General features: G+C 58.3%; 67 protein-coding genes (1 of these 67 only partly in view). 31 read left to right on the top strand and 36 right to left on the bottom strand.

Going from position 1 to position 53268, the window contains the following annotated elements; genetic code table 11:
• Window positions 1-166: the 5' end (the start) of a hypothetical protein gene (locus tag H8L67_RS00340; protein ID WP_220379830.1), read on the bottom strand. It extends 719 nt beyond the left edge of the window; only the first 166 of its 885 coding nucleotides appear in the window; its start codon is at window positions 164-166; its stop codon lies off the left edge, out of view.
• A gap of 99 nt (window positions 167-265) precedes the next feature.
• Between H8L67_RS00340 and H8L67_RS00335 the strand changes: the two genes are divergently transcribed.
• A complete protein-coding gene (locus H8L67_RS00335) occupies window positions 266-1543 on the top strand; it encodes an acetyl-CoA C-acetyltransferase (protein ID WP_220379829.1) in 1278 nt (425 codons plus the stop codon).
• A gap of 44 nt (window positions 1544-1587) precedes the next feature.
• Here H8L67_RS00335 and H8L67_RS00330 read toward each other — a convergent pair whose 3' ends face one another.
• Window positions 1588-2403, bottom strand: coding sequence for a uroporphyrinogen-III synthase (locus tag H8L67_RS00330; RefSeq protein WP_220379828.1), 816 nt, complete (start codon window positions 2401-2403; stop codon window positions 1588-1590).
• Window positions 2404-2439: 36 nt separating this feature from the next.
• Here H8L67_RS00330 and H8L67_RS00325 point away from each other — a divergent pair, with 36 nt between their 5' ends.
• The 12 genes from H8L67_RS00325 to trpA all read left to right on the top strand — a co-directional run bounded on the left by H8L67_RS00325 (window position 2440) and on the right by trpA (window position 12019).
• On the top strand, window positions 2440-2889 hold the full coding sequence (locus tag H8L67_RS00325) for a YiiD C-terminal domain-containing protein (protein WP_220379827.1): 450 nt from the start codon (window positions 2440-2442) through the stop codon (window positions 2887-2889).
• Window positions 2890-2920: 31 nt separating this feature from the next.
• The gene (locus H8L67_RS00320; RefSeq protein WP_220379826.1) at window positions 2921-3340 is read left to right on the top strand and encodes a hypothetical protein; all 420 of its coding nucleotides are present in this window, start codon (window positions 2921-2923) and stop codon (window positions 3338-3340) included.
• 110 nt (window positions 3341-3450) lie between these two features.
• A complete protein-coding gene (locus H8L67_RS00315) occupies window positions 3451-3837 on the top strand; it encodes a rhodanese-like domain-containing protein (protein WP_220379825.1) in 387 nt (128 codons plus the stop codon).
• Between the two features lie 82 nt (window positions 3838-3919).
• Window positions 3920-4438, top strand: coding sequence for a protein-export chaperone SecB (secB, locus tag H8L67_RS00310; protein WP_220379824.1), 519 nt, complete (start codon window positions 3920-3922; stop codon window positions 4436-4438).
• A gap of 3 nt (window positions 4439-4441) precedes the next feature.
• The gene (locus H8L67_RS00305; RefSeq protein WP_220379823.1) at window positions 4442-5500 is read left to right on the top strand and encodes an NAD(P)H-dependent glycerol-3-phosphate dehydrogenase; all 1059 of its coding nucleotides are present in this window, start codon (window positions 4442-4444) and stop codon (window positions 5498-5500) included.
• Window positions 5501-5682: 182 nt separating this feature from the next.
• Window positions 5683-7080: an anthranilate synthase component I family protein gene (locus tag H8L67_RS00300; protein ID WP_220379822.1), complete on the top strand. Its 1398-nt coding sequence runs from the start codon at window positions 5683-5685 to the stop codon at window positions 7078-7080.
• Window positions 7077-7652 (top strand): anthranilate synthase component II, encoded by a 576-nt coding sequence (locus H8L67_RS00295; RefSeq protein ID WP_220379821.1) that lies wholly within the window; start codon window positions 7077-7079, stop codon window positions 7650-7652. The genes H8L67_RS00300 and H8L67_RS00295 overlap by 4 nt, the downstream gene beginning before the upstream one ends.
• A complete protein-coding gene (gene trpD / locus H8L67_RS00290) occupies window positions 7649-8680 on the top strand; it encodes an anthranilate phosphoribosyltransferase (RefSeq protein WP_220379820.1) in 1032 nt (343 codons plus the stop codon). The genes H8L67_RS00295 and trpD overlap by 4 nt, the downstream gene beginning before the upstream one ends.
• Window positions 8673-9485 carry an indole-3-glycerol phosphate synthase TrpC gene (locus H8L67_RS00285; protein ID WP_220379819.1) on the top strand — a complete coding sequence of 271 codons (813 nt, stop codon included), beginning with the start codon at window positions 8673-8675 and terminating at the stop codon, window positions 9483-9485. Before trpD ends, H8L67_RS00285 begins: the two co-directional genes overlap by 8 nt.
• On the top strand, window positions 9482-10105 hold the full coding sequence (locus H8L67_RS00280) for a phosphoribosylanthranilate isomerase (protein WP_220379818.1): 624 nt from the start codon (window positions 9482-9484) through the stop codon (window positions 10103-10105). Before H8L67_RS00285 ends, H8L67_RS00280 begins: the two co-directional genes overlap by 4 nt.
• Complete coding sequence (trpB, locus tag H8L67_RS00275) at window positions 10095-11279, top strand: tryptophan synthase subunit beta (protein ID WP_220379817.1); 1185 nt, start codon at window positions 10095-10097, stop codon at window positions 11277-11279. Before H8L67_RS00280 ends, trpB begins: the two co-directional genes overlap by 11 nt.
• Entirely contained in the window at window positions 11276-12019 is a 744-nt protein-coding gene (gene trpA, locus H8L67_RS00270; protein ID WP_220379816.1) for a tryptophan synthase subunit alpha, read from the top strand. Before trpB ends, trpA begins: the two co-directional genes overlap by 4 nt.
• A gap of 215 nt (window positions 12020-12234) precedes the next feature.
• Here the strand turns inward: trpA and H8L67_RS00265 are convergent, their stop codons facing one another.
• On the bottom strand, window positions 12235-12702 hold the full coding sequence (locus tag H8L67_RS00265; protein ID WP_220379815.1) for a tRNA (cytidine(34)-2'-O)-methyltransferase: 468 nt from the start codon (window positions 12700-12702) through the stop codon (window positions 12235-12237).
• A gap of 81 nt (window positions 12703-12783) precedes the next feature.
• On the opposite strand from H8L67_RS00265, the gene H8L67_RS00260 reads away from it, so the two are divergent.
• The 4 genes from H8L67_RS00260 to H8L67_RS00245 all read left to right on the top strand — a co-directional run bounded on the left by H8L67_RS00260 (window position 12784) and on the right by H8L67_RS00245 (window position 18012).
• Window positions 12784-15639: a M16 family metallopeptidase gene (locus H8L67_RS00260; RefSeq protein WP_220379814.1), complete on the top strand. Its 2856-nt coding sequence runs from the start codon at window positions 12784-12786 to the stop codon at window positions 15637-15639.
• Window positions 15636-15953 carry a DUF4156 domain-containing protein gene (locus H8L67_RS00255; RefSeq protein WP_255555974.1) on the top strand — a complete coding sequence of 106 codons (318 nt, stop codon included), beginning with the start codon at window positions 15636-15638 and terminating at the stop codon, window positions 15951-15953. The genes H8L67_RS00260 and H8L67_RS00255 overlap by 4 nt, the downstream gene beginning before the upstream one ends.
• A 120-nt stretch (window positions 15954-16073) precedes the next feature.
• A complete protein-coding gene (locus H8L67_RS00250) occupies window positions 16074-17090 on the top strand; it encodes a 3-oxoacyl-ACP synthase III (protein WP_220379813.1) in 1017 nt (338 codons plus the stop codon).
• A 22-nt stretch (window positions 17091-17112) separates the two neighbouring features.
• Complete coding sequence (locus H8L67_RS00245) at window positions 17113-18012, top strand: alpha/beta fold hydrolase (RefSeq protein WP_220379812.1); 900 nt, start codon at window positions 17113-17115, stop codon at window positions 18010-18012.
• On the opposite strand, the gene H8L67_RS00240 is transcribed toward H8L67_RS00245, so the two are convergent.
• Window positions 18009-18368 carry a YkgJ family cysteine cluster protein gene (locus H8L67_RS00240; RefSeq protein WP_220379811.1) on the bottom strand — a complete coding sequence of 120 codons (360 nt, stop codon included), beginning with the start codon at window positions 18366-18368 and terminating at the stop codon, window positions 18009-18011. The genes H8L67_RS00245 and H8L67_RS00240 overlap by 4 nt on opposite strands.
• Before the next feature lie 45 nt (window positions 18369-18413).
• On the opposite strand from H8L67_RS00240, the gene H8L67_RS00235 reads away from it, so the two are divergent.
• The 9 genes from H8L67_RS00235 (at window position 18414) to H8L67_RS00195 (ending at window position 26104) form a co-directional block, all read left to right on the top strand.
• Complete coding sequence (locus H8L67_RS00235) at window positions 18414-20066, top strand: fatty acid CoA ligase family protein (protein ID WP_220380662.1); 1653 nt, start codon at window positions 18414-18416, stop codon at window positions 20064-20066.
• Entirely contained in the window at window positions 20063-21061 is a 999-nt protein-coding gene (gene oleD, locus H8L67_RS00230) for a 2-alkyl-3-oxoalkanoate reductase (RefSeq protein WP_220379810.1), read from the top strand. Before H8L67_RS00235 ends, oleD begins: the two co-directional genes overlap by 4 nt.
• 9 nt (window positions 21062-21070) lie before the next feature.
• Window positions 21071-21736, top strand: a complete 666-nt coding sequence (locus tag H8L67_RS00225) for a ubiquinone biosynthesis accessory factor UbiJ (RefSeq protein WP_220379809.1) — start codon at window positions 21071-21073, stop codon at window positions 21734-21736.
• Window positions 21733-23403 (top strand): ubiquinone biosynthesis regulatory protein kinase UbiB, encoded by a 1671-nt coding sequence (ubiB, locus tag H8L67_RS00220; RefSeq protein WP_220379808.1) that lies wholly within the window; start codon window positions 21733-21735, stop codon window positions 23401-23403. Before H8L67_RS00225 ends, ubiB begins: the two co-directional genes overlap by 4 nt.
• A 34-nt stretch (window positions 23404-23437) precedes the next feature.
• Entirely contained in the window at window positions 23438-24175 is a 738-nt protein-coding gene (locus tag H8L67_RS00215) for a pseudouridine synthase (protein WP_220379807.1), read from the top strand.
• 9 nt (window positions 24176-24184) lie between these two features.
• Window positions 24185-24589, top strand: a complete 405-nt coding sequence (gene arfB, locus H8L67_RS00210; RefSeq protein WP_220379806.1) for an alternative ribosome rescue aminoacyl-tRNA hydrolase ArfB — start codon at window positions 24185-24187, stop codon at window positions 24587-24589.
• 4 nt (window positions 24590-24593) lie between these two features.
• Complete coding sequence (locus H8L67_RS00205; protein ID WP_220380661.1) at window positions 24594-25223, top strand: lysophospholipid acyltransferase family protein; 630 nt, start codon at window positions 24594-24596, stop codon at window positions 25221-25223.
• A 90-nt stretch (window positions 25224-25313) separates the two neighbouring features.
• Window positions 25314-25661: a GFA family protein gene (locus H8L67_RS00200; RefSeq protein WP_220379805.1), complete on the top strand. Its 348-nt coding sequence runs from the start codon at window positions 25314-25316 to the stop codon at window positions 25659-25661.
• A 26-nt stretch (window positions 25662-25687) separates the two neighbouring features.
• A complete protein-coding gene (locus tag H8L67_RS00195) occupies window positions 25688-26104 on the top strand; it encodes a VOC family protein (RefSeq protein ID WP_220379804.1) in 417 nt (138 codons plus the stop codon).
• On the opposite strand, the gene H8L67_RS00190 is transcribed toward H8L67_RS00195, so the two are convergent.
• The 5 genes from H8L67_RS00190 to H8L67_RS00170 are packed head-to-tail and all read right to left on the bottom strand — an operon-like array spanning window position 26076 to window position 28838.
• Window positions 26076-26675, bottom strand: coding sequence for an RDD family protein (locus H8L67_RS00190; RefSeq protein WP_220379803.1), 600 nt, complete (start codon window positions 26673-26675; stop codon window positions 26076-26078). The two genes, H8L67_RS00195 and H8L67_RS00190, sit on opposite strands and share 29 nt — an antisense overlap.
• The gene (tatC, locus tag H8L67_RS00185) at window positions 26656-27417 is read right to left on the bottom strand and encodes a twin-arginine translocase subunit TatC (RefSeq protein WP_220379802.1); all 762 of its coding nucleotides are present in this window, start codon (window positions 27415-27417) and stop codon (window positions 26656-26658) included. The genes H8L67_RS00190 and tatC overlap by 20 nt, the downstream gene beginning before the upstream one ends.
• The gene (tatB, locus tag H8L67_RS00180) at window positions 27401-27694 is read right to left on the bottom strand and encodes a Sec-independent protein translocase protein TatB (RefSeq protein ID WP_220379801.1); all 294 of its coding nucleotides are present in this window, start codon (window positions 27692-27694) and stop codon (window positions 27401-27403) included. Before tatB ends, tatC begins: the two co-directional genes overlap by 17 nt.
• 15 nt (window positions 27695-27709) lie before the next feature.
• On the bottom strand, window positions 27710-27898 hold the full coding sequence (gene tatA / locus H8L67_RS00175) for a twin-arginine translocase TatA/TatE family subunit (protein ID WP_220379800.1): 189 nt from the start codon (window positions 27896-27898) through the stop codon (window positions 27710-27712).
• A 52-nt stretch (window positions 27899-27950) separates the two neighbouring features.
• Window positions 27951-28838, bottom strand: coding sequence for a lipid-binding SYLF domain-containing protein (locus H8L67_RS00170; RefSeq protein ID WP_220379799.1), 888 nt, complete (start codon window positions 28836-28838; stop codon window positions 27951-27953).
• Window positions 28839-28959: 121 nt separating this feature from the next.
• On the opposite strand from H8L67_RS00170, the gene hemH reads away from it, so the two are divergent.
• The 3 genes from hemH (at window position 28960) to H8L67_RS00155 (ending at window position 32438) form a co-directional block, all read left to right on the top strand.
• Complete coding sequence (gene hemH / locus H8L67_RS00165; RefSeq protein WP_434063406.1) at window positions 28960-29913, top strand: ferrochelatase; 954 nt, start codon at window positions 28960-28962, stop codon at window positions 29911-29913.
• Window positions 29910-30767: an alpha/beta fold hydrolase gene (locus H8L67_RS00160; protein WP_220379797.1), complete on the top strand. Its 858-nt coding sequence runs from the start codon at window positions 29910-29912 to the stop codon at window positions 30765-30767. Before hemH ends, H8L67_RS00160 begins: the two co-directional genes overlap by 4 nt.
• A 66-nt stretch (window positions 30768-30833) precedes the next feature.
• On the top strand, window positions 30834-32438 hold the full coding sequence (locus tag H8L67_RS00155; protein WP_220379796.1) for a M20/M25/M40 family metallo-hydrolase: 1605 nt from the start codon (window positions 30834-30836) through the stop codon (window positions 32436-32438).
• Window positions 32439-32498: 60 nt separating this feature from the next.
• Here H8L67_RS00155 and H8L67_RS00150 read toward each other — a convergent pair whose 3' ends face one another.
• Complete coding sequence (locus H8L67_RS00150; protein WP_220379795.1) at window positions 32499-33032, bottom strand: DUF924 family protein; 534 nt, start codon at window positions 33030-33032, stop codon at window positions 32499-32501.
• Between the two features lie 10 nt (window positions 33033-33042).
• Window positions 33043-33426: a GNAT family N-acetyltransferase gene (locus tag H8L67_RS00145; RefSeq protein WP_220379794.1), complete on the bottom strand. Its 384-nt coding sequence runs from the start codon at window positions 33424-33426 to the stop codon at window positions 33043-33045.
• 46 nt (window positions 33427-33472) lie between these two features.
• Here H8L67_RS00145 and H8L67_RS00140 point away from each other — a divergent pair, with 46 nt between their 5' ends.
• Window positions 33473-34495: a sensor domain-containing diguanylate cyclase gene (locus tag H8L67_RS00140; RefSeq protein WP_220379793.1), complete on the top strand. Its 1023-nt coding sequence runs from the start codon at window positions 33473-33475 to the stop codon at window positions 34493-34495.
• Between the two features lies 1 nt (window position 34496).
• On the opposite strand, the gene H8L67_RS00135 is transcribed toward H8L67_RS00140, so the two are convergent.
• The 6 genes from H8L67_RS00135 to H8L67_RS00105 form a co-directional block, all read right to left on the bottom strand.
• Complete coding sequence (locus H8L67_RS00135; RefSeq protein ID WP_220379792.1) at window positions 34497-34871, bottom strand: VOC family protein; 375 nt, start codon at window positions 34869-34871, stop codon at window positions 34497-34499.
• Window positions 34872-34926: 55 nt separating this feature from the next.
• Window positions 34927-35277 (bottom strand): DUF2200 domain-containing protein, encoded by a 351-nt coding sequence (locus tag H8L67_RS00130; RefSeq protein ID WP_220379791.1) that lies wholly within the window; start codon window positions 35275-35277, stop codon window positions 34927-34929.
• Window positions 35278-35380: 103 nt separating this feature from the next.
• Entirely contained in the window at window positions 35381-35788 is a 408-nt protein-coding gene (gene rnk, locus H8L67_RS00120; RefSeq protein ID WP_220379790.1) for a nucleoside diphosphate kinase regulator, read from the bottom strand.
• Window positions 35789-35888: 100 nt separating this feature from the next.
• Window positions 35889-36251 carry a DUF1304 domain-containing protein gene (locus H8L67_RS00115; protein WP_255555973.1) on the bottom strand — a complete coding sequence of 121 codons (363 nt, stop codon included), beginning with the start codon at window positions 36249-36251 and terminating at the stop codon, window positions 35889-35891.
• A 27-nt stretch (window positions 36252-36278) separates the two neighbouring features.
• Window positions 36279-36857, bottom strand: coding sequence for a methyltransferase family protein (locus H8L67_RS00110; protein WP_220379789.1), 579 nt, complete (start codon window positions 36855-36857; stop codon window positions 36279-36281).
• Between the two features lie 404 nt (window positions 36858-37261).
• Window positions 37262-38266: a serine hydrolase domain-containing protein gene (locus H8L67_RS00105; RefSeq protein ID WP_255556084.1), complete on the bottom strand. Its 1005-nt coding sequence runs from the start codon at window positions 38264-38266 to the stop codon at window positions 37262-37264.
• Window positions 38267-38486: 220 nt separating this feature from the next.
• Here H8L67_RS00105 and H8L67_RS00100 point away from each other — a divergent pair, with 220 nt between their 5' ends.
• Window positions 38487-39410: an IS110 family RNA-guided transposase gene (locus H8L67_RS00100; RefSeq protein ID WP_220379787.1), complete on the top strand. Its 924-nt coding sequence runs from the start codon at window positions 38487-38489 to the stop codon at window positions 39408-39410.
• 77 nt (window positions 39411-39487) lie between these two features.
• Here H8L67_RS00100 and H8L67_RS00095 read toward each other — a convergent pair whose 3' ends face one another.
• From H8L67_RS00095 to H8L67_RS00005, 19 genes are all read right to left on the bottom strand, one after another.
• On the bottom strand, window positions 39488-39874 hold the full coding sequence (locus H8L67_RS00095) for a lysozyme inhibitor LprI family protein (protein WP_220379786.1): 387 nt from the start codon (window positions 39872-39874) through the stop codon (window positions 39488-39490).
• A 489-nt stretch (window positions 39875-40363) separates the two neighbouring features.
• Window positions 40364-40945, bottom strand: coding sequence for a hypothetical protein (locus H8L67_RS00090; RefSeq protein WP_220379785.1), 582 nt, complete (start codon window positions 40943-40945; stop codon window positions 40364-40366).
• Window positions 40946-41013: 68 nt separating this feature from the next.
• Window positions 41014-41487 (bottom strand): hypothetical protein, encoded by a 474-nt coding sequence (locus H8L67_RS00085; protein ID WP_220379784.1) that lies wholly within the window; start codon window positions 41485-41487, stop codon window positions 41014-41016.
• A 104-nt stretch (window positions 41488-41591) separates the two neighbouring features.
• Window positions 41592-41936 carry a nucleotidyltransferase family protein gene (locus H8L67_RS00080; RefSeq protein WP_220379783.1) on the bottom strand — a complete coding sequence of 115 codons (345 nt, stop codon included), beginning with the start codon at window positions 41934-41936 and terminating at the stop codon, window positions 41592-41594.
• A 60-nt stretch (window positions 41937-41996) separates the two neighbouring features.
• Window positions 41997-42779: a hypothetical protein gene (locus tag H8L67_RS00075; protein WP_220379782.1), complete on the bottom strand. Its 783-nt coding sequence runs from the start codon at window positions 42777-42779 to the stop codon at window positions 41997-41999.
• A 1100-nt stretch (window positions 42780-43879) separates the two neighbouring features.
• Window positions 43880-44197 (bottom strand): hypothetical protein, encoded by a 318-nt coding sequence (locus H8L67_RS00070; RefSeq protein WP_220379781.1) that lies wholly within the window; start codon window positions 44195-44197, stop codon window positions 43880-43882.
• Between the two features lie 123 nt (window positions 44198-44320).
• Window positions 44321-44839: an HNH endonuclease gene (locus H8L67_RS00065; protein ID WP_220379780.1), complete on the bottom strand. Its 519-nt coding sequence runs from the start codon at window positions 44837-44839 to the stop codon at window positions 44321-44323.
• 71 nt (window positions 44840-44910) lie between these two features.
• Complete coding sequence (locus H8L67_RS00060) at window positions 44911-45486, bottom strand: hypothetical protein (RefSeq protein ID WP_220379779.1); 576 nt, start codon at window positions 45484-45486, stop codon at window positions 44911-44913.
• Between the two features lie 122 nt (window positions 45487-45608).
• Window positions 45609-45995, bottom strand: a complete 387-nt coding sequence (locus H8L67_RS00055; protein ID WP_220379778.1) for a hypothetical protein — start codon at window positions 45993-45995, stop codon at window positions 45609-45611.
• Between the two features lie 94 nt (window positions 45996-46089).
• Window positions 46090-46734 (bottom strand): hypothetical protein, encoded by a 645-nt coding sequence (locus H8L67_RS00050; protein WP_220379777.1) that lies wholly within the window; start codon window positions 46732-46734, stop codon window positions 46090-46092.
• Between the two features lie 68 nt (window positions 46735-46802).
• Window positions 46803-47651, bottom strand: coding sequence for a hypothetical protein (locus H8L67_RS00045; RefSeq protein ID WP_220379776.1), 849 nt, complete (start codon window positions 47649-47651; stop codon window positions 46803-46805).
• 78 nt (window positions 47652-47729) lie between these two features.
• A complete protein-coding gene (locus H8L67_RS00040) occupies window positions 47730-48248 on the bottom strand; it encodes an HNH endonuclease (protein WP_104586287.1) in 519 nt (172 codons plus the stop codon).
• 690 nt (window positions 48249-48938) lie between these two features.
• Window positions 48939-49292 (bottom strand): hypothetical protein, encoded by a 354-nt coding sequence (locus H8L67_RS00035; protein WP_220379775.1) that lies wholly within the window; start codon window positions 49290-49292, stop codon window positions 48939-48941.
• Between the two features lie 72 nt (window positions 49293-49364).
• Window positions 49365-49652 (bottom strand): hypothetical protein, encoded by a 288-nt coding sequence (locus tag H8L67_RS00030; protein ID WP_220379774.1) that lies wholly within the window; start codon window positions 49650-49652, stop codon window positions 49365-49367.
• 989 nt (window positions 49653-50641) lie between these two features.
• Window positions 50642-50956 (bottom strand): hypothetical protein, encoded by a 315-nt coding sequence (locus H8L67_RS00025; RefSeq protein WP_220379773.1) that lies wholly within the window; start codon window positions 50954-50956, stop codon window positions 50642-50644.
• Window positions 50957-51133: 177 nt separating this feature from the next.
• Complete coding sequence (locus tag H8L67_RS00020) at window positions 51134-51829, bottom strand: hypothetical protein (protein WP_220379772.1); 696 nt, start codon at window positions 51827-51829, stop codon at window positions 51134-51136.
• 75 nt (window positions 51830-51904) lie between these two features.
• Window positions 51905-52249 carry a hypothetical protein gene (locus H8L67_RS00015; RefSeq protein WP_220379771.1) on the bottom strand — a complete coding sequence of 115 codons (345 nt, stop codon included), beginning with the start codon at window positions 52247-52249 and terminating at the stop codon, window positions 51905-51907.
• Between the two features lie 2 nt (window positions 52250-52251).
• A complete protein-coding gene (locus H8L67_RS00010; RefSeq protein WP_220379770.1) occupies window positions 52252-52581 on the bottom strand; it encodes a hypothetical protein in 330 nt (109 codons plus the stop codon).
• Between the two features lie 107 nt (window positions 52582-52688).
• Entirely contained in the window at window positions 52689-53075 is a 387-nt protein-coding gene (locus H8L67_RS00005) for a hypothetical protein (RefSeq protein ID WP_220379769.1), read from the bottom strand.
• Window positions 53076-53268: the final 193 nt, after the last annotated feature.

Genomic DNA, 53268 nt, shown 5'->3' with positions numbered 1-53268 from the left:
GATCAAAGCGCGAGATTTCCGGCACCAACAAACTCAAATCGTGCGCCAGCAAGCCGGCCAGCGCGTCGGCTTCCGTACGCTTCAGGGCTGCATGTTCGGGTTGCGTACCCGGCGCGAGTTCAAGGGCAATGAGGCAACGCACGGAGCGGTGGTTATTTTTTGTCATCTTGCAGTGCGCGCGCTTCGGAAAACCGACTGAATAGGCTTTAATTGTATGTGACTGCCGTGCAAACACGCCGGCCCGAACCATGAAAAGGACAGTGAGATGAAAACCCTGCGACCCGTGGCTGTACTCGGTGGTAGCCGAATCCCGTTCTGTCGGCAGAACACCGCCTATGCCGACGTCGGCAATTTGGGTCTGTCGATCCGTGCGCTGGGCGCAACCGTCGAAAAATTCGGCCTGCAAGGGCAAGTGCTCGGCGAAGTCATCATGGGTGCCGTCATCAAACATTCGTCGGATTGGAATCTCGCGCGCGAAGCCGTGCTGTCGTCCGGCTTGTCACCGCTGACACCGGCCATCACGCTGCAGCGCGCCTGCGGCACCTCGTTGGATGCGTTGGTGGCGATTGGCAACAAAATCGCCACCGGTCAAATCGAGGCCGGGATCGGCGGCGGTTCAGACACCACCTCCGATGTGCCGATTGTCTACAGCGAAAAGCTGCGTCGCATTTTGTTAAATGCGAACGCGGCCAAGAAGCCCATCGACAAACTCAAAGCCTTCAGCAAATTCCGCTTCGGTGCACTCAAACCGTCTTTCCCCGGCGTGGCCGAGCCGCGTACCGGAAAGTCGATGGGTCAGCATTGCGAAGACATGGCGCGCGAATGGGGCATCACGCGCGAAGACCAAGATGCGCTCGCAGCCAGTTCGCACAAAAAACTGGCCGCCGCCTATGAGCGCGGATTCTTCGACGATCTCGTGGTGCCGTTCCGCGGCGTCACGCGTGACAACATCCTGCGCCCCGATACCTCTGTCGAAAAATTGGCCACCTTGAAACCCGCGTTCGATCGCACCTCTGGTAAAGGCACACTCACCGCCGGCAATTCAACGCCGCTCACCGACGGCGCATCCGCCTGTTTGTTGGCTAGCGACGAGTGGGCACGCGCGCACAATATCGAACCGCTTTGCTATTTGCGTGATGCGCAATCGGCCGCGGTGGATTTTGTCGGCGGCGAAGGTTTGTTGATGGCGCCGACGGTTGCCGTCCCCGAAATGCTTGCCCGTAACGGCCTCAGCTTGCAGGACTTTGATTTCTACGAAATCCACGAAGCGTTTGCCGCACAGGTCTTGTGCACCTTGAAAGCATGGGAAGACGACACCTATTGCCGGGAGCGTCTCGGTTTGCCGGGTGCGTTAGGCGCTATTGATCGCAACAAGATGAACCCGAACGGTTCGTCCTTGGCCACCGGTCACCCGTTCGCCGCGACCGGTGCGCGCATCATTGCCACGGCTGCCAAGGAATTGGCGCAGCGCGGTGGTGGTCGTTGCTTGGTGAGCATCTGCACCGCAGGCGGCATGGGCGTCGTCGCGATTCTCGAACGCTGATCAACGCGCGACGGCGGCCATCGCCGTCGTGATAGGCGTTCGCGCTAGGTTTCCAATAGCGCGAGTGCCGCGTGCACCAAGTCCTCAGGCATCGGCGACCGCGCCACCGCACAAAAACCCTTCTCCACCGCGTGGAGAAGGGAGAGCTGTCCCTCTCCATCTTTGATGGAGAGGGTGCCCCCAAAGGGGGCGGGTGAGGCGCTCTCCATCAACCGCTGACTCCCCACCACAAATCGCCACTGCGCAAAATCCGCCGCCTCGGGTATCTGTGGCAGTAAGGCTTCGAACGCTTCAGCACTGGTGATCGCGAGAATCCGCATGCCCTCTGCCGCGCACACGCGATCCCATTCGGCGGCGCTGATCGTGCGCGGCACACGCGCATAAATATCGGCACGTGTGACGCGTGCACCACGCGCAATCAATCTCGGCTGTAGCATGCCGCGGCCGCCTTCGCCGGTCACCAAACCGATGCCGACACCATCCACATCGGTCAACACCGGCATGCCGAGCATGCCTTCGCTGTCCATGCGATCGGGCGCGCGCGCCTGGCGCACACCGCGATTCACCAAGGTTTTTTGCGTGCCCGCGCCGGTCGCCACCACGACACGTCGGTTCAATGCGCCTGGCAAATCCAGCACCTCCGCGGCCACATTCACCGCCGTCGGGCTGGTGAAAACCACCACCGACTCGCGCAATGCCGAAAGCAAACGCGTTACAGTGTCGTCCGTCAATCGCGTTTCGATGTCCATCGATTCCAGCGGAATCAAAGACCCGCCGGCGCTTGATACCGCGTGAGACAACGGGGCATTCAATGCGTCGGGGCGTGTAGACAGCAAATGCCAAGTGGCCTGTGGATTCATTGTCCGAGTGTGGATGCGGTAAACAGAGAGCATAGCGTGACCGTTCAGATCGACCCGAGATTGCTGGCCAATTTTCATGCGATGGTGCCCTTGCAACATATGCAGGCACGGTTGCTCGATTTTGACGGCCGGCAACTCAAGATTGCCGCGCCGATCGCCGCGAACTTGAACGATAAAAACACCGCGTTCGGCGGTTCGATGACATCGCTCATGACCATCGCCGGCTGGTTGCTGGTCAGTCAGAACCTGATTGACGGCGAAATCTTTCCCGACGTCTATGTCACCGAATCCAACGCGCATTTCAGCCGCACCGTGACAAGCGACATGACCGCAACGGTGTGGCTTGCCTCCAATTCATTCGAAAGCCTGGCCCTGCAATTGCGTCGCCGCGGCAAGGTGCGCGTGTGCACCGAGGCAAAAATCGAAGGCACCGACGGCATTACCGGCGCGGTGATGTCGGCGGTATACGCCGCGATCATCAAGTAAGATCAAACGCGAACGCCCACGGAGCTGTTGCATGCGATCGATGAAATGGTTGTTGGCTTTGGCACTGGTGCTTGGCCTTGGCGGTTGTGCCACAGAAGGCAAACGCCAAACCACCGCCTTGGAACGCGCGCAATATGCGTGGACCGCCGCCATCCGCTGGGGCGATGTCGCCGGCGCTTGGAAGCAGCTCGATCCCGACTATCGCAGCCGCCATGCGCTCACCGATCTCGAGATCAGTCGTCACAAATTGGTCGAAGTCACCGGCTACACGGTCGTGGATGCCAACACCCTGGGCCCGGAAGATTTCGAGCGCAATATCGACATCACTGTGGTCAATAAAAAGGACATGTCGGCGCGAAATGTGAGCTATGTCGAGCGCTGGCATTTCGATGCCGAGAACAAAGCCTGGTGGGTCACCAGCGGTCTGCCGAACTTCTGGGACGGCCGCTAAGTTGGCAATCCGGCGCGGGTAGGGGACAATCCTTGCCCCGGCCCTGATTCCATTTGGCGGAAAACGTGCAAGAAATCATAGATTTTGCGGGGCGCAATGCGCTCCTTTCGATGGCCTTCGTAGGCCTCACCTTGGCCCTGATCGTGACCGAGATCATGCGCCTGTTCCAAGGTTTCAAGGGCATCAATCCGGCCACCATGACCCGTCTCATGAATCATGAGAACGCCTTGGTGGTGGATTTGCGCTCGGCCAGCGACTTTCAAGCAGGGCACATTTCGGGCGCGAAAAACGTGCAAATGAACCAATTTGACCCGGAAAACAAGCTGCTTGCCAACGTCAAAGATCTGCCGATCGTGCTGGTGTGCAAAGCCGGCAACACTGCGTCGGACGCCGCCAAGCGCTTGGTCAAAGCCGGCTTCAAGCACGTCTCCGTGCTCGACGGCGGCATCGGCGCGTGGCAAAGCGCCGATTTGCCACTGGTAAAAGGCCGTAACTGACCCCAAGTTACGAAAAGCGGGCGCAAAAGCGCCCCATGCGATAATCCCGACTTTCACCCAATACAAGCAATCAGGAACGAACATGTCCGACGAAAACATCGCCTTGAACGGCGCAGAAGCCCCGGCAGAAGAAACCGGCGCGACCTTCATGATCGAAAAGATCTACACCCGCGACATCTCGTTCGAAGTGCCGAATGCGCCGCAAGTGTTCACCGAACAAGGCCAGCCGGAACTGCAAATGAACCTGGCGCAGCGCATGGGTCAAATTGCTGAAAACGTGTACGAAGTGGTCCTCACGGTCACCATCACCTGCACGATGAACGGCAAGAACGCCTACCTCGCCGAAGTCCAACAAGCCGGTATCTTCGGCCTGCAAGGTTTCGACGCCCAAGGCCTCGACGCCATGCTCGGCGCCCACTGCCCGAACATCCTGTACCCGTACGCGCGTCAATCCATCTCCGACATGATCGTCGCCGGTGGCTTCCCGCCGTTCTACATGCAGCCGATCAACTTCGACGCGCTGTACGCCCAAAGCTTGCAACAACGCGCGGAAGGTGCCCCGGCTTTGGCCAGCGGCACGGAGACCGCAGGAAACGCCTGATCCATGACGGCGGAAAACGCGCCCCGCATCACCGTCCTCGGTGCCGGTTCGTGGGGCACGGCACTCGCCGCGTTGATTGCGCGGCACGGTCATCCCGTCACCCTCTGGGGACGGGATGCCACCATCATCGATGCCATCGATCGTCGGCACGAGAACCCGCGTTACTTGCCGGGCATCGTGCTGCCGTCGAATCTGCGTGCCAGTACCGATTTCGAACACAGCGTCGCCCAGGCCGATTTGTTATTGGTCGTGGTGCCCTCGCACGCATTCGCGGAAACCTTGCACGCCTTGGCGCCGCATCGCAAAGCGGACACCGGCGTGGCTTGGGCCACCAAAGGTTTCGAGCCGGGCAGCGGTCGCTTCTTGCATGAAGTGGCGGAGTCTGTGGTCGGTGCCGATGTGCCGCTGGCAGTGGTCACCGGCCCGTCGTTCGCCAAAGAAGTTGCCGAAGGTCTGCCCACCGCACTGACGGTGCATGGTGACGAGGCCTTTGCCCAACAGGTCGCAGAGATCTTGCACGGCAGTGATTTCCGCGCCTATACCGGCGATGACATGAAAGGCGCTGAGCTTGGCGGTGCGATGAAGAACGTACTCGCCGTGGCCACCGGTGTGTCCGATGGCATGAATCTCGGCTTTAACGCGCGTGCCGGTTTGATTACGCGTGGCTTGAATGAAATGCTGCGTTTGGCCGCGGCCATCGGTGCCAAACCGGAAACCTTGATGGGCCTCGCCGGCCTCGGCGATTTGGTACTGACCTGCACCGGTGATCTCTCGCGCAACCGCAGGCTCGGTCTTGCCATCGGTCGCGGAAAATCCATCGAAGAGGCCGTGCGTGAAATCGGCCAAGTGGTCGAATCCATTCAAACCGCCGACGAAGTGATGCGTCTCGCGCAACGTGAAGGCATCGATCTGCCGATCACCGCAGGCGTGCAAGCCGTTCTGCATGGTGAGTGTTCACCGGTCGAAGGCCTGCAACGATTGCTGTCGCGCGATCAAAAACCCGAATATCCGGAAACACTTTTCCAAGGCCAGGTTGACAAACCTGCCGCCTCTGCGGTTTGATGCACGACATGAACTCCCTCTGCAACCACGGAACCCTCGCAAACAGCGCAGCACTGCGCGGTTGGTGGCGTTGTGGCTCGGGGGCTTCGGCAGGCGCTTGAGCGCCCGCTTGTTCAACACCTCCCGAGCCCGGTCCAAAAGACCGGGCTTTTTTATTGCTTGAAATTACTTGAAGGAACGCCATGCTGCTGCGCTATCGACTCCCCGCCGACCTGATCACGCCCTTGGGGACCTATCTCGCCTTGCGTTCGCACGGCGCCAGCCTGCTGCTGGAAAGTGCCGACCAAGGCGAGCGTGTGGGCCGGCATAGCTTTGTGTTGCTCGAGGGCGCGGGTGAAGTCCGGCTCGGCGTCGGTGAGCGCGGTTGGGTCGAGGCACTACGTGCGTTGGCGGGCACCCCCGACCCGTCGCGCGGCAGCTTGATGGAAGACTCCGAGTTGCCGGAGGACACGCGTTCGGCGATGCCGGTCGGTGTCGGTATCGCCGGCTACGTGGGCTTCGAGGCTTTGGCGGCCAACGAAGCCAGCATCGGTTTTCCGGCCAAGAACGGCTTCGGTTTGCCCAGCGTGCATGCCAAGCGCTTCGATGCCGCTGTGGTGTTTGATCACCTGCATCAAGTCGCGGAATTGCAGGTGCGTGCCGACTCCCTCGACGACGCGCGCGAAAAGATCCGGCAAATGCGCATCGCGCTGTATCAACCGGTGTTGCCGCGCGAGGAGGTGGGACAACCGACCGTGCACGCCTTGATCTCGCGCGAAGACTTCAAGCAACGCGTGGCAAACACATTGCAACGCATCAAAGAAGGCGACGTTTATCAACTGGTACCGAGCCAGCGCTTGCGTGTCGATGCACCGCCGTCACCGTTGACCGCGTATCGCCGCATGCGTCGCCTCAATCCAAGTCCATACGGCTTCCTCATGGAGTGGCACGAGATTTCCCTAGCCGGTGCTTCGCCCGAAATGTTGGTGCGTGTTGCCGATGGTGAAGCCGAAACTTTGCCGATTGCCGGCACCGTCACCCGTGGCGAATCGGTCGAAGAAGACCAGCAACGTTTCGAAGCACTCGTCGCCGACAAGAAAGAACTGGCCGAACATCAAATGTTGGTCGACCTCGCCCGCAACGATCTCGGTCGCGTGGCGATTCCCGGCGGCGTCCGCGTGGAAAAACCGTTGGCCCTGCAACGCACCAGTCACGTGTTGCACATCACCACCACCGTCAAAGCACGCATCCAACCCGCGTTAGACGCACTCGACGTGTTGGCCTCGGCGTTTCCGGCCGGGACCGTCAGCGGTGCACCGAAGATCCGCGCGGCGCAACGCATCCGCGAAATGGAAGACGACGCACGCGGCCCCTATGGCGGCGCGTTGATTCGCCTGTCGCCGGATGGTGCACTCGACAGTGCCTTGATCCTGCGCACGGCGATCTATGCCAACGGCAGCGCATGGCTGCAGGCCGGTGCCGGCATCGTCCGCGCCAGCGATCCCGAATCCGAATACTTGGAAACCCTGCACAAAATGGCCGCGCCGGCACAGGCGCTCGGCGTGTCGCTCACGCACTTGATGAAGGAGGCGAACGCATGATCCTGCTCATCGACGCGCTCGACAGTTTCACTTACAACCTGGTGCAGGCCTTTCAAATGATCGGCAGCGAGGTCGAGGTCGTCCGCTTTGATGCGATCGATTTGGCCGGCATCCAAGCGCGGGCACCTGACGCAATCGTGCTCTCGCCCGGTCCGGGTCGCCCGGAAGATTGCGCGCCACATATGCAAGTGGCGGCTAGCGATATCACCACGCCTGTGCTCGGTGTCTGCCTCGGGCAACAGGCCTTGGTGGCCGGCGCAGGCGGCAAAGTGACGCACGCGCGCGAGCCCCTGCATGGCGAACGCACGCCGGTCACGCACGCCGGCAGCGGTCTCTTCGCAGGCTTGCCACAGCCCATGCAAGTCGGCCGGTATCACAGCTTGATTGCCGAACCGACCACCTTGCCCGCGTGTTGGCGTGCCACCGCCCACACCGACGCGGGCGAAATCATGGCGGTCGAACATGTGCAGCTGCCGCGCTGGGGCGTGCAGTTCCACCCCGAAAGCATCCTCACCCCGGATGGGCCACAGCTCCTCCGCAACTTCCTACGTTTGTCCGGAATTCACGCATGACTTTGTTGACCACACACAACCCGATCCAGCCTTTGCCCGCGCAGACCGCGGCGGAATTGATGCGCATGTACATCGATCAGGACACCGATCCGTTGTTGGTCGGCGCCTGTCTGGCGCTCATGGCGCAACGCGAACCGCGCGCCGAAGAGCTCTATGCCTTCGCTGATGAACTGCTGAAAGTCGCGCAAACTTTCGAGCGTCCCGGCCTGCGCGTGCTCGATACCTGTGGCACCGGCGGTGACGGTGCGAGCACGGCAAATCTCAGCACGCTCGCCGCACTGCTGCTCGCACATTTGGGTGTGCCGGTCGCCAAACACGGCAACCGTGCCGCGACATCCTTGTGCGGCAGCGCTGATGTGTTGGAAGGTCTGGGCTATCAACTGGATCGCACGCCGCAGGCGCTGGCGGAAGATTTGGTGCAACACCGTTTCGCCTTTTTGTTCGCACCGCGCTACCACCCTTTGCTCGGCCGCTTGAAAGAGATCCGCAGCCGCTTGGGCATCCCGACCATCTTCAATGTGCTTGGGCCGCTGTTGAATCCGGCGCGCCCGCCCTTGCAAGTCCTCGGCGTGAGCCGTCGCAGTTTGATGCAACCGATGGCGCAGGCGCTGGCCATGCAAGGCATCGAACGCGCATTCGTTGTGCACGGTTTGTCGGCGGAGGGTCGCGGCATGGATGAACTCTCGATCGAAGGGCCGAGCTTTGTCGTCGAAGTGCGCGGCGACCGCGTGTTCGAAGAAAAAACGTTGGTGCCGAGGGAACTGGGCATGGTCATGCCCGCCCAACACGCCCTGCGCGTCGAGAGCAAAGACGAAGCGATTCGCGTCGCCGCTGGTTTGCTTGAAGGTGAATCCCATCCGGACTTCAATGCCGATGTGGCCGATGCCGTCGCCTTGCAATCCGCCTTGGGCCTGCTGTTGCATCGGGACCAATCCTTGGATGCACTCCAGGACAGCTTGCAAGAGTCACGTCAGACATTGAAGCGCGGGTTCACGGCGCCGTTCCAACGGGAGATGCCTCATGCGTGATTTCGATTTGCCCGAATTGGAGCAAGTGCTGGCCATCGCCGGTTTGGATGGCAGCACACACCTGGGACGCGTGGTCTTGTCCGAAGCGCAACGCATGAAGGAGACCGAACCGGCAGCTTTGGAAGCGCGGCCTTGCGCAGGACGTTTTGCCGCCGCATTGCAAGACGCGAAACAACGCCGCGGAGGTGCCGTGATCGCGGAATTCAAACGCGCCTCGCCGTCGCTCGGCGCCTTTGCCGCAGACCGCGACTTCGATACACAATTGCGCGCCTATCAAGCCGGTGGCGCCGCTTGCGTATCGGTATTGGCCGAGCCGGCGCTGTTTCAAGGCAGCGTGGAAGACGTGCGTGCCGCGGCACGCTATGGAATGCCACGCATTTACAAAGGCTTCGTGATGGGCGCCGCGCATCTGCAAGAAGCACAAGCCAGCGGCGCCGAAGCCGTGCTCTTGATCGCGCGCGTGCTGAAAGGCTACACGGCGCAGTTTGCCGCGGCCGCACGCCAGGCCGGCCTCGAGCCGTTGATCGAATTGCATGATCTGGGCGAAATCGCTTTCGCCCGCGACGCCGGTGCGCAACTCATCGGCATCAATGCGCGTGATCTGGCGAGCTTCGCCATCGGCAGCCCCGATGCATCGCCATTGCGCGACGCATTTCCCGACGCCTTGCTGATTCGCGAATCCGGTTTGCGTGAGCCGCAAGATATCAAGGATGCGTTCGCGCAAGGTTTTGATGCGGTGTTGATCGGCGAAGCCTTGATGCGCAGCGACAACCCGCGCGCGTTCCTCGAAGCGGCTTACGCATGAGTCGGATGCGCGCCAAAGTCTGCGGCCTCACACGCGCGGAAGATGTGGCCGTCGCCCGCAGTGCCGGCGCCGATCTGATCGGCTTCGTGCATTACCCGCAAAGTCCCCGACACTGCGACGCGCTCACCACGCTCGCGCCCTTGGCCGGTTCGGCAGGCGTCTTGGTGATGGTGGCGGAACAGCCGGACGACATCCTGCAACAACTGCGGCAACTTCCGCTCACTCGTGTACAGCCTTATTTGCCGGACGCCTGCCGCGCCGACGGCGTGCGCGCCTTGCAAGCAGCCGGTTATGAAGTCCTGCTGCCTTGGCCGGATGTGCCGGATCAAGCGCCGATCCCTGCAGATCTTTACATCTGGGAAACCGCCCGCGCGCAAACCGGCGTGCATGGCGGCTCCGGTCAAGCGCATGCCGCCGCCCATCCACCACCGGGTCCGCATTTGCTGGCCGGCGGCATGGACGCAGACGCCATCGCATCACGCGTCGCACAGCTTCCCACCGAAGCCCTGAAACACTTGGCGGGCTTTGATGCCGCCAGCCGTCTCGAGTCTTCGCCGGGCATCAAGGATGCCCATCGCCTAAATCAATTTGTTAGCAAGGTCCACGACTATGCACTTTGAACTTCCCACCCGCTTCGGCAGCGACCAATTCGGTGGTTGCTACGCGCCGGAAACCTTGATGACCCCCTTGCTGGAACTCGAGCAAGCCTTCATCGGGGCCATGGCCGATCCCGCATTCAAAACGACGCTGCTCGCGCAGCTGCGTGATTTCGTCGGCCGGCCGACAGCGCTGACCGAGGCGCCTCGTTTGGCGCAAGCCGTCGGCTTGAAGCGTTTGTTCTTGAAGCGCGAAGACCAATGTCACACCGGCGCGCACAAGATCAACAATGCCGTGGGTCAGGCGCTGCTTGCCCTGCGCATGGGCAAGAAGGAGATCATCGCGGAAACCGGTGCAGGCCAACACGGTGTTGCCACGGCGGCCGCGTGCGCGCGCTTGGGGTTGCCTTGCACGGTGTACATGGGGGTCACCGATATGGCGCGACAAGCGCCCAACGTGGCACGCATGCGCATGTTCGGCGCGACGGTGGTCGGCGTCGAAAGCGGGCAGGGCACCTTGAAGGAAGCGGTGAATGCCGCGTTGCGTGCCTGGGCGGCGCGTTGCGATGTGGCGCACTACATTCTCGGCAGCGCGCTCGGTCCGCATCCTTTCCCCACCATCGTGCGCAGCCTGCAAACGGTGATCGGCGAAGAAGCGCGGGCGCAGTACGTGCAACGTGTCGGCGAGTTGCCGCAAGCGGTGATCGCTTGTGTCGGCGGCGGGAGTAACAGCAGCGGCCTGTTGATGCCTTTCATCGACGACGACGTGCGCCGCATTGCCGTCGAAGCCGGCGGACATGGCACGGCCCTGGGCGAACACGCGGCGCGTTTGGATGGCGGCACCGTCGGTGTCTTGCATGGCTGCAAAACCCTGCTGCTGCAAAACGCCTATGGCCATACCGCGGAAACCGCCTCGGTCAGTGCCGGTCTCGACTACCCCGCACTCGGGCCGGAAATTGCCGCGCATGCGCGCGATGGCCGCATTGAAGTGTGGCGCGCGAGCGATGCGCAAGCCTTGGCCGCGGCACAACAACTCTGTGCCTTGGAAGGCATCCTGCCGGCATTGGAATCCAGCCACGCGCTGGCCATGCTGCAACGACTTGCCGACGAGGGCGTGTCCGACGTGCTGCTCGGCCTGTCCGGGCGCGGTGACAAAGACCTTGGCACCTATCAATCACGCATCGGAGGTTTGCAATGAGCGCCTTGCTGCCTTTCATCATGGCGGGATATCCGTCGCGCGATGCACATATTGAACAACTCGCTGCGGCCAAAGCCTGCGGCATCGCGGCCATCGAACTCGGTATTCCGCATTCCGACCCGATCGCCGACGGCCCGGTGCTGCAAGCGGCCGCGCATGCGGCGATCGACAACGGCACCACCTTGCGCAATGTGCTGGAGGGGCTCGCCGGCGTTGAAGACACGCCGGACATCATTCTCTTCAGCTATCTCAATCCCTTGTTGCAAGTCGGCTTGAATGACTTGTTAGCACTGCTGCGTCCGACGCGCGTACGCGCATTACTGGTGGTCGATCTGCCCTTCGGTGAAGAGCCGGCATTCGAAGAAGCACTGCGAGCGGCCGGCTATCCGCTGGTGCCGCTGTTGACGCCCACCACCTCGCTCGAACGTGCCCGACAGTTGTTGGAAGAACGCGCCGATCCGGGCGCTGTCGCGCCCTTTGCACAACGTTTCGCCTATGTCGTGGCGCGGCTTGGCATCACCGGTGACAACACCCACCAATTCGACGACATCGCGACGCGCGTGGCCGACCTGCAAACCCTGACCACACGACCGCTGGCCGTCGGCTTCGGCCTCGGCGATGCGCAGAGTTTGGCGCGTGTGCGCGCCATGGGTGTGGTTCCAATTGTCGGCTCGGCCTTGGTCAAACAGTTGGCCGTAAGCGACTCGCCGGCCGCAGCCTTTGCCACGCTCTTGGAATAAATGCCGGACAAAAAAACAAGGCCCGGGGGGAGCCGGGCCTTGCGGGGTGAATACGTCGCCGGGGAGGGAGGTGACGACGCATCGGCACGGTGGCTAGAGGGGAGTCTTGAGCCACCGGCAACGCCAGTATGTCCCTAGGTGTTAGGCATTGCCTATGCCGAAAGTCCAGATAGTGATCTGACGCACATTCTGTGCCGTAGGTGGTCACTCACGATTCAGATTGCGGCGCCTTCGAAGCCCATTTGCCGCCAAGCTTCGAACACCACCACGGCCACGGTGTTCGACAAGTTCAGGCTGCGGTTGTCGGGGCGCATCGGCACGCGCAAACGCTGCTCGGCGGGCAGGCTGTCCAGCACCGCCTGCGGCAATCCGGCCGTCTCACTGCCGAACAAGACCGCATCGCCCGGCTGCCACACCACCTGGTCGTAGCGCGCCCGGCCACGTGTGCTGAGGGCGAACAGTCGGGGCGGCGCGATCACGGCCAGCGCCGTTGCCAAATCCGGGTGGACTTGCATCCGGGCGAATTCGTGATAGTCCAAACCTGCCCGACGCATCTGCTTGTCGTCGATCTTGAAGCCCAGCGGTTCGACCAGATGCAACTGCGCGCCGGTGTTGGCACAGAGCCGGATCACATTGCCGGTATTGGGCGGAATTTCGGGCTGGTGGAGGATGACGTGCAACATCGGATTTCCCTGACTTGTGACCTAGTGTGCCAAAAGTCGGTTCGCGCTACCCTTGGGGTTTCCCTCGGGTCTTAATTGCACATGAATCTGAAGCTTCGTCCCGCCTCACTCGCCATCGCGCTCGGTGCAGCGCTTGTCTCGATGAATCCCGCCCTCGCCGCACAGCCGGCCAAGGCGCAAAGCGGCGCGGGACAGCTCGCCATTCCGGCCACCCAGTTCACATTGCCGAATGGTTTGAAGGTCATCGTGCATGAAGATCGCAAGGCGCCGGTCGTCGCGCTGCATGTTTGGTACCGCGTCGGCTCGAAGGACGAACCCGCAGGCAAGACCGGCTTTGCCCACTTGTTCGAACATCTGATGTTCAACGGTTCCGAGAACCATCCGGGCGAATACTTCGGCCCGTTCGAAAAGGCCGGCGTCAGCAACATCAACGGCACCACCTGGCTCGATCGCACCAACTACTTCCAAGTGGTGCCGACCACCGCGCTCGACATGGCGCTGTGGATGGAATCCGACCGCATGGGCCACTTGCTCGGCGCGATCGATCAAAAAACGCTGGATGAGCAGCGCGGCGTCGTGCAAAACGAAAAACGCCAAGGGCAAAACCAGCCCTATGGCCGTGTCGATGAAGTGATGCTGCCGGAAACCTTCCCGGCCAACCATCCCTATCACCACGACACCATCGGTTCGATGGACGACTTGAATGCCGCGTCGCTTGAAGACGTCAAGAATTGGTTCCGCGATTACTACGGCGCTGCCAACACAGTGTTGGTGCTGACCGGCGACATCGATGCCAAGACCGCTAAAGAGAAGGTCATGAAGTACTTCGGCGATATCGCCCCGGGCCAACCGGTGGCGCGCCAGGCTGAATGGACGGCGCCGCGCGCCAAATCCAGCCGCAACCAAATGGAAGATCGCGTAGCGCAAACCCGCATCTACCGCGAATGGAACGTGCCGGCGCGCAGCGAACGTGATTACGTCTTGCTCGATATCGCCGGTGACGTGCTCGGCGGCGGCAAGACCTCGCGCCTGTATCAACGCCTGGTGTTCCAAGACAAATTGGCGGACAGCGTCAGCGTCGGCATCACCCCGTTCCAATTGGCCAGCCAGTTCCAATTGACCGCTGACGTGAAGAAGGGCGTCGATCCGGCCAAGGTCGAGGCCGTGATCGCCGAAGAATGGGCCAAGTTCCTCAAAGACGGGCCGACCCAAGACGAACTCGATCGCATCAAGGTCGCCAATCGCGCCTCGATGACGCGCAGCCTCGAGCGCATCAACACCAAGGCCAACCTGTTGGCCGAATCCGAACTGTATTTGGGCGATGCCAACAACTGGAAGCGCACCTTCAATTGGAACCAAAGCGCCACCGCGGCGGACGTGCTGAAGGCGTCGCAGAAATGGATCAGCAAGGGCGACTACACCATCACCGTGGTGCCGGCCAACGGCACGCCGAAAGAACCGACCATCACGCCGCTGCCGGCAGGCAAGCGTCCGGCCGATATCGCCGGTGCGCCGACCGACAAGTTCAAAGCCACGCCGTCGTCGCTGGATCGCAAACTGGGCGTTCCCGCCGTGACCTCGTTCCCGGACATCAGCTTCCCGAATGTGCAGCGCGGCAAGCTCGACAATGGCATCGAAGTGATTCTGGCCGAGCGCCATTCGGTGCCGGTCGTCGCCATGAACGTGTTGTTTGATTCCGGCGCCGCCAGCGATGCCGGCAGCAAACTCGGCCTCGCCAGCTTCGCCACCGGCATGTTGGATGAAGGCACCGCCAAGCGTTCCGCCACGCAAATCGCGCAAGATCGCGAGCGTTTGGGCTTGAACCTCGGCACCGGCTGCAGCCTCGATACCTGCACCGTCACCGTCAACGCGCTGAAGTCGAATTTGAAGCCGTCGCTTGAATTGGTCTCAGACGTGGTGCGTCATGCCGCCTTCAACAGCGCCGACATCGAACGTCTGCGCGGCCAATGGTTGGCGCAAATCGAACAAGAAAAGACCGAGCCCGACCAAATCGCCGCGCGCCTCTTGGCACCTTTGGTGTACGGCGAAGGCCATCCGTATGCCGTGCCGGGTACGGGTTCGGGCACCACCGCCTCGGTAAAGTCGATCACCCGTGACGACATCCAAAACTGGACGTCGAAGTGGATCCGTCCGGACAACGCCACGATCATCGTTGCCGGCGACACCACCATGGCGGAAATCACCCGCGAATTGAACGCGGCCTTCGGCGATTGGAAACCGGCCGATGTGGCCCGTGGCACCAAGAACTTCAACATGCCGAAGCGCCAAACCAAGCCGCGCGTGTTCCTCGTCGACAAGCCGGGTGCACAGCAATCGGTTGTGATCGCAGGCGATATCGCACCGCCCACCGGCGTCAAGAACAACCTCGACATCAACACCATGAACGGTGCATTCGGTGGCGCCTTCACCTCGCGCCTCAACATGAACCTGCGCGAAGACAAGCATTGGTCCTACGGTGCGCGCAGCAGTATCGGCAACGCCCAGCACGAGCGTCTGTTCCGCATGGTCGCGCCGGTGCAAACCGACAAGACCGCCGAGTCGCTGGCGGAAATGGTCAAGGAAGTGAACTGGATCCGCAATGACAAGCCGCTGACTCAAGCCGAGCAAGACAAGATCAACAACAACGCGATCCGCGCCATGCCCGGCCAATACGAAACCATTGATGCCGTCATGAGCACGCTGGTCGGCAACCAGTTGTACGACCGTCCGGACAACTACGTGCAAACCCTGAAGGGTGAGCTCGAAGCGCAAAAGCTGGAGTCGATCAATGCGGCCGCCAAGGAAATCATCCACCCCGACAGCCTGACCTGGGTTGTGGTCGGTGACTTGTCGAAGATTGAAGCCGGCGTGCGTGCCCTGAACCTCGGCGAGGTCACGGTCATCGATGCCGACGGCAATCCGGTGGCCAAAAAGTGATCCGGCTGCGCGCCATGGCGACGGTCTCGCTGGCCGTCCTTGCCTTGTCCGCCTGCACCTTGGCACCGTTGGATCGGGCCGCGACTGGCGTCCGCGTGATGAGCGCGGCGCCGGCCGGCTGCACCGAGCTCTCGGAAGTCGAGGTCTCGGTCACCGGCAACGTCGGCCCCATTGATCGCAACGCCCTGCGCGTCAAGGACGAGCTGGAAACCTTGGCCCGCAACGAGGCCGCCAAACAAGGCGGCAACGCGGTGGTCGCGGTTTCCGGCCCGGAAATGGGCGAGCAGCGCTTCAAGGTGTATCGCTGTCCGTGATGGACGTCTGGAAACCCTGATCCAAACACGCCGAACGCCCCTGAAAAGGGGCGTTTTGCTGTGGCCTGGCCCGTGAACACGGTAAACTAGCGGACTTGCCTCAATTTCCAGTCGGATTCGATGCTCTTTCAAAACGTCGCCATTGCCGGACTGTCCCATGTGGACGCGCCGGTCTCCGTCACTTCGGATGAAATCAACGCTGAACTGAAGCCCACGTTGGATCGCCTCGGCATCCGCACCGATGTGCTGAAAGACATCGCGGGCATCAATGCGCGCCGTCTCTGGGGTGAAGAACGTCTCGCCTCCGACGCCGCCACCGAAGCCGCGCGTTTGGCACTGGCCGATGCCGGCATTGATGCCAGCAAAGTCGGCTTGTTGGTCAACACTTCGGTCAGCCGTGACTACCTCGAACCGTCGACGGCCAGCATCGTCGCCGGCAATCTGAAGGTGTCCGACATCTGCCAAAACTTCGACATCGCCAACGCCTGTCTTGCCTTCATCAACGGCATGGACTTGGCCGCGCGCATGATCGAGCGCGGCGAAATCGAATACGCCCTGGTGGTCGATGGCGAAACCGCCGACCTTGCCTATCGCAAGACGCTCGAACGCATGAAGAGCGACACCGCCACCGACGAAGACTTCCGCAACGAATTGGCCACGCTGACGCTCGGCTCCGGCGCGGCTGCGATGGTGTTGTCGCATACCCGTCTCGCCCCGGATGCACCGCGCTACAAAGGCGGCGTCAGCCGTTCCGCCACCGAGTGGAACACGCTCTGCCGCGGCAATCTCGATCGCATGGTCACCGACACGCGTCAGTTGTTGATTCAAGGCATGCAGTTGGCCTACAAAACCTTCCAAGCCGCGGTCAGCAGCTTGGGCTGGGTCGTGGGTGAGCTCGACCAGTTCGTGGTGCACCAAGTCAGTCGCGTGCACACCCAAAGCATGATTGAAAAGTTGGGCATCGACCCGGCCAAAGTCATGACCATCTTCGGTGAGTTCGGCAATATCGGTCCGGCCTCGGTGCCGATCGTGTTGTCCAAGCTCAAAGCCAAGGGGCAATTGAAGAAGGGCGATCGCATCGCATTGCTCGGCATCGGGTCAGGCCTCAACTGCACCATGTCGGAAGTGGTTTGGTAAGACGGCGCGCATCCCGGCACGCATGAATCTTCCGGATTATCCGTTCACCCCGAAGCGCTTCGAAGTGCGCCAAGGGATCGAGATGTCCTATCTCGACGAGGGCCCGCGCGACGGAGATGTCGTCGTCATGCTGCACGGCAATCCCTCATGGAGTTACTACTGGCGCCATCTCGTCGCCGGTCTGTCCGACCGATATCGTTGCATCGTGCCCGACCACGTCGGCATGGGTCTGTCCGACAAGCCCGACGATGCGCCCGACGCGCAGCCTCGCTATGACTACACCCTGCAGTCGCGCGTCGACGATCTCGATGCCCTGCTGCAGCACGCAGGTATCGACGGCAAAGTCACGCTGGCAGTGCACGACTGGGGCGGCATGATCGGGTCTGCGTGGGCGCTCACCCACCGCGAACGCGTGGCGCGTTGGGTCGTGACCAACACCTCGGCATTTCCTTTGCCCAACGCGAAGGCCATGCCCTGGCAAATCGCCATGGGCCGGCATTCGCGCGTGGGAGGTTATTTGATTCGCCGGTTCAACTTGTTCGCACGCGGCGCCGCGCACTTCGGCACGAAGCGCACACTCTCCGCTGACATCAGACAGGCCTACACGCATGTCTATGACGGTTGGCGCAATGCCATCTCCACGCTTCGCTTCATGCAAGACATTCCATTAAGCAACGCCGATCGCGCCTGGCCCTTGATCGAAGCCACCGAACGCGCCTTGCCCGGCTATGCCACGCTGCCGGCCTACATCGCTTGGGGCTTACGCGATTTTTGTTTCGACAAACACTTCTACGACGTGTTCGATCGCGCTTGGCCCGACGCCGAGAAACATCCGTTCCAAGACGCCGGGCATTACGTGCTCGAAGACAAGCACGAAGTGATCGTGCCGCAAATTCGCACGTTCCTCGATCGCGCCGCTTAACGCCCGACCCAGTCGTCGGCCGTCAACACCGGTAAGCCATAGCGCTGCCGCGCGCGATCGCAATGCGGATCGGCCGCACCGTTTTCCCAAGACGCTTGCACCGATCGGCAGGGTGACGGGCGTGCATGATAAATGCAACATCGCGTGGCTTCACCCACTTTTCCTTCCAGTGCAATACAGTGCGGAGACGTTGAATCGGTTCCGCGCATTGCACGCTCATGCGTTCGCAATGCCACGGTCAGATCGACCGGCACCGTGCCGCCGGGCGCATCATTGGCTTCAGACCAATGGAAGGCCACACGAAACGCCGCGCAACACGCGCCGCAAGCCAAGCATGGATGAGCGAGGGGGGACATGTGGATATTTTGCAGCCAAGCGCCGTTGCCTGCGACAATGCGGCGATGAATGACGCGCCCACGTTGACCGCGAGATTGGAGGCCATCGCCGCCGCGCAACCGGAGACGGTGGCGATGCGCATTCCCGGCAAGGACGGGCGCTACCGGTCCGCCCTGACCTTCAAGCAACTGCACCAACGCAGCGATGATGTGGCCTACGGCTTGAATGATTTCGGGATCAAGCCCGGCATGCGCGTCGTGGTGATGGTGCGACCGACCTTCGAGTTTTTCATTCTGATGTTCGCGCTGTTCCGTCTCGGCGCGGTGCCGGTGCTGGTGGATCCGGGCATCGACAAGAAGGCCTTGAAGACCTGCTTGAACGAAGCGGCACCGGACGCCTTCATCGGCATCCCGCTCGCGCTGCTCGGACGCAAGCTCTACGGCTGGGCCAAGACGGCAAAGAAAACCGTGTGCGTGGGCGCACCGAAGATGTTTGCCGACACCACGTTTGAAGACCTCGAGTTCCACGGTCACAATCGCGTGTTGACCGTCGAGGCGCCGAAAGCGAACGATGTCGCCGCCATCCTGTTCACCAGCGGCTCCACTGGCGTGCCCAAAGGCGTGGTCTATCGCCATCGGCATTTCCTGGCGCAACTCGACATGCTGCGTGAGGGGTTGGATATTCAAGCGGGCGGCGTCGATATGCCGACCTTCCCGCCATTCGCGCTGTTCGATCCGGGATTGGGCGTCAGCGCCATCATTCCCGACATGGATCCGACCCGGCCTGCCGCGGCCGATGCACGCAAATTGCTGTCCGCCATCCAAGCCTTCGACGTCGATCAACTGTTCGGCTCGCCGGCCTTGATGCGCGTGCTTGTCGAGCATGGCAAAGCTTTGCCCGGCTTGAAACGCGTCACCAGCGCAGGCGCACCGGTGCCGCCCGATGTGGTGGCGGGCCTGCTGAAACTCTTGCCCGATGACGCACGCTTTTGGACGCCCTACGGCGCCACGGAATGTTTGCCGGTCGCCCTCATCGAAGGCCGCGAATTGCTGCAACTTCGTCCGATGACCGAACAAGGTGCGGGCACCTGTGTGGGTCGGCCGGTTGCGCCCAATGAAGTGCGCATCATCCACATCACCGAAGACGCGTTGAACACTTGGAAGCAGGTACGCGTGGTGCCGCAAGGCATCGTCGGCGAAATCACGGTGGCCGGTCCGACCGCGACCGACACCTATTTCAATCGCGATGCGCAAACCAAAATCGCGAAGATCGAAGAAACCCTGCAAGACAACAGCAAACGCATCGTGCATCGCATGGGCGATCTCGGTTACTTCGACAAAGAAGGACGGCTGTGGTTCTGCGGACGCAAGACGCAGCGTGTCGTGGTCAGTCGTGACCTGACGTTGTGCACCGAGCAAATCGAACCGGTTTTCAACACCCATCCCGAGGTCGCACGCACGGCGCTGGTCGGCATCGGCAACAAAGGGGCGCAAGTGCCAATTCTGTGTGTGGAACTGGCGAAAGGCACACCTGCGAGCGCGTGGAAGCGCATCGAAGACGAATTGCGACATCTGGCCAACGGCTCGGTGCTCACCGCACGTGTCGAACATTTCCTGTTGTATCCCAAGCCTTTCCCGGTGGATATCCGCCACAACGCGAAGATCGGTCGCGAGAAGTTGGCATTGTGGGCGGCAAAACACGTAAGGATTTCCCGTTGAAGGTATTGGTCACCGGCGGCGGCGGATTTTTGGGTCAAGCGTTGTGCAAAGCGTTGCGGGCACGCGGAGACGAGGTGCGCAGCTTCAGTCGAAGCCATTACCCGGCTTTGGATGCCATCGGCGTCGAACAAATCCAAGGGGACCTGCAAGACGCCGACGCCGTTCGCGCGGCGATGGCCGGCTGCGAGGCCGTCATCCATAACGCCGCCAAAGCCGGTGCATGGGGCAGCTACGAGAGCTACTACCAAGCCAATGTGATCGGCAGCCGCAATGTCGTTGCCGCTTGCAAGGCAAACGGCATTCGCAAACTGGTCTATACCTCGACGCCGAGCGTCACCCATCGCGCCACGCACCCGGTCGCCGGCGGCACCGCCGATGCCGTCCCTTACGGCACGCATTTCCAAGCGCCCTATGCGGCAACCAAGCAAATCGCGGAAGTCGAGGTACTGGCAGCCAACGGCCCCGACTTGGCGGTCGTCGCCTTGCGGCCACGACTCATTTGGGGCGTGGGCGATACGCAGATCCTGCCGCGCTTGGTCGATCGCGCGCGCCAAGGCAAGTTGGCGATTGTCGGTAGTGGCGACAACGAAGTGGATTGCACCTACGTCGACAATGCGGCGCAGGCGCATTTGAATGCGCTCGATCACTTGGACGTTGGCAGCGCGTGCGCCGGCAAGGCGTACTTCATCAGCAATGCGGAACCGCGCAAGATGTCAGTGCTCTTGAATGATCTGCTGGCAGCGGCAGGCGAGCCGCCGGTCACGCGCAAAATTCCTTTTGCATTGGCCTATGGTGTCGGCGCGGTCAGCGAAGTGGTGTGGCGATTGTTCAAACGTAAAGGCGAACCGCCGATGACACGCTTCCTGGCCGAGCAGCTCTCCACTACGCATTGGTACAGCATGGCGCCGGCGACACGTGATTTCGGTTACGTGCCGCAAGTCTCGATGGCTGAGGGTCTGGCGCGCGTTCGCATGGCGTGGCACGGCACTCGTTAGAATGCGCCTATGGTCAGTCCCTTTGAAAATGCCGCCGCCCGTTTTTCTTTCGCCTTGCCGAACTGGAAAGTTCCGGCCGGGCGCTTGCTCGAAGTCGCGCTGAATCGCGCGCTCGCACTCGACGCCGAAACGCGCGCGGCCTTGCCCGCATTGGATGGCCGCACGGTGGCACTGCAATTGCAGAATCCGTCCTTGGCTTTGCAGATTCGTGTTCGCGACAACCAACTTGAAGTCGGCCCGGTCGAAGATGCGGATCGCGCCGATTTGTCAGTGCGCAGCACCTTGGCCGGCGTGCTCGGGCAGCTGCCGTTCATGCGCGGTCGCAATGCCGCGCCATTGGGCGCGATGCGCGTTGAAGGCGATGCCGAACTGGCGCGCCGTCTGCAACGTATGGCCGAACGCTTCGATCCGGATTGGGTGCAACCCTTCACGCGTGTATTCGGTGATGTCATGGGTGTGCAAATCGCCAACGCGCTGGCCGCGGCATTGCGGGGCTCACGCGAATTCGCCCGCGGCTTCGCGCGTGATTCCGCTGACTTTCTGACCGAAGAAAGCCGTGATGTGGTCGGCAAGGAAGAGCTTCGCGCGTTCTACAGTGATGTGGATCATCTGCGCGATGACGCCGAGCGTCTGCAGGCACGTTTTGACCGCCTGCAAGTGGGACCGAAATCATGAGTCTCGGTGTCGGTCGCGCCTGGCGCATCGTCCGCACGTTGCTGCGTTATCGCCTTGACGCTTTGTTGGACGACACGCGTGCGGAAGCTTGGTTGAAGTTGGCGCGCCCCTTGGTGCCCAAAGCCTCGGCCGACATCGCCGAATTGCCGCGTGGCGTCCGCCTGCGTTTGGCGCTGCAAGAACTCGGCCCGATCTTCGTCAAGTTCGGTCAGATCCTGTCCACGCGTCGTGACTTGATTCCCGAAGACATCGCCAATGAATTAACCCTGCTGCAAGCGCAGGTGAAGCCGTTCGATGGCGAGGAAGCCAAACGCATTGTCGAACGCTCGTTGGGGATGCCCATCGAAAACGCTTTTGCCGATTTCGATACCACGCCCTTGGCATCGGCTTCAATCGCGCAAGTGCACGCGGCGACGATGCACGACGGTCGCAAGGTCGTGGTCAAAGTCTTGCGTCCGAATATCGACAAGCAGATCCAAGCCGACGTGGAGCTGTTGAGCTCATTGGCAGGCGTGGTCGAACGCACCCATCCCAACGCCGACAAAATCCGCCCGCGTGAAATCGTTAGCGAAATCGATGCCACCTTGCAGGCAGAACTCGATCTGCAGCGCGAGGCCGGCAACGCCGCCGTGCTGCGTCGCAATTGGTTGAACTCGCCCGACCTCTATGTGCCCGAAGTGATTTGGACGCACACCGCCAATCACGCGCTGACCATGGAACGCGTGTATGGCATTCCGTCCGATGACGTGATGACGCTGGACAATCTCGGCATTGACCGCAAACGATTGGCGGAAAAAGGCGTGCGCGTTTTTTATCAGCAAGTGTTCCGCGACAACTTCTTCCACGCCGACGCCCATGCGGGCAACATCTGGGTGGATGACGCCGAGAGCCGCAAACGCGATCCGCGTTTCATCGCGCTGGACTTCGGCATCATGGGTCAGCTCTCCAGCAAGGACCAGTATTACCTTGCCGAAAACTTCATGGCGATTTTCAATCGCGATTACCGACGCATTGCCGAGCTGCATGTCGAAGCCGGTTGGATGCCGGGGCATGTGCGTATTGATGAACTCGAAGCGGCGGCGCGCGGTATTTGCGAGCCTTACTTCACCCGTCCGCTCTCGCAGATTTCTTTGGCGGAAGTTTTGGCCAAGTTGTTCAAGATGGCGCAGCGGTATGAGCTGACGCTGCAGCCGCAACTGATCCTGTTGCAAAAGACTTTGCTCAACATCGAAGGCGTCGGCCGTCAGCTCGATCCGGAAATCGATATCTGGGCCGTCGCACGTCCGGTGCTCGAACGCATTTTGATTGAACGCTATAGTCCGCGCCGTCTCGGTGCGGAGTTCGCCAAGCGATTGCCCGAGCTCGTCACCCACGCGCCGGAAATGCCGACGCTGATTCATGCCTGGCTGCGTCAGCAGGTCGAAGGCAAGCACGAAATCCGCATGCGCTCCGACGACCTCACCCGCGTGTCCAATGATTTGCACGCCATGCAAAAACGGATGGTGTCGGCCATTCTCGGCACCGGCTTGTTGATCGCCGCAGCGCTGCTCTATGCGTTGGATGCCGGTGGCCCGCGCATGCTGGGCGCACCGGTCTCGGTGTGGATCGCCGGTCTCGGCGGACTATGGGCGATTGTGGCGGCGTGGCCGCGGCGCAATCGCCGTTGAGTCAACTGTCCGACTTCGGTGAAACGACAGAACCATGAGTGACGCGCCAAACCACGCGCCAAACACCGCATTGCCCATCGTCCATCACGATCCGCAGTTCGTCGTGGTCAACAAGCCGCCGGGATTGATGGTCCACGACAGTGCACTGGCGCGTGGCGAGTCCGATTTCGCGGCAGACCGTTTGCGCGAGCAACTCGGCTGTCCGGTGTTTCTTGTCCATCGCTTGGATCGTGCCACCAGCGGCGCCTTGTTGGTGGCGCTCGACCGTGACACCGCTTCATTGCTCGGCAAGGCCTGGATGGCCGGCGAAGTGGAAAAATCCTATCTGACCGTTTGCCGCGGCTGGCCGGCTGAGGATGCGTTCACCATCGACCATCCTTTGGATGGCGGCCCCGGCAAGCCGCAGAAGAAACCGGCGATCACGCATTTCGAGACGCTGGACCGCTGCGAATTGGCCCTGCCTTCGGCGCACCACGAGACCTCGCGCTATGCCTTGCTGCGCGCGATGCCGGAGACCGGACGCTTCCGGCAGATCCGTCGGCATCTCAAACACGCCTTTCATCACATGATCGGTGACACCAGTCACGGCGACGGCCGGCACAACCGCAACTTCCGCATGCAGGGCATCCACCGGATGTTGCTGCATTGCGAAATGCTGCGCTTCCGGCATCCCTATAGCGGTGAGCTGATTGAAGTGCGGGTGCCCACCGAAGGGGAATTCAACAAAGCCCTGGCCCTGTTCCCATCGCACAGTGACATGCCGCTCGTTTAGACTCGACGCATGCGTATCGAGAAGATCGAACCTGAAATCGAAGAGCGATTTGTGCGCGCTTCCGGGGCGGGGGGACAGAACGTCAACAAGGTCGCCACGGCCGTCGAACTGCGCTTTGATGTGGCGGGCTCACCCTCGTTGAGCGAGCCGGTGCGCGCACGCTTGTTGGCGCGACGCGATCGACGTCTGACCGATGAAGGCGTGCTGGTGATTCATGCGCAGCGCTTTCGTACGCAAGACCGCAACCGCGAAGATGCGCGTGAGCGGTTGATGCAATTCATCGCGCACGGATTCGAAGTGCAAAAGCCGCGCGTGGCCACCAAGCCGACGCGCGCATCGAAGGAACGACGGCTGGACAGCAAAAAGAAAGCCGGCCAATTGAAACAACAAAGGACGCGACGTGATTGGGATTGAAGCACTGCCGGCGGTCGGCTCGCATCCGCCGACACCGGCACCGGATGGCAACGTGTTGAGCTTGCCGCCGAACGCGCCGCGCGTCGCGCCGAACCGTTTCAGCCGTTGGTTCGGTCGCAGTCTGCTGAAGCTGGGCGGTTGGCGCATGGTGGGCGAGATGCCCGACGTGCGCCGGGCGGTCTTGATCGGCGCGCCGCACTCGTCGAATTGGGACGGCGTCTGGGGCTTTGCGGCAAAAATGGCCATGGGGCTCGAGATCCGCATTCTCGCCAAGAAGGAGTTGTTTTTCTGGCCGGCCGGCCCGATCCTGTGCGCCTTGGGAGTGATCGCCATAGATCGCGACGCGCCCGGCGGTTTCGTCGGTCAGACGGTGGAAAGAATGAAGAATGCCGACGCCTTCTGGTTGGGCATCGCGCCGGAAGGGACCCGCAAGAAAGTCGAGAAATGGAAATCCGGCTTTTGGAAGATCGCCCACGAAGCCAACGTTCCGGTCATCCTCGAGTACTTCCACTATCCCGATAAGATCATCGGCATCGGCCCGACCGTGAAGCTTAGCGACGACTTCGAGGCCGACATGGCGCGTATCCGCGCCTGGTACGCGGGATGGAAAGGCAAGAATCGCGATACCGTATGAGGCCGGCCGCGGGTTTCGCGTCTGGATAACAGGCTTGCGCCTACAGTCAGGGTTCGCCGTCGCCTGGCGTTCGATCAAGGAGTTGAATCAATGAGTCTTCAGGGCAGTTGCCACTGCGGGGCAGTGAAGTTCGAAGTGCAAGGCACGCCGGAATCTGTGATGGAGTGCAATTGTTCGCACTGCCAACGGAAGGGTTTCAAGCTGTGGTTCGTGCCGGAAACTGAGTTCAGCTTGCTGCAAGGTGCGGATGCGCTCACCACGTACCAATTCAACAAGCACGTCATCGACCATCAGTTCTGCAAGACCTGCGGCTGCCAAGCCTTTGGTCGTGGTCATGCGGAAGACGGGACGTCGCTCTATGCCGTCAACGTGCGCTGTATTGAAAACGAAGACATCGATTCGATCCCGGTCAATAAAGTGGACGGTCGCAGTTTCTAATTCCCATCCCATACAGGAAACCGATCATGAATCCGTACTTAAACTTTCCCTCCGGGACCACCCGCAAGGCGTTTGATTTGTATCAGCGCGTGCTCGGCGCGAAATTGCTGTTTACCCACACTTGGGGCGAATCACCGGAAAATGCCCAAGCACCCGGCATGAAGCCTGATGACGTCATGCACGCCACGCTGCAATTTCCCGACGGTGCGATTTTGATGGGTGCCGACTGCCCGCCGGAATATTTGAAACCCCTCGGCGGGTTCAGCCTGAGCGTCAACGCGGAAAACGTCGCCGACGCCGAACGTTTTTTCGCCGGCCTGAGCGAAAACGGCACCGTCACCATGCCGTTGGAAGAAACCTTCTGGGCGCAACGCTTCGGCATGTGCGTCGATCAGTTCGGCGTGCCGTGGATGGTCAATTGCGAGATGAAGGCACCCGAATAATCACGCGCGTTCGCGTCAAGCGATCGTGCAGCGTCGTGTGATCCGGAGGCAGGGCCGCCATCAGGTGGCCCAAATTCAAGCTAAACCAGGACAGTGATGCGGCCAATTGGCGAAGCACCGAGCGCGAGACCGACAAGCCTTGGCCGCTGTCGGCATCCACCACCATCAAACCCACGTGGCGTTTGCCGATGGAGCCGCGAGCAGCGCGCGTTTCCCCCCAGACATTCAGCAGGCCGGACGCCAATGCGAATCCGGCGATGAAGACGAAGGTCATATGTAAGAGCCGTGTCGCCAGTTGCCGCGCATCGGCTTGGATGTTTGCGCCACTCAGCAGCGACTGAACAAAACTGATGAAATCGAGCCCGTCGAACGCGGCTATCGCCGCCTGCTTCGACACCTGCCTGTGCAACGATAGAAACGCCTGCCAGATCGCAGCGGGATCCGTGCACAAGTAAGTAGCAAGACAAACCAACGGCAAGACAATCGCCGCATCAATGCACCACGCGCAGGCGCGCAACACAAAGCCGGCCGGTTTGCCGGGCAGACGCGAATCAGGTGATGTTGTCTGCATGTTCCGCGGCGCGCGACTTGTGCATCACCCGCGCAAACAACAAGCCGATTTCATACAGCGCGATCAGGGGGATCGCCAGCAACAATTGCGACACCACATCCGGCGGCGTGATCACCGCCGCGACGATGAAAATCGCCACTACCGCATAACCGCGCCAGTCCGCCAACTGCTTCGGCGTGACCACGCCGAGCAAGACCGCCACCAACAAGGCAATCGGCAACTCAAAACTCAGCCCGAAGGCGAGAAAAATCACCAATACAAAATCGAGATAGGCGGAGATGTCCGTCATCATCGCCACGCCGGGCGGCAAGGTCTTGGATAAAAATCCGAAGGCCGCCGGCAACACCAAGTAATAAGCGAACGCGCAACCGGCGTAAAACAAACCCAGCGCGGCCACCAACATCGGCACGGCCAACTTGCGTTCGCGCTTGTACAAGCCGGGTGCGACAAACGCCCAGGCTTGGTACAGCAGCCAAGGCATGGAAATCATCAAGGCGACGAAGAACGCCAGCTTCAACGGCGTGACAAACGGCGACGCCACTTGGGTGGCAATGATTTGACCGCCCTTGGGCATCACCCGCAACAAAGGCTCGGAGAGCAGGGTGTACAGACGATTGGCAAACGGCAGCAGCGCCAACAACACCAAAGCGAACCCGGCCAATGCACGCAGCAGGCGTTTTCGCATTTCCAACAAATGCGCCACCATGCCGCCGAACATCGGCGCGTCAGACGGCGTCGTCATCTTTCTTTTCCGGTGTCGTCGTGTCGGGCGCTTCCAGCGGTGCGTTGAGCTTGGCCTTCATCTCGTCCAGCGATGCCTGCGCTTCACGCATCGCCTTGCGCATATCTTCCGCGGCCAATTCCTGTTCCAACTGCGCCTGCATCGAAAACCAATAGGCGCGCATGCGGCGCACCCACAGACCGACCATGCGCGCGGCGCGCGGCAATCTTTCCGGACCCAACACGATCAGCGCGACGATGCCGATCAAGAGCATCTCGCTGAAACCCACCTCGAACATTGTCGGGGGTCGCGATTACGGCGTGTTCGAGTTCGAATCGTCCGTCTTTTCGGACGGCGGCGTCTTCGGCTCTTCTTCGCCGTTCACACCCTTCTTGAACTCGTTCACGGCTTTGCCGAGGTCACGCGCGCCGCTCGTTAGACGGCGGGTGCCGAACACCAGCAAGACGATGACGAGCACGACAATCCAGTGCCCAATACTCATGGCAAATCCTCTTCAATTCGAGCGCAAAGGATACCGCATCGCCCCTTCGGGCTCAGGGTTTTTTGGCCGGCTCGGGCAGGGCTTCGGTGGTGACCGCGCTGCTTGCGGCCGGCGCCGCGGTTTGCGTTTCCGGCGCTGCTACCGGTGCCGCGGTAGCGGCGGGTGCTACCGTTGGTGTGGCGCTGGCGGCCACCGGCGCATCACTGACGGCGCGGCGGCTGTGTGCGGCGGCTGCCGCTTCTTCGATCGTATCGCTGAAATCCACCAACGCATTCGGGGTGCGCACGGCTGTACGGCCTTCAAAAATCATCCGCGGCGTACTGCCTTGGCCGTACATGCGTTGGTTCGCGGCGTCGTCAATTGACAGCGCGGCACCGTCCACCGACACACCGGCAAACAGGCCGCGGGCGCGCGACCAAGACCAAATTTCCGCCTTCAACTGTTCATCCGTCGAGGCCGAGGCCGTGCGGCCCACAGGGCCCGCCGCCACGCCGGCATCGGCGCCGAGGGTGAATTTGCCGGCCACAATGCTGTCCAAACCGCGATCGGTGTGGAAGACCATCACGATGTCCGCCGATTGCACGCCGGCCTGCAGACCGATGCTGCCGCCGGTGAGTTTGACGAAGGACGGCGCCGACCAGCTGCCATCCGGGCGGCGCACCGAGAGCAACCCCTCACCGCGACGACCGCCGAAAATAAAGCCGATCTTCAACGTGTCCGGCACCACCACCACGGCGCGGGCTTCATCAAACAAACGATCCGGAATTGCCGATTCGGGAATGGCTTGGATATCGCGCAACACCTGCACCGCGCGCTGCGCACGGGCAGCGTCATCCAGCTTGTCTTTCGCTTGGGCGCCAGAACTTGCCGCCAAGCCGCCGGCGACTAGCAGTGTCGGCAGCAGCCAACGGAAAGCGGGGGTGGCAGCGCGAAAATCCATGAGTCATCCATTTGCGTGCGAAACCTTGATGCTAAGCGTTGCGGCGCGGGGGGTAAACCGAACACGGCAGCCGCACCTGTCGCGCGTTAAGCTAGTGCGCTAAATGGAACCTGCCAAATCTGTGAAAAACGCCCTTTTACTCGTCAATCTCGGCACACCGGATCAGGCGGATGCGGAATCGGTCCGGCGTTACTTGGCCGAATTTTTGATGGACCCGCGCGTGGTCGCCATTCCGCGTTTTATTTGGTCGCCGTTGCTCAATCGCGTGATTCTGCCCAAGCGCTGTGCACCGGTGGCGGAAAAATACGCAAGCATTTGGATGGATGGCGGCTCGCCCTTGAAAGTGTTGAGCGAAGCGTTGACCGCCAAAATCGCGCAGCGACTTTCCGACACGCGCGTGGCCCTGGCGATGCGTTACGGCAGCAACAATATGGATACGACCATCGCCCGACTGTATGACGAAGGCGTGCGTGCGTTCACCGTGTTGCCGTTGTATCCACAGTATTCGACCACCACCACCGCTTCGGTGGAAGATCGCATCCATGCCTTGGCGCCGCGCTTTGCGGATGCGCAGTTCAAGATCATTGCCGACTATCACGACCATCCGGCGTGGGTGCAGGCCGTGGCCGATCAATTGCGTGCCCATCACCGTGCGCACGGCCGTGCCGACAAATTGATGTTTTCGTTTCACGGCATTCCGGCGGCCTTGGTGCGCAAAGGCGATCCTTATGCCACGCACTGCGAAGCCGGTACGCGCAAAATTGCACGCGCCGCAGGTCTGCAACGCGATGACATCACGCTGACCTACCAATCGCGATTCGGTCGCGCGAAGTGGCTCGAACCGTTCACGGTCACCACCCTTGAGGAGTGGGGCAGGGCGGGCGTCAAAACCGTCGATGTGATCTGTCCGGGCTTCGCCGTGGATTGTTTGGAAACGCTCGAAGAAATCGCCGACACCAATGCCGAGATTTTCAAACAGGCCGGTGGCGAACGCCTGAATTACATTCCCTGTCTCAACGACAGTGATGCGCACGCCGATGCACTGGTGCAAATTGCCCGGGAAGCACAGCCTTGAACGCCTTCGAGATTGAGATTCCGATCGGCAAGATCACGGGCCTCCGCCAGGGTGAAGCCGGCGCACCAAAAGTGCTGGCGCTGCATGGTTGGTTGGACAATGCCGCGAGCTTCGTGCCGATGGCGCCGCATCTGCGCGATCTCGATTTGGTGGCGGTGGATTTGCCGGGACACGGCAGCAGTGCCCATCTACCGCTCGGCGTCGCTTACACCTTCGAATTGGCGGTACTCAACGTTCTTGATATCGCCGATGCGCTCGGCTGGACCGAATTCCATTTGCTCGGCCACTCGATGGGCGCAGGCATTGCCAGTTTGGTGGCGGCCAGCGCACCGGAGCGGGTGCTGTCGCTGGTGTGCATCGAAGCCTTGGGCGGCTTGGCGGAAGACGCCGGCAACACCGCGCAACGCATGCGCGAATCGGTGGCCTCGTCGCGTGCCATGGCGACGCGATCGCTGCGCGTGTTTCCGGACATCGCGCCCGCCATCAAAGCGCGCATGGTCGCCAACAGTTTGAGCGAGCCGACAGCAAGACTGTTGGTGGAGCGCGGCCTGAAAACCGTGCCGGGCGGCTTCCAATGGCGCACCGACCAACGGCTCACCGTGCCGACGTGGCTGCGACCGGTCGATGCGCAAATCGAAGACGTGCTCGCCCATATCGACTGCCCGACCCAGGTGATCTTCGCCACGCCGGCGCAGCCCTATCTGCCGGACGATGTACGCCAACGCTATGTCGCGCAGCTCAAGCAGGGCAGCCTCGCCTTGTTCGAAGGCACCCATCATTTGCACATGGAAATGCCCGCCGACATCGCAAGCGTGATCATGCGCACATTTGAGAACACTGAGCCGAATCCATGACCTTAGGCACCCGCCGCAGCACCGGCGGATACCTAGACTCAAAGGTTGTCTGTACTTGGGGTCGTCATGAGAAATGCATTGAAAACGCTTGCGCTTGCCGCAGGTATCGCAGGTGTCGGGATTGCGCACGCGCAGTCCGTCGATATGGATATGACCGGCCGCATTCGCGCCGAAGCCTTCCAACGCTCGCAAGTGTTGAAAACGTTGAATCACCTGACCGATGTCATCGGTCCGCGTCTGACCAACTCGCCCTCCATGTACGCCGCCAATGCCTGGACGCGTGAGAAGTTCACCGAGTGGGGTCTGGCCAATGTGCACGACGAAGCCGTTGAAGATTTCGGTCGCGGCTGGGTCTTTACCGACGCGCACGTTGAAATGACCGTGCCCCGCGCCATGCCGTTGCATGCGCTGCCGAAAGCCTGGACGCCGGGCACCAACGGCATGGTCGAAGGCGAGGCGATGGTCGCCAAGCTGGCTTCCAAGGCCGACCTCGAAAAATTCAAAGGCAAACTGCGCGGCAAGATCGTGTTCTTGGACGATCTGCGTCCGTACAAGCCGAACGAAAAATCCGATTTCCAACGTCACGACAAAGCGTCGCTGGAGGAAATCGCGTCTTCGCCGGTGCCGGTCAGCCGTCCGGCTGGCGATGAATCACCGGAAGCGATGATGAAGCGTTTCCGCGAGCGCGCCGAGTTCACCCCGCTGCTCAACCAATTCCTGATTGATGAAGGCGTGCTCGCCACGATGTCGATCAGCAGCTGGAACGACGGCATTGTTCGCGTCATGGGTGGCGGTTCGCGCAAAGCCGGCGAGTCGGTCGGCGTACCGGCGTTCGTGATGATCGCCGAACACTACAACACCGTGATGCGCGCCCTGGCCGACAAAGAGAAAGTCAGCCTGCGAGTGGCATCGGACGCCCGCTTCACCGACGACACCAACAAGCCGGCCTTCAACACCATTGCTGAAATCCCGGGCACCGGCCCGAACCGCAATGAAATCGTGATGATCGGTGCGCACATGGACTCCTGGCACACCGGTTCCGGTGCGGCCGACAACGGCGCTGGCGTTGCGGTGATGATGGAAGCCATGCGCATCCTGAAGGCCGTGGGCGCGAAACCCAACCGCACCATCCGCGTCGGTCTGTGGACTGGTGAAGAACAAGGTCTGGTCGGCTCGCAAGCCTATGTGGCCAAGCACTTCGCGAAATATCCCGAACCGACCGATCCGGCCGAGAAGAATATTCCGCGTTCGCTGCGCACGAACAAAGGCAAGCTGCAGCGCATGGCCGATTACGACAAGCTATCGGTGTACTTCAACCTCGATAACGGGAGCGGCAAAATCCGCGGCGTGTACGGCCAGGAAAACCTTGCGGCCGCTCCGATCTTCGAAGAATGGTTGAAGCCGTTCAATGATGTCGGCGCCACCGTTGTCACCCAACGTAACACCGGCAGTACCGACCACATCTCGTACGATCAAGTCGGCTTGCCGGGCTTCCAGTTCGTGCAAGACGGTCTGGACTATTTCAGCCACGTGCACCACACGCACCTCGACGTGCAAGACCACATCTCCGAGCCGGATCTCAAGCAAGCGTCGGCGATTGTTGCCTCGTTCGCTTATAACGCGGCGATGATGAAGCAACGCTTCCCGCGCAAGCAGTTGGTTGAGAACTGAGCGACGTCACCGCGACATTAAGAACGGGCCGATCTTGGATCGGCCCTTTTCTTTTTACGGTTAGAAACTCGAACCCGGCTGCTTCAAGAACTCAAGCTCTTCCGGGGTGGACTCACGCCCCAGCAGCGCATTGCGATGCGGATAGCGACCGAAGCGATCGATGATGGCTTTGTGTCGCACTTCAAAATCCAGATTGTCGGGCGCGAACTGCTCAAACAAGCGCATCGCCTCGGCATGAATCACCGCAGATTCGCTGTGCATATAAGGCAAGATCAAAAAGGGGCGCTGTTTCGGGGTCAATGCCTCTAGCGAGGCAATCGCCACGGCTTCCTGCGCTAGTACCAAGGCCATGCCGTCTTGGGCGAACGCCCCCGGTGTGCCGCGATAGACATTACGTGAGAACTGGTCGAGCACCAGGATTTCCGCCAAGCGACCGCGCGGCTCAATGCGCCAGGTATGCAATTCACCCGCTGCCGCTTGCGACAGCACGCTACCGAAACGTGACTTGATGGTCGCATCGAAGTCCGCATCAACTTTCCACCATTGCTCGGGCTTCGTTTCTTCGAACCAAAATTTCAACACGTCATTGATCATCTGGCTGTCCTTATGGGGGAGAAAGGATGTATTCGCAGCGCTCGTCGCTCAGGATGTTCACCACCGCATCCATGGATTCATACAGACGGATGGCACCGGCGTTGTTGCGCATGACACCGGCGAAGACGAAACGCGTGCAGCGTTGATCACGCGCCTGAGCGCGCAAGCACGCAATCATCGAAGTACCGAAGCCTTTCGAACGATGGCGTTGATCCAGTTCGATCTTTTCAAGCACGAAACTCGCGTTCGGCGCGAACCAACCGTGCGCCCGCCCGATCACACGCCGTCCGTGCTTCGCCTTCAGCAAATAGTGCTGGCGACCGTCGGATTGCGCGTAATGCCAATTGGTGTCGAGTTCGAGCAAGGCGACTGCCGTGATGGGGGTGTTGCCCATTTTAAGGCGCGATGCGCCATCAGCCTGAATTGACTATGATCCGGTGATGCAAACCGTCACACAGCAAGACTTCCTGGCGAACTTCGCCGATTCGATCGTGCAAGCCAAGTCGTTGGAAGATTTGGTGCGGCCTTTGCTCGAGTTGCTGGAAGCAGTGACTGGCCTCGATTCCACCTACATGACCACCATTGATGAAGCGGAAGGTGTGCAGCACGTGGTGTACGCACGCAATTCCCGGCGCTTGGTGATTCCCGAAGGCATCACCGTGCCGTGGCATGACACCTTGTGCAAACGCGCCTTGGATGAAGGCCGCGCCTATACCGACGATGTCGCCGGCTGCTGGGGTGACTCGGATGCGGCAAGGGCGCTGGGCATTGCCACCTATGCCAGCACACCGATCCGAACCACCGACGGCACATTGCAAGGCACCTTGTGTGCCGCCAGCGACGAACGCAAACCGCTGCAGCCCGGCGCCGAACGCGTACTGCGGCTGTTCTCGCATTTGATCGGCCAACAGCTGGAACGCGAGCGATTGATGCAGGCACTGCAGGTTGCCAACAAACAACTCACCCATCATTCGCTCACCGACAGCGTGACGGGCTTGCCGAACCGGCGCGCACTCCTCGATACCTTGGCGCGACGCCTGCACCTGCGCGACCGCTTGGGTGGCCGCGTCTGGGTCGCATTCATCGACTTGGACGGCTTCAAGAAAATCAATGACGACTATGGCCACGAAGTCGGCGATCAGTTCCTGGCGGTCATGGCACGCGCGTTGGCCAATTGCCATCGCGGCGATGACTTCACCGCGCGATTGGGCGGCGATGAATTCGTGGTGGTCGGCAATATGGATGTAGATGATGACAACAGCGTCGATGCGCTAATGGCGCGTATGCAAGACGCCACACGCGGACGCTTCCAACTGGAGTCGCAGACCCTCGATTACGAAGGCCCCAGCATCGGCTTGGTGTTTGCAGACGCCGATGAGCGTGAGCCCGAAGCCATCATCGCGCGCGCCGATGCCGCCATGTATGCCGCCAAGCGTCAACGCAAGGCGGCACGCACGGCCTGACTCAGGCCGGCGGCTCCCACAGTTCGATCTTGTTGCCGTCAGGGTCGATCACCCAACCGAACTTGCCGAAATCGGACGGCTCGGTGTTATCGATGACTTGGCAGCCTTCGGATTTCAAGGCCGCCATCAGCGCGTCCAAATCGTCCACGCGGTAGTTGATCATGAAGGGTGCCGTGCTCGGTGCCATCTTGTCGCTGTTTTCGGAAAAGGTTGACCAGATGGTCATGCCTTCGCTGCTGCCTTCACCGCCCCAGGGAAAAATCGCGCCACCCCATTCAGTGACATCCATGCCGAGGTGGGTTTTGTACCACTCACCCAAGGCTTTCGGGTCTTTGGATTTGAAGAAAATGCCGCCAATGCCTGTGACACGTTTCATGAAGGGTCCCGGTGAATGAGTGAGTCGTTGAAGCAGTATGCCCAGAAATGGCGGCTCAAGCGCGAAGAATTTTTTCCATGGCTTTGCCTTTGGCGAGCTCGTCGATGAGCTTGTCCATGTAGCGGATCTTGCGCATCAACGGATCGGCCACCTCTTCAACGCGCACGCCGCAGACCACGCCGGTAATCAATCCGGCATTGGGATTGAACTTCGGGGCTTTGGCGAAAAAGGTTTCCAAATCGGTCTCGCTGCTGCCGAGTTTCTTCAACGTGGCGGCGGAATAGCCGGTCAACCATCGAATGACTTCAATCAGCTCGGCCTCGGTGCGGCCCTTTGACTCCACCTTCTTCACATACATCGGATAGAGACTCGCCCATTTAATCGCGAAAACTTTTTCCAAACGCATGTGCAGACTCCTCGCAATTCAATTCAGAGCCAACGCGTACCCAGCGGCACCGGGTGTTCCGGCGCGCATAGGGTGACCGCACCGTCGGCGTTGTGGAATCCGGTCAGGCAGCGAAATTGCCGTCGCGCTCGGGCTGTTCCGTGACGCGAATCACCTGCACATCCATGCTGGCGCCCCCGTTGATCGGCCAGGAAATGGTGTCGCCTTCCTTCAGGCCCAGCAGCGCACTGCCGACCGGCGCGAGGATGGAAATGTTGTCCGGCGAGCCGTCGGAATCCTTCGGATAGACCAACTTCAAAGAGAATTCCTTGCCTTCGCCGGTGCGAAACAACACGGTGGAATTCATCGTGACGATGTCGGCCGGCACATCACGCGCGCTCACGATGGTGGCGCGATCCAATTCGGCTTCAAGCCTTTCCTTGCCGGGGAAGGTTTGTTCCGACAAACGCTCCAAAATGGCTTCGAGGCGGTCAGCGTCCTGCTGCGTGATGATGATGGATGGAAGCTTCACTGCGGTTCTCCGAAAATCTATTCCAATGGCGCCGAAAACCGCCAAAACGGCGGAATTAGCGACGATCAGACCAGTCTATCGTGTACCGGCGGCGAAGCCATTAGCCGTGACTGAAAACCACGCAAATCAAGGCTAAAACGGCCGGAAGTGCCTGAATGAACAGGATTTTGCGCGACGCGGTCAGGCCACCGTAGATACCGGCCACAATCACGCAGCCGAGGAAAAACAGCTTGAACAGCCGCCCATCTTCGCCAAGGGCGAGACCGGTGAACAAACCGGCGGCCAAAAAGCCGTTGTAGAGGCCTTGGTTTGCGGCCAGCACTTTGGTTTGTTCGGCAAAAGTCTCAGTCGTTCCGAAAGCGCGGCGGCCCTTTGGCGAGGTCCACCAAAACATTTCCAGCATCAAGATGTAGACATGGAGCAGGGCGACAAACGCGACCAGGACGGTGGCCAAGATTTGCATGGGCGGGATTCCGGTGAGCGGCAGGGTTTAAAACACCCCGGGGATCAGCGCTTTGGTGCGCTGCATGTAGTCGAGATACTTCTGGCCGAATTGCTCGCTGAGAAATCGCTCTTCGTGCCGGTATTTGTTCCAGAACGATACAAACACAATCAGCAAGGCCAGCAATCCGCGCCAATCGCCTGCGCCGACTGCAGTGCCGAGAATGGCGAGCAGCAGCCCGGTGTAAATGGGATGGCGAACACGGCGATAGGGGCCGGCTTCAATGAGCTCATGGTCTTGTTTGATTTGGACCACGCTGCTCCAATTGCGACCGAGAATATGTCGCGCCCAACACGCGATCGAAACGCCGGCGACGGTGAGCGCCAGCCCGATCTCCTTGACCCAGAGCCCATGCGGAACGAAGCGCTCGCGCAGCCAACTGCCGGTAAACCATTCGCCCGGTCCGAGCAGCAGCCCGGCAATGATCAGTGGCGTCCAATAAAGCGCGAGCTGCAACAGCTTGGGTTCGGTGCGTTGGGTGCGTTTAAGCTTGCGCGCACTCCAAATCCAATACGCGGCCAGGCAAATCCACGCCAAACGAAAGCCGTGAGAAATCCATTCTTCCATGCGTCTGATCCTCAACGCTCATTTCGATAGCTTGACTATACGCTTGGACAACACTCGACCCTCGCTATCAAGCGCCACAATTTGCTATGACCGACCGGGCGCGAGGTAGAGCTTTGTTTGTCGGGGCTGGTTAGGGAAGAACGCGAACAGATCGTCCGTGATTTCGGGGTAGAACTCATCCCTAAACCAGCGCTGGCGGCCGGGCTGCTCGGCCGCGCAGAAATGACTTCCCCACCGGTCAGTGTTTTGCTGAAAATCCATCTGTCTTGAAGGAGACAGCAAAACCCAACAGAGGCTTTGCCGCAACCGGAAGCGGAACGAGCAACAGTACAAACAACGGGCTTCGTCAACGTGACGTATTTATTCTCTTCCCTGATTTGGAAACTCTAGGACCCGCTTGAGAATCAATCGAGCTTTTTGGCAATTTCTTCAAGTAGATCTTGGTCGAGGCCAGTATTGTTCAAAATTGCCCTGAACTCGCCGCTGCTTGGGACAAAGGTCACGAGAGCGCGATAGTTGCCAGTCTTACCCGCCTCTTTAAGAACCAACACATCATTCTGAACTTCGACGCGTCCGCCTAAGGCGTAATTTTGAGAAGTGAAGTTGACAGTCTCAAGCTCGCGTATCCGATTTGTAGATATGTATTTGCCAGAATAAATTCCATCCATGATCAATCTTAAATCTGAGACAGAACTGAAGAATGATCCTGATGCTGCGGCAAAAGGAGGTATATAGCTTGGGGAGGGAGACGAATCAATTGCCGAATAATTTCCAGCGTCAAAGTTTGATTCTGGAAAAGACATTGCAGGAATTCCCGTATTTCTGAGGCCTAGCGGTAGAGTTAGCTCAGCCCTCACAGCATCCGTAAAGCTGGCGCCTGACACTGTTTCAATGATCGCTCTGACAAGTATCCAGTTGGTGACGGAATAATCCCACCCCTTTCCTGGTTCGAAATTAAGAGTGCCGTTGGCCCACAATGGATATGATTCCATGGCCCCCGCAGTGGAAGATCTTACAGAAGGATCCTTCCTTAAGGCTGCTGTGGCCCCATCAGGAATTCCACTCGTGTTGCTGAGCAAGTTTCGAATCGTGACCAATCGCCCGGTGTTGCCAGGAATTGACGTCAATACAGTGCCAATTGGTTGGTCAAGCGTGAGCTTTCCCTTATCCGCAAGTCGTAGCACGACCAGAGTCGTTAAAAATTTAGATACAGAGCCTATCTGAAACCTTGTATCCAGTGTGAAAGGAGTGCGTGCTTCCAAATTGGCATATCCATATGAGTAATATCTCCCAATGTCCCGTGTGCTTTTCGCATATAAGGCGATACCGTTGAAACCGGTGGGGATATTTCTACTTATAGATTGTTGTGGGACTGTAACGCATGAGGTAAGCGTCACTAGCGCAGCCATTAAAACCAATTTTTTTAGCACGGAAATCCTTTGACTGTGGCGATCGTTTGATAAGCGCGCGCCTAACGCTTTGGTGTTCAGACCACCGGAAAACAGCATGGACCGCACGTCGGGTCTCACGTCTTTACGCCCGAACAGTTGCTAGAGGTTTCCCTCGAATTCATAAGCGTGGGCCAGGACGTGATTGCTCTCGATAGACCTACTCTAGCGGAGAATAGGGATGAAGGCAGCGGGCGTCGATGTGGGTAAGCGGTTCCTTGATATCGCAGTTTCGGGAGGTCAGAAGGTTCTGCAGGTCCCGAACACAAAGGCGGGCCTCGCCAAGGCCATGCGACGACTGGTGGAGGAAGGTGTAGAGCGCACCATCGTGGAAGCGACGGGCGGTTACGAGGATGCTTTTCTCGAGGCTGCGGGCGAAGCGGGACTATGGGTCGCCCGGGTGAACCCAAGGCAAGCGCGGAACTTCGCCAGTGCAACAGGTGAGTTGGCAAAAACCGACGAGATAGACGCGCGTCTACTGTGTCTTATGGCGGGAATGTTCGCCGATCGCTTACGCAGGCACGCATTGCCGGAGCCTTGGATTAAAGCACTCTCCGAGTGGACGAGACGCCGTAGCCAAGTCGTTAAGATGATACAAATGCAACGGCAGCAATCTGCGATGTCTCCGGCGCACATCAGGGTGTCAATTGCGAAGACGCTCGCCGCATTGAAGCGTGAATTGGTCGCCGTCGAACATCAAATCGAGCGGATTGTCAGCGCGCATCGCACGCCCTCACTCGGTGACAGGAAAGGGCTGGGTCCTGTGTTCCAAGCAACCATGCTGGCGTGTCTTCCAGAGCTGGGACTGATGAACCGGCAACAGATTTGCAAGTTGGTGGGGGTTGCGCCCTTGGCAAAGGATAGCCGTCAGACTCAAGGCAAACGACGGGTGCGAGGCGGCCGATCCCACATAAGAGTCGACCTGTATTTGGCAACCTTATCTTCAGTTCGGTGGAGTCCGGAAATGAAAGCGCACTATCAACAGCTACGAGCTAGGGCGAAGGTTGGAAAAGTGGCGCTTGTGGCCTGCATGCAAAAGCTTCTGGGTATCGTCAATGCGCGCCGGCGGGATGAGCTCGCGGAGGCATCTGCAATGGCAATTTAACCGTTCGTCGGAGGACAGTTGCTGAATTGAGTCGGGCCGCGAAGCGGCCACGGCTTGAATGAAATGTTAGGCCGCACCTAGAGCGACCAGTAGTTCTCTAGCTGCAGTTTTCTAACTCGGATGTGCTGCAGCATGCACTCAAAGTACGCATCCGATGCCCCACTGCCGGGTATAGCGGAACTCTTGGCCTTGCAGTCGAGGTCACGATACGTGACCCAGGCTTTCTGCGCCTTGTCGAGATTGGCTGTTGCGGATGGACTGGCACCAGCGGTGATGATCTTGTACTCAGCGGTGAGCAGAGCCTTTTGCCGATCTAGCTCCTCTGAGTCGCAGCGGCGGCTGTCAGCCATTGAGGCAGCGTTTGCCGGACATCTCTTGTACTGCTGTGTTGCGTCAAGGTTCTGGGCAGAAGCGACGGGCGAAATCAGGATAAGGATCGCTGCGGCGAAATGGAGAATTTTCATCAATGTCTCCTGATGCTTCATGTGCGGCCTAACACCAGAGTTAACCCGCATTGCGTAGCGCAGCGGGAATAGGGCGAGCATAGCGTAAGAGCCCCATTCTTGCGGAGCGGAGACTTGTAGGGTTGAACGAATTGCTAGGTGTCAGCGCGGAGTCGGTGGAGGTTGCGTACGAGTACCTTGTTGCGCCGCACGATTGCTTTCGGCGCGATCCAAAGCTCGTTGGTACGAAAGGGCGCGCACCTCGAGCTTGCGAAGCTGTGCGTCGCGTTGTGGTATAGCCCTTAGGCCCTTGTTCACGGATGCGTTGGAATTCGCGGTGGCGCAAGAACTAATGGCGAAACTAGCCGAGATTGCTAAAATTAATACTAGTGGGCGCTTCATCGAACTTCTCCAAAATGGGAAGGAAACCTCGTAATGACACCTAACGCTTGAATTAAGCCGAGCCGCGAAGCAGCGGCGGCTTGAATGAATTGTTAGGCAAGGCGCGCGTCATACCTTCAGGCGCCCCCTGAGGAACTTGCCGGCGTCACCCTTGAGTTCGCTCCTGTCGAAGAGCTTGCCTTGAAATTGGAAATCTTGATCAATCCGGACAATTAGCAATTGCTCAAAGTCGCCTTGACTCTTGACTACCACACGATCGTTAGATTTCTCGGGTGAAATGGTTTTTACCTCAACGAGCTTGCGGTCGATTGTGCCATCAGATCCAGGCGTGTGAGTGCCGTGACGGCGAAGCCCGAACTTGATCTCAGCGTAGATTTCTCCCAACTCACCCCAAATTTGCAAGTATCTGCCTATGTTCTCGAAGTGCCGTGCAGCGCACTCTACTAGCTCTTGGAAGATTTCTGTTTGCTCCAGAATGCTGTAGGGAAAGCCGTCTCTGCTCTCAAACGGTTCGCATGGCTCTATGGAATAAACGTCATCTTCTGGTGTGTCCTTGAGTTGGGAGTCAACCCACTCCCGATCAACGTACTTCCACTGCCAAGGTGCTACGCCACACCCGGCAGCGTCGGCGATTTCTTCGGCGCTATAGCCGCGCTCATTCATCTCGTAAAGAAAATCCCAGTCGCCCATAGTCTTTCTGCCTTGCCTAACGCCTGAATTAAGCCGCGCCGCGAAGCGGCGTCGGCTTGAATGAATTGTTAGGTGCCATAGACGGCGGACACCCGGTTGGCGAGCTTGAAATGCTCGAACTCATGCAAGTGTGCCAGACGATCTGAGCGGCGAGGCTGAGCAGATGGGTCCGTGTACATGTAGATGTGAAGCCGGCCAGCCGGCTGCTGCTGTGCGTGAATACGGAGCTCGGCAGGCGACATGAACCAAATGTTCTCACTGGAAAGGTCAACGAGCGCGACGTAATGAGCGGGTGTGTCATTTGGAACCCACCAGTCAAGCGCGAGCTTGCCCTTGCCGCCTCCAGGTTTAGATTGAAGGTTGGTCTTGACTTGAACTGTGATGGGGTGAGGTAGCTTGGGAGAGTAAGTGACAAGGTCAATGCCTGTGTCGGTGCTCATTGGAGCTGACTCAATGCCACGCAGTAGTAGCTGGTACTGCACCAGAAGCTCGCCGCACTTGCCGATTTGTGCTTTGGCTAACGACATACTTTCCAATTGCACCTAACGCCTGAGTTAAGCCGCGTTGCTCAGTGGGCGAGGCGGCGTGGTAGCGTGAGCGTACCACGCCGAAGCGACCACGGAGCAACGTCTGCTTGAACGAATGGTTAGACTTTGGAGCGATCGAATACGAGCAAGCCGCCATCGTTCACTCCACACTGAATCGTTGGCGTTTCTTGCCCGTCGTAAAGCTGTAGGTCGACTGGAAGTTTCGTCAACAGTTCGAGCTGCTCTTTCCAGGGGTTGGATTCAAAAGCCCATGTAGCAAAAATAAATTCTGACGTCTCGCTTGATCGTCCATTGAGGCCTAAGTTGAGCTCTATAGCGATATCTATATCGCTGTCAGGTCTCGATGTTCCTTTCGCACGACTTCCAAAAATCCAGAGCCGTGCAACGCGGGTGTTTGCAGAGGCCCAGGCCTTTAGCATTCCTTGGATATCGAGGATATTCATTCCAAAGTCTAACACCTGAGTTAAGCCGCGCCGCGAAGCGGCGTCGGCTTGGACGAATTGTTAGAGGGACTGCAAGCTAAAGGGCAGTGCTGCCTTGCAGCCCGCACACTGGATGTGGGTGTACCCCGTCAACTGGCGTCGATCTGCCTGATTCAAGGTGCCGCAGTTCGGGCATTTTCCAGAAACCAGGTAAGGATTTCCGCCGAAGCTGAGGGAAGAGTTCGGCCCAAACCCTACCGAGCTGCCTTGCACCGTGATGTTTCCTTGTGTGGAAATGCCTTGCATGCCGACGGACCCGCCAACGCCTTGAAACGTACTGTTGCTAACGTAGTTTTTGCTTCCTCCAGTTGAGTGGAGGAGCGTTCGGTCCGCTTGAACTGTCGCCCCCTCGATGCTCGTCGTAGCACCTGATCGCGAAGAGAAAACGGCGGATTCTGCGACGACGAGCGAGTTAAGAATGCTTTGGAAACTACCATCTTCCGCTATAGCGATGAATTCTTTCTGCTGGATGCCTAGCTGCTGCAGTAACGCGCGTGTTTCTTGCTGTAGCTCAGGACTGGATTCAACGGCTCGGGCGACTTCAATGACTGCATCCTCGACGGTCTCCGCCGTCTGGGCTGCCGCATTGAGGGCCACAACCTTGTCCCACAAGCCTTGAAGCCGATCGTCTAAGTCCTTGTCCGACAGATGCCGGTCGACGGCTTGACCGACCTGTTGTATGACCGGAATTGGGAGCATGCTCAAGCAAAAGGCAACGAAGCGCAGTGGTTGCTTGATTCCGTGCCGCTCCCACATGCGACGAACAGCGGAAGCGGATTGTTCGACTTGTTGCGTATGCGACATCAGTCCCCCTAACACCTGAGTTAAGCCGCGCCGCGAAGCGGCGTCGGCTTGAATGAATTGTTAGGCTGCGGCCCCATTAATGCGTGCGGCTAAAGAACAGCACAAGGAGAAGGGCGACCACTAGCCCGGCTTGGACACAGCGATCAATAAATTTGTCCTGGTTGATCTCCCACCACGTTGGTGTTGGCACTCCTGAAAGAAGTAGGCGGAATCCTTGGTCATCATCAGCAGCGATGGTTATTGGGAGCCCATCTCTATCTGACCTGGTTGTCAAGATTGAGCCATCTGGAAGTAGGTACAACATCGCGTCACCTGCAGGGATTATGCGTCGTGACGGATGGCGTAAGTCAAGCGTGTCTTTAGGACTGTCAGAGAGCCTAAGTGTGTAACCTGCATGTAAGAGGATCGACAATCTCCAATTACATGGGTTCTCTGCTTGAGGTTGCATTAATGTCTCTCCGCAGCCTAACGCCTGAGTTAACCCGCATGCCGTAGTGGTGCGGGACTGAGGCTAGCGTAGCGCAAAGCCTCGGTCGCGTGCCACGGAGGTATGTCGGGTTGAACGAACTGTTAGGCATCAGGGCGACGTTGCCACTTATAGACCCAACTTCGTGAAACACCCTTTTTCCCGATATCGGCTTCACCGACGAATGCTGGTTTTCCCTCAAAGAAGAATGTCTCTCCGTACGTGAGGCCGCCTCTACGTGGCGGGAACGTGCCATCTGGAGAGTAGAAAAAGACATGCTTCTCTCTGGACCTCCAAACGCCGCGAAGGCTCGTGGACTGCTGAGTTAGGTGGCCTGGAAATTCTTGCGTAAATGTCCCGTCGCTGTGGAGGGTCAGTACCTCATTTGCGCCCATGCCGTCCCCCCAAAAATAAACGCCCACGAGCTGCTGATGATTAGGAAACGCTTGGCGAGCACCCCAATCCTTAGCTGCGCAACCGTAAAAGGCGAAGATCAATATTGAAAGCGCGAACTTCTTCCACATGATGCCTAACGCCTGAGTTAACCCGCATGCCGTAGTGGTGCGGGACTGAGGCTAGCGTAGCGCAAAGCCTCAGCCCCGTGCCACGGAGGTATGTCGGGTTGAACGAATTGTTAGGCAGGCGAGCGGGATGAACGCCACTCTGTAATGAATTCCTGCGTGTCAGCGATCAGATCATCCAAGCCTCCATCCTGATTCAGTGAGCGAAGTTCAGCGAGCACATTGGCTGCAGCAGCCTCACCGATTTCTAAGGATGTGTTCGGATCTTTGAGCACAGTCCCGGCCTGGTCAATCGCAGACTGAATTGCGGCCTGCCTTCTAACCAGGCGTGCGTCACGCTCTGCAGCAATTTTAGTGGCTTTGCTTCTGGGAACGGCCCAAACGATGACAGCGGTGGCAAATGCGAGCCCTATCAGTATCGCGATTGACATGTGATTGCCCGCCTAACGCTTGAGTTAACTCGACTTGCGTAGTGTAGCCAATCACGTGGCAAGATTATTTGCCATGTGATTGGCGGAGCGAAGTAAGTTCGAGTTGAACGAATTGTTAGACGATCATAGCGAGTAGCTGACCTTTGTGTCAGCAATCTTGATTTTTCCGTTGGCCTGTAAATGCTTGATGAGGTCTTCCAGCTGCGGCGCCGTAATGGAGGACTTTGCATTCTTTACAATTGCACGGATGGTGTTTTTGAGTGTCTCGACTTTTCTCGGGCGGGAAGCGCCACGCTTTTTCAGGTCTGCGAGAACAACTGAATAGTTGTCAACTTTTGGAGGTATTGGAACGGCTTTGGGCGGAGCAACAAGCGGAGGCTGTATTTTTCCATTGCCATTTGGACATACGAACGTGCCGTTCTGATTCAGTACAACTCTAATTTTCTCCTTAAGCGACATGCTGCCAAAGAGCGCATTAACTGCTTTGCAGCAGGCAACGCAGTTGTCATCGCTGTTGCTTCCGGCGCGGGAGGAAGGAACAAGATGCTCGACACTAGCGTCTGCTTTTGGAAGGGGCATGTTGCAAAAGAAGCAAACGCCTCCTTGGGCGAACATTAATCTGTCAAGCGGCTTTGTAGTCATCTGGTCGTCTAACGCCTGAATTAAGCCGACCCGCGAAGCGGGTTCGGCTTGAATGAATTGTTAGGGCCCACCTACTTAGCCCTGAAGCGACGCCATGCGGCGTTTAGATTGAGGCCGATCCCCCACAAGTTGGGCTTTAGCTCCAGGATGTCTTCGTTTGCCAGCGCGATCGGTGGACCGGATAGAAGATAGGCTTTGGCTAGTTGATCTACGTGATCACACACGGCTTGCTCCTTGCCCGAAACGTCCCGTGGGGTGACGGTGTCCGGGAACCCGTTGCCCCGCAGGAGCTGGTCAGTTCGAGCGATGTCTTTGTAGCTCTTTCTAATGAATCCATGAATGAGCAGGCGCGCTTCATCAATGTGCGGAGCCGGATCAAGACGATTTGCTTTGCAGTGATCAGACACCCATCTAAAAGTCTCGGATGCGGCGTGGACCATGAATGGCTCAAAGAAGCCAGACCAGTAGACGAGCGGGACAGAACCCGCGTACTTGACACCATGAATTGAAACAGCCGAACCATCCTGTTTGGTTGTTTCAATGCCTTTCTGGGCGTTGAAGAACCGCCACTTCATGATTCTTTCGCTCGTCGGACGAGAGAGCTCCTCGAGCTTGGCGGTGGTTAGTGGATAAAGATCAGTAGCCATGTTGCTTGCTGTGGGCCCTAACGCCTGAGTTAACCCGCATGCCGTAGCGGCGCGGGACTGAGGCTAGCGTAGCGCAAAGCCTCAGTCCCGTGCCACGGAGGTATGTCGGGTTGAACGAATTGTTAGGCGGCACTTGCCCAGGATAAGGCGCCGACTACCGCTAGCGCAATCCAGCCTGGATGGCGGCCGCGCGTTGCAAAAAGCACGAGCAGCGAACCTGCTATGAAACCCGCTGCTGCAGCCATGAGCACCGACTGAGCTGACAATGACGGTAATGAAGCTCTTGCAAGTTGCCAAAGCAATCCGGCAAATGCCCATGCAAGGACGGACGCCAAATGCCACGTGGCCCACAGGATACGAACATGTCGATTCTGCAAAGGCGGAGCGGGCAGCGTGGGGACGATTGAGGCCACCCGAAGCTGGCGGAAAATCAACCGCTCACCCAGAAACGAATGAACTACACCTGTTACCAGTGCGAGAATTGCCGCTGTAGCGAGCAGTGGTTGCATGGTCATCCTTGATGCTGGTGTGCCGCCTAACGCCTGAGTTAACCCGCATGCCGTAGTGGCGCGGGACTGAGGCTAGCGTAGCGCAAAGCCTCAGTCACGTGCCACGGAGGTATGTCGGGTTGAACGAATTGTTAGGCGCACGTTTTGGATTAGGATTGCGCTTTAGCAGGCCACGGAGAATGCCAAACTCGATGCTGCCTGTATCACGTTCCACGTCGTAGCGCTCGCTCGAGTCTAGCTTCCCGACTTTAGCTCCCTTGGGCATAAGAATCATGAAGTCATCAAACACCGCCACCTTTGCTGCCGATGCATAAGTTCCTGTGACTTCCAGCGCGCCGGTGCCCCAGACATTGACGGTGTAGAGCGGACGGTTTCGCTGGCAAACTTTGACGCGCTCAGGATCCGGACGCGGCCCGAACGAGTTCGTTGAAAGAATCGGATCGAAGGCTTCTGACTCCTTGCTCAGGAAAAGAACGTACCGCGATCCGGTGAGCAATGGCTTGTCTGACGAGAAAAGAAGGGACGTGTCAGGCCCTAAACGCCCCTTGTAGGCTTCTTCAATCTTGACGACATAACGCACGCCGCAGTCACCGGCGATGATCTGACCCAGCTGGATCTGGCCGTAGACGACTAGTTCAGAGTTCTCTGTGAGCTCGGTGAGAGAGACGGGCCTCACCTTTGTGGCACCTGCCGGAAGAGCGAGAAGGAATATGCACCAAGTCGCGAGAATGTGCTTCATGCGTCTAACACTTGAGTTAAGCCGCGCTGCGAAGCGGCGTCGGCTTGGACGAATTGTTAGCCACAGGGCTACGCGTCTTTCGTGCCGTGGCCGGGGCCCGCTTGCGCCTTCTCTCTTTGGTCATGGAGACGCTGAGCGATGAGACGACGCCTGCGCTCCACGCTATCTCGTTCCCTCTTTAGCTCATCACGTATCCAGTCTTCGGGCGCTCCAAGGCGAGAAAGACGCCTTAGCACGTCCTCGTCGCTCGAGCCATGGCTGACAAGTGTCCGTAGCAGCGACTTGGCTTCCACGGCATCTATGTGTGTGGACCGTGATTGCTGGGTCCGGATCTCGCGGCGGAGCATGTCCAGATCTTGCTTGATCTCGATCAGATCGAGCTGATCCTGCGAAACGGACGTCTTCGCCCCTAAGCCTTTCACATTCAAGAACGTGGGCAGGACCGCTTCGGCTGGAGCACTGAGTACTTCCTTGAGAGAAGCAACAATCTTCTGACGGAGTATCTCGCCCCAATTTGGCGCGTTCTTGTCATACAGAATGACTCTGAGCGCTCGAAGGTCAAAAGGGATGTCTTCCATCGATTCCGCGATCAGTATTACCGGCTTCGCGATCGCATGCGCCAACCCCAGCTCATAGAACACATTGGGGTTCTTTCCAGTTAGGTCTGCGAGTAGAACCTTGGCCTTTTTTGTGTAGTCCCAGATGTCGTTGATGATGGTGCTTGGGCGGAATAGATCGTCCGCCCGTTGCGGGTTCAGCCCGCTTTCCTCAATCGCCGAGCAATAGATGTCCGAGTAGTAGTCGTCTAGCCAACCGCCAAAGGGCATGATGACGAAGCAACTTTCAGGTGGCGTCTCCGCTCTCTTTCTCGCCACCTTCTTTGTCGCGCGTTTCGTGCTTTTCTTGCGAGCTGCCATTTACTCCACTCCCGGTGGCTAACGCCTGAATTAAGCCGCGCCGCGAAGTGGCGTCGGCTTGAATGAATTGTTAGACGATCATAGCGAGTAGCTGACCTTTGTGTCAGCAATGATGACTTTACCGTTGACCTGCAAGTGCTTGATAAGTGTTTCCAGCTGCGGCTCCGTGATGGAACTCTTTGCGTTCTTGACAGTTGCACGAATGGTGCTTTTGAGTGTCTCGACTTTCCTCGGTCGAGACGCGCCGCGCTTTTTAAGATCTGCGAGAACAACTGCATAGTTGTCGATCTTTGGTGGAACGGGAGCAGCTTTAGCCGGAGCAACAGGCGAAGGCTGTGCTTTGCCATTGCCATTTGGACAGACGAACTTGCCGTTCTGATTCAGAACAACGCGAATTTTCTCTTTAAGCGACATGCTGCCAAAGAGCGCGTTGACTGCTTTGCAGCAGGCAACGCAGTTGTCATCGCTGTTGCTTCCGGCGCGGGAGGAAGGAACAAGATGCTCGACACTAGCGTCTGCTTTTGGAAGGGGCATGTTGCAAAAGAAGCAAATGCCTCCCTGGGCAAACATTAATCTGTCAAGCGGCTTGGTGGTCATCTGGTCGTCTAACGCCTGAGTTAACCCGCGTACCGTAGTGGTGCGGGACTGAGGCTAGCGTAGCGCAAAGCCTCAGTCACGTGCCACGGAGGTATGTCGGGTTGAACGAATTGTTAGACGCCAACTCGAGACTCTGGCGTCTTGTCGACATGCTGGTCCACGTAGGGTGATTCGCAGTCACGATCCAGATGTTGTCCTGCTTATTGAGAGTGACGACAAAGCCGCCACCCGATAACGGCTGGTCGACACAACTACCCACTACGAGGGCGGTCTCGCCGTCTGCTTCGATTGTCACCGAATCAACCGTGCATTGCGTAGCTCGGCGCCGAGACGCTCGAATAATGCGAGGCGCTGATGCCGTGGCACGGTTCAAGGCCGAGCAAGGGAACAAGTTCGGTCGATCTATTGAGCTCAAGAAACCTTTTGGCGGGTCTGTCAGACTGGGAAAACAAACTGCTACTGCCTCGTTCACGTCTTTCGAAAGAACGTATCCCTTGGCCATTAGATCAATTAAGGCCGCGCGCGCTACCGATACTTTCTCTTCCGTCAGGGAGGCGACGTGAATAATGCTTGCGCACCCTGCGAGTAGGAAAGAAAAGAGCGGAAGTGACTTCATTGGCGTCTAACGCCTGAATTAAGTGGAGCCGCGAAGCGGCTTCCACTTGAATGAATTGTTAGGCCCCACGGCCATTAGGTTGTGAAGGGCAGAAAGGAAATGTCGCCCCTGATCTTATCTTTGTGGTCACTAAACAGGCGAGTGCGTGCATTTCTAAATCTTTCCACGGTAAACGAGCCGTGCTCATTGCCCTCTAAAACCCGCTCAATGAAGAAGAGCTGGAGAAATGCTCCCTCATGGTCATTTAGTGGATCTTGATGTCCGGCAAGTACATCTTGCTCGATGCCGGCGATGAACTCTGACAGCTTTTCGTACACGGGTCCGGGGAGCTCTCTGGGACTTACCCCTGTCAGAGAAGCCACAATGCTTCCGCTGCGCGACATTAGTACGGAAGTTGCGATCTTGCTGCCGAGTTTCTTAAAGAACATCGTGACTCCTTGGGTGGGGCCTAACGCCTGAATTAAGCCGCGCCGCGACGCGGTGTCGGCTTGAATGAATTGTTAGGCATCTAAGCTGGTAATAGACCAAGACATAGATGCCGATTCCCGTTCTGCACAGAAGCCTGCGGGCAAGGCAGCCATTTGACTAAGGCTAGCATCATGAGCGATCAGGTGACCGACGCCAACAGAATGACAGTCATCTGCATCTACATCCGAGCCGCAGAGGAACTGCCAAGAGGTTTCCTCATCTCGAACAACGAGGAGCACAGGGCTTGCGCCAGAAAAAACATGGTCACAAACAATGACCGCAAAATCTGGTCGAAATTGAATGGTTACGTCTTGCTCCATCTTTGAGCTGCCTTAATGTCCCATTAGATGCCTAACGCCTGAGTTAACCCGCATGCCGTAGTGGTGCGGGACTGAGGCTAGCGTAGCGCAAAGCCTCAGTCACGTGCCACGGAGGTATGTCGGGTTGAACGAATTGTTAGGCGTCGCCCTCATGACTAGTGAGAGATTCCTAGCCTCTTAAGCTTGGCGACGTACTCAGGGTTACTCATACGATCATCGGACTCTTTTATTGCGCGATTGATCTTGACCCAGAATCGCAGCAGGCCAAACACAAGGCTACAGCCTATAACGACAACGAATCCAGTCATTGAACTAATCGCCTCGGCTCCAAGCAGGATTGCACCAAGAATGGCTGCGCCAAAACCATAGTAAAAATAACCGAAAATACATGCTGGAGCACAAATGCCGATTTTCCTAAAGATGACTTTAACTTCCACTCCGTTACACGATCAGAATTGTCGTTGATCGTTCCGCAGCGGGGGCAGCCAATATATGGCTGCCCGATGCCGGAGTAGTTGCTCACATACCCTCCTGTGAGACTCTTCCCGCAGCTTCCGCATTTTTGGTTGATGTAGTAACCCATAGCTCCCCTGCTTCTTGTATGGGACGGCCTTGCTGCCCCTAAGACGCCTAACGTCAAGATTTGCGGCGCCGTTAGGCGTCCGCCAACATTACCTTGTTAGGCAACTTAATAAGTAAAGTGTGATATTGCCCGATACAAGACAACCAAAAAACCACACTTCGCCGAAAACCCAATTTACATTCAACTCATAGGCCTTCCAATACACGACAAACCTGAAGCTTTTCCACAGTCGCTATGAACTAAAAACTACAACCTGACACCTCAAACACGAACTTACCTTGAACGCTGTTTGTGCGGAATATAAATGAGCACCGCTAACAGAGTAAATTTTTTCGCAAGCCGACTTTAACGAAGGTACGTTTTCATAAAGGACTTATAAATATTTTTATATATGAGCAACACTCGTTTAGTCTTTCTTTGAAAAATAGTGATGGACAAATAAGACTAGGAAGCCAACCGTTGCTATAAATACACAAAAGCCAATAGTTCCCGATGTACTCATCAGGCTGTCCGTGTATTTGCCAGCCGGCATCTGTCTGCCGAAAATAGCCATTCTCAAAAACATTGAGACACCGAATAAGATAAAACTTAAGCCAGCCATCTTGACGACTGTGGGATCGTTTTTTCCTGGCCAACCCGCCAACCACCAAGCAGCAATAAACGGCGATATTACAAATATGAAATCCAGCATTTCAAAGACTCTCGTTATTTCGAAAAACATGTGAGCGGTGTGCGTACATGAGAGGTGGCTGCAAATAGCTTTTCTTCAATCACAATATTTGGATGCTCCTACCGTGCCTAACGCCTGAGTTAAGCCGCGCTGCGTAGTGGCACAGCGTTGTGCTAGAAGCTAGCACAAAAGGCCGGGCCACGAAGCAGCGTCGGCTTGAACGAAGTGTTAGGTTGAACTGCCCGCACTCCATTTACGCTTCTTGACCTTGCCCGGATATGAGGTCTCGAGAGCGGTTGCGATTTGATTGGCAACAATTGTGCATCGGTCGATAACACTCGCGATTCCGGATTTCATTTCCTCGGTCAGATTTTCCATTGTGGCGTCAATGCGCGGACCGAGTTTGTCGGCCAGAATAATTGCTAGATCGCTAGGTACGCCCACGCCATTTTTCTCATTCTGAATTCTTTCAATGGCTGGCTGGACGATTGAATAATGCATATCAGAACGTTGTTTTGTTATGTCTAAGGTCGATGAAATATCATTTTGAAGCGCTGCTAGATTAAATAAAACGCTCTCATTGCCTTTTAGAAGGAATGCTAATGAGTCATAGGAAAATTGCGGGTACTCCCAGTTGACGGTGGAAAACGGTTTTAGAAGGAGGTGGTGTTGTAGGAAAGGATCTACATCATTCTCGATACTGGATTTGAGGGCTTCAAAGAACTGCCTAAACCGCCGAATAGTAAACATTGCTACATTTGCGCTGTCGATATTTAACTGCATTTCTTTCGCCGATTCACGCCTAGTTTGCATGTCGAACGCAAACTTAGCGCCGAAATAAGCTGCAGCCAGCGTGGCAATGCTCGTCGCGATAATCTCAGCGACTTTTCCCCAATCAATACTGTTAAAGAGAAAACAGCCCATGTTCAACCTAACACCTGAGTTAAGCCGCGCCGCGAAGCGGCGTCGGCTTGGACGAATTGTTAGACGATTCTTGTGTCACCAGCGGCTCATGTCGTCGAGGATGCGCTTCGTTACATCAGAGTCCCGTTCGGCAGAAATGACCGTGCCGCCTCCGGAATCTCGCATAAAGACAACGAAGTAGACACACCCATCAATCACGATCTTGGCCGCAGCGCTCTCGTGATCTGCGGCTTTAGCGCCCTTAGAGACGGCGTACGACTTCGCAGCCTCGTAGTAGAGATCGGCAAACGTAGCTGAGCCTACTCCAGCGGAAATCATCTTTTTGACGCGGGATTCAACCGCGGCTTCTCGTCGTGACCTAGCGGACGCAAAAAAATACACCACGGCGCCGACCACAAGGAGAAGAATAAGAATGCCCATACTTATCTGCGCCTCATGTATTGGCGAAGCGTGGTGAAGCTCAAAGCGTCTTCGTTGCTAGAGATCCTCGTCCCCGCAAGGGAGTCAAAGCCTTTGAACTTCACCAGCATGAAGGTCTTGATCTTCAAGCTGATGATATAGCTGGGATCCTCTGGGCAAGTGACCATGACCTTCATTCGGCTGCCTTGACAAACTACGTCTATGGATTCATCGAACCAATGCGACCGTCCGCAAGCGCAGTGAAATCTGTCGCGGTAGATCGACATATTCATCGTATTCGGCGCGACATTCCCGAAGTCATGCAAAAATCCTTCAAAACTCAGCGTTCTCATGCTTGTTTTCCCCTGTGAGATGCGAAATTGCTGGCGAATCGTCTAACGCCTGAATTAAGCCGACCCGCGAAGCGGGTTCGGCTTGAATGAATTGTTAGGGCGCACCCTCATATCCACACGCCCAGTATTTGTGCGGCAGTCCCAAGCACGATTAGCCAGAATCCGGTGCGTGGCTTGTAGAACAACAGATCCTCTATGAAACCACCAATTGAGCTGTCTGGGTCATTGTAAATCTCGCGCATGATGTGCGACGGAGGGCCGTAGAGAAACTTTTTCTCGTCGCTGAATCGATCCATGATGTTCTCTAGGAGGCCGCTTACCTCGAGTTGAAGCAACCCTGCAATTGTGAGTGCGAGGCCGTGCGTGGTCAGAAGTTTTGCAGAGATGGGCTTGCCTAAGCAGAAAAGCGCCGCAACGAGTACCCCGAGAGAAAACAAAAGAACCGCAACAAGGGCGAATTTGTCCCAGCGCTTAATCCGACCGATCCGTATCATCTCGTGCGCCCTAACACCTGAGTTAAGCCGGACCGATTTGTGGCCGCGGCGATGTGACAATTTGCCACATATTGACGCAGCCACGAAGCGGTCTCGGCTTGAACGATTTGTTAGACACCCATCTCTGAGCATTCTGGGGGAGCCTTCCTGTTCGATTCGATCCAGATGGTGGGAACCTGATCACCAACCCGAG

It is taken from the genome of Lysobacter soyae (assembly GCF_019551435.1).
GTDB lineage: Bacteria > Pseudomonadota > Gammaproteobacteria > Xanthomonadales > Xanthomonadaceae > Solilutibacter > Solilutibacter soyae.
The sequence above is the reverse complement of the archived record's forward strand: the minus strand, read 5'-3'. Positions and strand labels throughout refer to the sequence as shown.

Excerpts from the sequence above, each read along its gene's own strand:
- H8L67_RS00335 (WP_220379829.1), top strand. The coding sequence starts at position 266 with ATGAAAACCCTGCGACCCGTGGCTGTACTCGGTGGTAGCCGAATCCCG.
- H8L67_RS00330 (WP_220379828.1), bottom strand. The coding sequence starts at position 2,403 with ATGAATCCACAGGCCACTTGGCATTTGCTGTCTACACGCCCCGACGCA.
- H8L67_RS00320 (WP_220379826.1), top strand. The coding sequence starts at position 2,921 with ATGCGATCGATGAAATGGTTGTTGGCTTTGGCACTGGTGCTTGGCCTT.
- H8L67_RS00315 (WP_220379825.1), top strand. The coding sequence starts at position 3,451 with ATGGCCTTCGTAGGCCTCACCTTGGCCCTGATCGTGACCGAGATCATG.
- secB (WP_220379824.1), top strand. The coding sequence starts at position 3,920 with ATGTCCGACGAAAACATCGCCTTGAACGGCGCAGAAGCCCCGGCAGAA.
- H8L67_RS00305 (WP_220379823.1), top strand. The coding sequence starts at position 4,442 with ATGACGGCGGAAAACGCGCCCCGCATCACCGTCCTCGGTGCCGGTTCG.
- H8L67_RS00300 (WP_220379822.1), top strand. The coding sequence starts at position 5,683 with ATGCTGCTGCGCTATCGACTCCCCGCCGACCTGATCACGCCCTTGGGG.
- H8L67_RS00295 (WP_220379821.1), top strand. The coding sequence starts at position 7,077 with ATGATCCTGCTCATCGACGCGCTCGACAGTTTCACTTACAACCTGGTG.
- trpD (WP_220379820.1), top strand. The coding sequence starts at position 7,649 with ATGACTTTGTTGACCACACACAACCCGATCCAGCCTTTGCCCGCGCAG.
- H8L67_RS00285 (WP_220379819.1), top strand. The coding sequence starts at position 8,673 with ATGCGTGATTTCGATTTGCCCGAATTGGAGCAAGTGCTGGCCATCGCC.
- H8L67_RS00280 (WP_220379818.1), top strand. The coding sequence starts at position 9,482 with ATGAGTCGGATGCGCGCCAAAGTCTGCGGCCTCACACGCGCGGAAGAT.
- trpB (WP_220379817.1), top strand. The coding sequence starts at position 10,095 with ATGCACTTTGAACTTCCCACCCGCTTCGGCAGCGACCAATTCGGTGGT.
- trpA (WP_220379816.1), top strand. The coding sequence starts at position 11,276 with ATGAGCGCCTTGCTGCCTTTCATCATGGCGGGATATCCGTCGCGCGAT.
- H8L67_RS00265 (WP_220379815.1), bottom strand. The coding sequence starts at position 12,702 with ATGTTGCACGTCATCCTCCACCAGCCCGAAATTCCGCCCAATACCGGC.
- H8L67_RS00260 (WP_220379814.1), top strand. The coding sequence starts at position 12,784 with ATGAATCTGAAGCTTCGTCCCGCCTCACTCGCCATCGCGCTCGGTGCA.
- H8L67_RS00250 (WP_220379813.1), top strand. The coding sequence starts at position 16,074 with ATGCTCTTTCAAAACGTCGCCATTGCCGGACTGTCCCATGTGGACGCG.
- H8L67_RS00245 (WP_220379812.1), top strand. The coding sequence starts at position 17,113 with ATGAATCTTCCGGATTATCCGTTCACCCCGAAGCGCTTCGAAGTGCGC.
- H8L67_RS00240 (WP_220379811.1), bottom strand. The coding sequence starts at position 18,368 with ATGTCCCCCCTCGCTCATCCATGCTTGGCTTGCGGCGCGTGTTGCGCG.
- H8L67_RS00235 (WP_220380662.1), top strand. The coding sequence starts at position 18,414 with ATGAATGACGCGCCCACGTTGACCGCGAGATTGGAGGCCATCGCCGCC.
- H8L67_RS00225 (WP_220379809.1), top strand. The coding sequence starts at position 21,071 with ATGGTCAGTCCCTTTGAAAATGCCGCCGCCCGTTTTTCTTTCGCCTTG.
- ubiB (WP_220379808.1), top strand. The coding sequence starts at position 21,733 with ATGAGTCTCGGTGTCGGTCGCGCCTGGCGCATCGTCCGCACGTTGCTG.
- H8L67_RS00215 (WP_220379807.1), top strand. The coding sequence starts at position 23,438 with ATGAGTGACGCGCCAAACCACGCGCCAAACACCGCATTGCCCATCGTC.
- arfB (WP_220379806.1), top strand. The coding sequence starts at position 24,185 with ATGCGTATCGAGAAGATCGAACCTGAAATCGAAGAGCGATTTGTGCGC.
- H8L67_RS00200 (WP_220379805.1), top strand. The coding sequence starts at position 25,314 with ATGAGTCTTCAGGGCAGTTGCCACTGCGGGGCAGTGAAGTTCGAAGTG.
- H8L67_RS00195 (WP_220379804.1), top strand. The coding sequence starts at position 25,688 with ATGAATCCGTACTTAAACTTTCCCTCCGGGACCACCCGCAAGGCGTTT.
- H8L67_RS00190 (WP_220379803.1), bottom strand. The coding sequence starts at position 26,675 with ATGCAGACAACATCACCTGATTCGCGTCTGCCCGGCAAACCGGCCGGC.
- tatC (WP_220379802.1), bottom strand. The coding sequence starts at position 27,417 with ATGACGACGCCGTCTGACGCGCCGATGTTCGGCGGCATGGTGGCGCAT.
- tatB (WP_220379801.1), bottom strand. The coding sequence starts at position 27,694 with ATGTTCGAGGTGGGTTTCAGCGAGATGCTCTTGATCGGCATCGTCGCG.
- tatA (WP_220379800.1), bottom strand. The coding sequence starts at position 27,898 with ATGAGTATTGGGCACTGGATTGTCGTGCTCGTCATCGTCTTGCTGGTG.
- H8L67_RS00170 (WP_220379799.1), bottom strand. The coding sequence starts at position 28,838 with ATGGATTTTCGCGCTGCCACCCCCGCTTTCCGTTGGCTGCTGCCGACA.
- H8L67_RS00155 (WP_220379796.1), top strand. The coding sequence starts at position 30,834 with ATGAGAAATGCATTGAAAACGCTTGCGCTTGCCGCAGGTATCGCAGGT.
- H8L67_RS00150 (WP_220379795.1), bottom strand. The coding sequence starts at position 33,032 with ATGATCAATGACGTGTTGAAATTTTGGTTCGAAGAAACGAAGCCCGAG.
- H8L67_RS00145 (WP_220379794.1), bottom strand. The coding sequence starts at position 33,426 with ATGGGCAACACCCCCATCACGGCAGTCGCCTTGCTCGAACTCGACACC.
- H8L67_RS00140 (WP_220379793.1), top strand. The coding sequence starts at position 33,473 with ATGCAAACCGTCACACAGCAAGACTTCCTGGCGAACTTCGCCGATTCG.
- H8L67_RS00135 (WP_220379792.1), bottom strand. The coding sequence starts at position 34,871 with ATGAAACGTGTCACAGGCATTGGCGGCATTTTCTTCAAATCCAAAGAC.
- H8L67_RS00130 (WP_220379791.1), bottom strand. The coding sequence starts at position 35,277 with ATGCGTTTGGAAAAAGTTTTCGCGATTAAATGGGCGAGTCTCTATCCG.
- H8L67_RS00115 (WP_255555973.1), bottom strand. The coding sequence starts at position 36,251 with ATGCAAATCTTGGCCACCGTCCTGGTCGCGTTTGTCGCCCTGCTCCAT.
- H8L67_RS00110 (WP_220379789.1), bottom strand. The coding sequence starts at position 36,857 with ATGGAAGAATGGATTTCTCACGGCTTTCGTTTGGCGTGGATTTGCCTG.
- H8L67_RS00105 (WP_255556084.1), bottom strand. The coding sequence starts at position 38,266 with ATGGCTGCGCTAGTGACGCTTACCTCATGCGTTACAGTCCCACAACAA.
- H8L67_RS00100 (WP_220379787.1), top strand. The coding sequence starts at position 38,487 with ATGAAGGCAGCGGGCGTCGATGTGGGTAAGCGGTTCCTTGATATCGCA.
- H8L67_RS00095 (WP_220379786.1), bottom strand. The coding sequence starts at position 39,874 with ATGAAAATTCTCCATTTCGCCGCAGCGATCCTTATCCTGATTTCGCCC.
- H8L67_RS00090 (WP_220379785.1), bottom strand. The coding sequence starts at position 40,945 with ATGGGCGACTGGGATTTTCTTTACGAGATGAATGAGCGCGGCTATAGC.
- H8L67_RS00080 (WP_220379783.1), bottom strand. The coding sequence starts at position 41,936 with ATGAATATCCTCGATATCCAAGGAATGCTAAAGGCCTGGGCCTCTGCA.
- H8L67_RS00075 (WP_220379782.1), bottom strand. The coding sequence starts at position 42,779 with ATGTCGCATACGCAACAAGTCGAACAATCCGCTTCCGCTGTTCGTCGC.
- H8L67_RS00070 (WP_220379781.1), bottom strand. The coding sequence starts at position 44,197 with ATGTCAATCGCGATACTGATAGGGCTCGCATTTGCCACCGCTGTCATC.
- H8L67_RS00065 (WP_220379780.1), bottom strand. The coding sequence starts at position 44,839 with ATGACTACAAAGCCGCTTGACAGATTAATGTTCGCCCAAGGAGGCGTT.
- H8L67_RS00060 (WP_220379779.1), bottom strand. The coding sequence starts at position 45,486 with ATGGCTACTGATCTTTATCCACTAACCACCGCCAAGCTCGAGGAGCTC.
- H8L67_RS00055 (WP_220379778.1), bottom strand. The coding sequence starts at position 45,995 with ATGCAACCACTGCTCGCTACAGCGGCAATTCTCGCACTGGTAACAGGT.
- H8L67_RS00050 (WP_220379777.1), bottom strand. The coding sequence starts at position 46,734 with ATGAAGCACATTCTCGCGACTTGGTGCATATTCCTTCTCGCTCTTCCG.
- H8L67_RS00045 (WP_220379776.1), bottom strand. The coding sequence starts at position 47,651 with ATGGCAGCTCGCAAGAAAAGCACGAAACGCGCGACAAAGAAGGTGGCG.
- H8L67_RS00040 (WP_104586287.1), bottom strand. The coding sequence starts at position 48,248 with ATGACCACCAAGCCGCTTGACAGATTAATGTTTGCCCAGGGAGGCATT.
- H8L67_RS00035 (WP_220379775.1), bottom strand. The coding sequence starts at position 49,292 with ATGTTCTTTAAGAAACTCGGCAGCAAGATCGCAACTTCCGTACTAATG.
- H8L67_RS00030 (WP_220379774.1), bottom strand. The coding sequence starts at position 49,652 with ATGGAGCAAGACGTAACCATTCAATTTCGACCAGATTTTGCGGTCATT.
- H8L67_RS00025 (WP_220379773.1), bottom strand. The coding sequence starts at position 50,956 with ATGTTTTTCGAAATAACGAGAGTCTTTGAAATGCTGGATTTCATATTT.
- H8L67_RS00020 (WP_220379772.1), bottom strand. The coding sequence starts at position 51,829 with ATGGGCTGTTTTCTCTTTAACAGTATTGATTGGGGAAAAGTCGCTGAG.
- H8L67_RS00015 (WP_220379771.1), bottom strand. The coding sequence starts at position 52,249 with ATGGGCATTCTTATTCTTCTCCTTGTGGTCGGCGCCGTGGTGTATTTT.
- H8L67_RS00010 (WP_220379770.1), bottom strand. The coding sequence starts at position 52,581 with ATGAGAACGCTGAGTTTTGAAGGATTTTTGCATGACTTCGGGAATGTC.
- H8L67_RS00005 (WP_220379769.1), bottom strand. The coding sequence starts at position 53,075 with ATGATACGGATCGGTCGGATTAAGCGCTGGGACAAATTCGCCCTTGTT.